We start from the raw sequence: 57,671 nt of genomic DNA on the forward strand, positions 1-57,671 counted from the left end.
CCAGATGTGTAAAAGCGCCACCCCCCCCCCGCCCCCCCCCGCCGGTTCATCAGATCCGTCCCCGGCGTCATCCGCAGCCGCCAGCTCCTCCTCCGCACGGTCGATCTCCCCGTTCACCCGGTCCCACCGGTCGAGCAGTCGACGGTACTCACCACGGGCACGGCCCGTCTCCTCCCGAAGCTCCGCCGTGCGGGACTTCAGTTCGGCGATCCTCTCCTGCAGCGCCGCGATCTCGGGACTCCCCCCGGCGATGCCCGTGACAATCCCCTGCCAACGGTCCACCTCCGCCTGCGCGGCGGCGACGTCGAGCTGCTCCCAGGTCAGGTCGACGACACGGCGGTAGGCGTCCACCCCTGCGTCAACAGCGTCCAACGCCTCCTCCGCCGTACGGACCCGTTCCGCGGCGTCCTCCAGTTCACCGCGCACCGCCGCGACCTGCTGCGCCAGTTCCCCGGCGCGGCCCTGACCCGAGAAGCCCAGCACGTTCCGGCGCCCGTGGCCACCGTGGGCACCACCGCCGGACCGGGACAACTGACCGGTGACCGTCAGCGCGGCACCGTACTCACCGAGCCGGCCGGGGTCGTCCACGCACACGAAACCGAAACTGCGCTCGAGGCGGTCCTGCAGCCAACCGGTGAACCGGCCGCCACGGTAGTCCAGGCGCCCCGGCAGTACCCCGGGATCACAGGTACGCGGTGTCATCCCCGGCCGCGCCCCCTCGAAACGCACGCGCACGCGCGTCCGGACACCGTTGACGGCGGTACGGAAACTGTCCAGCTGCGACCCGTCGATGAGCATCGTCGTGGCGAAACCGCCGAGCGCCAGGTTGAACGCCTCCCTCCAGGGCTCGAACTCCGCCTTCACCTCCACCAGCTCACCGACGAAAGGCAGGTCCGCGACATCGGCACCGGCCGCCTCGGCCAGAACGGCACGGGCCTCGTGCAGTTCCGCCGGAATACTGTCCGCACTCTGCAGGGCCGCCCGGTGTTCCGCCTCAAGATCACGGAGCCGGTCCGCCAGGGCCGTCGCCGATGCGCGGGCCTCCGCGTACTCCGCACGGGCGGCGGTCTTGTGCCCGGAATCCTCCAGGACCGACCTGGCACGGGCAACCAGCCGCGCGAACGACCCGGCATCGGTGACCCCGTCGAGAACACCGTCAGGGCCGGGGCCCGAGACCCGTTCCCTGGTGCGACGGACCTCGACGAGGCGACGTTGCGCCGCCAGGAGCTCCCGCTGCGCCGAATCGAGCCGGTCGCCTCCCGAACTGCGCAGCACCTCGACGAGACCGTCGCGTTCGGACTCCGCCGCATCCACCGACGCCTCGCCGGCGGCCGCGGCAGCCTCGGCCTCCACGACCCGGCTGCGCAGCGACTCCTCCGCCGAGTGCAGCAGTTCCAGTCGCCGACGCGACAACCACTGCGAAGCCGGTGAAGAGGGGTCCCGGAACCTGCCCACCGACTCGATGAGGCGGAGCCTCTCCGCGGCGTCCGCGATCTTCCTTCCCGCCTCCCTCACCGGTTCCAGCGCCCTGACCTGCCGGCGGGCGTTCACCATGCGCATACGCGTGCCCTCGAGCTCGTCGAAGTGCTCGACGACGGCGTCCGCGGTCGCCATCGTCTCCGGCTCCTCGAGAACCATCCGCTTGTAGAGCTCGTCGACGGTGGTGATCTGCTGACCGGCCTGGATCCGTGCCAGCAGGTTCATCGCCTTCGACCCGGCTCCTGCCGCCCCGATCCCCAGCACCGACTGCACGCGGGCGAGGAACTCACGGTCGGTGGCCGTCGTCTCCAGACCGGTGGCCCTCACCGCGTGTTCGCCGAACCGGTGTGAGGCGGCCTGCTCAAGATCCGCCAGGTCGAAAGGTCCCCGGGTCACCCCCCTGACCTTCACCGTGTCCTCGACAAGACGCGCGGACGCCGGGATGTACCAGGCCCGCACCGCCGTGAACCTCTCCCCTGCCCCGGATGCCGCCGCATTGTCGACCCAGGTCACCGCCACCGCTGTCCAGGTGTCGGCACCGTCGCCCCGGAGCACCCGGACCCGGGTGCCCTCACCGGTCCTGGACTCGTCGAGCTTGCCCCTCCCGTAGGACAGGATGTTGCGCTGGTCACCACCGCGGGGACGCCCGGTGACGCCACCGTTCGACGCCCCGTTGAACGGCGTGGTGTGGGGCATCATCAGTGCGATGTAGGCGTCCATCAGGGTCGACTTCCCCGAACCTGAGCCACCGCAGAGCAACGTCGCCGTGGAGGCGAACCGTATCCGGTGGGCCCCGTCGTATCCTCCCCAGTTGACCACCTGGAGGTCTTCGGCGAGCCACTGCTGGCCCCGGGACTCCGCCGGGATGAGGCCGAACAGGGTGTCGAGCATGGACGGTCCTGTCGTTGCGGTCATTGTGCGGCTCCGTTCCGGCTCTTCAGCCAGTCATCCAGTTCGCGCAGTTTCTCTGCGCTGAGCACGATCTCCACGAGCGGGCTGACGCGGTAGCGCCCCTCGGACTCCTCGTCGACGAGCCCCTCCTGGCGCAGGCGCTCCAGGGCCTTGCGCACCGACCGCTGACGGCGGGCGATGTCGCCGTCACCGTCGGTGAAGTACGTCAGAACGGTCTGTTCGACCTCCTCGACGTCGACACGCGCCGCGGTCTCGCCCGCGGTGGACTCGCGCTGCCAGACGGTGCGCAGGTACACCAGGACAAGAGTTTCAGTGCGCGTGTACGCCTCATCGCGGAGCAGGATGGGAACATCGGTGACGACACAGTCGTCAGGACGCACCTGTTCCTTGTAGGCCACGCCCCGGTCCGTGTCCACCACCAACCGGACGAAGAGGTCGTGGAGCCGGGACTCGATGATCCCGCGGTTGTCGACGAGGACGCGCCAGTCCTCCCGGTGTCGCTCGGCGAGCAGGAACCGGCGCTGAAGGACGCGCACGAGGACGCGGCGGACCTCGGGGTCGAGGACGCCACGGTCGCCGGCGAAACACTCCTCCACGTACTCCTCGACGGGTACCTGCGGGACAAAGGGACCGCTGGGTTCACTCACTGGTGCTGGCCTTCCTGTTTCGGGTCCTGATTCCGGTCCTGATTCCGGTCAGAGCTCTCCTGCTCGTCCGGGGACGTCGACCCGGTGACGCCACCGAAGGCGAAACGTCGGACCGTCCCGTCCGGGCGCCGCGCCTCGACGACGCTGACCTCGCCGGTCTCGACCATGCCGTTGCGGTGGGCGATCTCCAGCAGGCCGAGAAGATCGACGGGACGCCGGGCGTCCCCCGGCCACCCGGAGAACAGTGAAGCCAGGTCGAAATGCGTCTCACCGTCCCTGCCCAGCCCGGAGACGGTCTCCTCCAGCTCGTCGTACCGCGGCCCGCCCCACGCCCTGGCGTCCTCCGCCACCGAATCCACGTCCAGGTCCGGGACATCCTCCGCGCTGCGCAGCGGGGCAGGACCTGCCGACGGACCCGGGTCACCGAGAGTCCGCCGAAGATTCCCCACCGCCGTGGCCGGGAAACGCCGCAGAGGATCGACGTGACCTCCGGCGGAGGGGTCATCCCGCATCCACGACTGGAGACCGGACATGACACTGCGCAGCAGATCGTCGACCTCCCTGTCACGCAGAGGGTCGTGGACACGGACCTGGGCGGTGATGACGTGCGACGCCTGACGCTGGGCGGCGAGCACCTCGGAGACACCCTGCTCCACACGGCCCGCCACAGCAGCGAGATCCCGACGCTGCTCCGGGCTCAGGGCACGGGCGAAAGGGGCGGAGAGCAGGGAATGCAGCTGGTCAGTGAGCAGGTCGATCTGCTCAGGGTCACCGATGAGTTTCAGCGCCCCGGCGAAGGCACGGCCCTCAGGCGTGCCCTCCATGACATGCTGTCCCCGGTGCAGGTAGCCGCGCAGGACCTCCCCAGTGGGCCTGACATCCCTTCGCAGGTCGGTGACGACGTCACGCTGCATCGCCGTGATGGACTCGGCGACCCGGACGAAATCTGCGGGCAGTTCCCGTGCCTGGTGCAGGACATTCTCCACCTCCTCGAGGAGCTGGTCGTCGTCCACCGGGTCCCCGCCACCCTCGCGTAGAGCCCTGATCTCGGCGTCGATCTGGTCGCGCTGCCGTCGGAGGTTCCCGATGCGTTTCTGCGGGTCGGTCTCTGCGTCTGCCACCAGCCGTTCGACAGAGTCAAGCAGGGTCCGTACCCGGGAACGCGTCACCCGGGCCCTGCCCCCTCCTGCCCTGCCGGCGATCTCCAGGGCTCCGACCGCCTGGGCGGACAACCGGTACTCCTCGACGCCCTCAGAGGCGTCGGCTGCTGCCGCGATCCGTCCCGCCTGTCCGGAACCCGGCGTCGTCAGCGTGTCCGGCACTTCTCGGCCCCCTCCGGTGCCGTGGACCCCGCCTGCACCCGCAGGTGCGGCGGCCACCGTGCCGGATCCTGCGTGCCGGATCCGGGGGACGATCCACCCCACCCGGACCCAGTACCGGCAGATCTCACGGCCGTTCCCCGCCGGAACCCCCTCGAAGCCGCTGTCACGGAGTTCGCGGGCGATGTCGCCGACCTCCACATGGGCGTCAGTGACCGTGACGGCGGGCCGGTCCGGGGTGAAGACAAGGGACAACGCGGTCACCACGAAAGGGGCGAACCTGCCGTGCAGCAGGTCAAGCGTGGGATTCCGGAAAGCTTCGGACGCCCTGAGGTAGGCGGCTGCTGCACGTGGGTTGGTCATCGACGTCTGAGGCTAGCACCCGCCCCGGACCCTCCCCGACCNGCAGTCTTCCGACGGGCGTTTCAACTGTGCGGGAGGAGAATCCGGGCATGCTGTCGGCGGTGGTGGCGTCCGGTCGTCGGGTCACGGGCAATCTCCTGTTCAGTCGTCACCCGGGCCGTACCGCCGGCGCAGCGGCCCTCGTCCGTACTAGCCTGGGCCCATGTCAGTCTCTGATCTTTCACGGAGTACCCAGGACTATCTGAAGGTGATCTGGGGGCTGTCCGAGTGGTCGACCGACCCGGTGACTCCGACGCTCATCGCCAGAAAGACCGGACTCCGACTGTCGTCCGTCTCCGACGCCGTCCGCAGACTCACCGAGCAGGGGTTCCTCACCCACGACCCGTACGGCGCGGTCGAGCTCACCGACTGCGGTCGCACACATGCCCTGGAGATGGTTCGACGCCACCGCCTCATCGAGACTTTTCTCGTGGAGGTCCTCGACTGCACCTGGGACCAGGTCCACAACGAGGCAGAGAATCTCGAGCACGCGGTCTCCGACTTCCTTGTCGACAAGATCGACCGGTACCTGGGGTCCCCCACCCGCGACCCCCACGGGGACCCGATCCCGGACACCAGGGGAACCGTGGAGATTCCCCGTGCAGCCAGGTTGACCGGCGCAACCCCGGGCGAGACCCTCACCGTAGAGAGAATCTCCGACGAGGATCCCTCACTCCTGCAGTTTCTCGCGGAGAAGGGGATCACGGTCGGCACCGTTCTGCATGTCGGGGACACCGCACCCTTCTCCGACACGGTCGAGGTGCAGGTGGACGACCTGCCGGGCACCGTGTCGCTGGGCGGACAGGCGACAGACAGGATCTACGTCTCGCACGCCGACAGCTGAAGTGGTTCCGTTCCCGCACGTCTCACGGGACCGCACCGGCCCACCAATGTTCGTTGGTACGTAGTTTCTAAGTTCGTAATGTCGTATAATCTCTGGCAGTGCCGTGGCCGCACCCCGAGGGACTGACAGACTCCGCTGCAGGGGTCGCCGGATCCGGATGCGGCCCTGAAACGCACCGACAAGAATTCATCCAGAGAGGAACGACCAATCATGGCCAAGAACATCTCCGTCATCGTCGGAAGCCTGCGGCGGGGTTCGTACGCCCGGAAGATCGCGGAGGAGGCGATCGGACTGTTCCCCGACGGCTTTGACGCCCACATCGTGGAAATCCGTGATCTGCCGCTCTACGACTTCGACTACGACGACCCCACTGTCACCGACAAGCCGACTCCCGCGGAGTACGTGGAGTTCCGGAACACGATCAAGTCCTCTGACGGCGTCCTGTTCGTGACACCGGAGAACAACCGTACGATCCCCGCCTGTCTCAAGAACGCCGTCGACATCGGCTCCAAGCCGAACAGCGACGTGGCCTGGAAGAAGCTCCCCGCAGGAATCATCAGCCACTCGGTGGGACGTATGGGCGGATACAGTTCCCAGAAGAACCTGCGGCTGGCCCTGTCCTACTTCGACATGCCGCTTCCCGGACAGCCCGAGGTGTTCCTCGGTCAGTCCCCGACCCTGTTCGACGAGTCCGGGAAGATCACCGTCGAGAAGACTGTCGCCTTCCTGCGCGACTACGTCGAGAGGTTCGCCCGTCTCGTCGAGGACAACCCGCGGTAGGAGAGCCGGGGCCGGGCCGGTCACCGACCGGAGGCGCCGCCAGCAGATGCGGCCGCCGCGGCAGGTTGACAGCGGCCGGTCCCCCGCCGATCATGGGGCACACCCCGACCGTCCGGGACCGTGGGACGCCGCGGCCGTGACATCTCCGTGTCCGACGGGGTGCCCTGCGGATACGGCCCGGGTGACGACTGAACAGGAGATTGCCCGTGACCCGACGACCGGACGCCACCACCGCCGACAGCATGCCCGGATTCTCCTCCCGCACAGTTGAAACGCCCGTCGGAAGACTGCTGCTCGCCGCCACGCCGGCAGGACTGGTCCGGGTCGCCTTCGAACTCGAGAACTTCGACACAGTCCTGCACACCCTGGAACACCACTTCGGCCCCCGGGTCCCATCCACACCAGGTGACATCACTGACGTCGCGGCCACCCGGGTCGACGAGTACTTCGTGGGATCCAGGCAGGTGTTCGACCTCCCCCTGGACTTCACCCTGTCCGCACCACGGTCAGGCAGGTCGGGTTCCTTCCGTCAGAAAGTCCAACGGAGTCTGCTGCAGATCCGCTACGGCATGACCCGCAGCTACCGGGAGACCGCTGAGGCGGCCGGAAGCCCGGGGGCGGTCCGCGCCGTGGGGACGGCGTGCGCCACCAATCCTCTGCCGGTCATCGTCCCGTGCCACCGAGTGGTGCGCAGTGACGGCGGCACCGGCGGCTACCGGGGAGGACAGGACGTGAAAAGCGCCCTGCTGGAACTCGAGAGTCACAGCTCAGGGCAAGTGCCGGGACATTCAGTCGTCTCCCCGGCGGGGAACCCCGCCGTGCGGGTCGTGCCGGAAGGTAACCTACTGTGAAGTAGATCCCAGCCCTGCACAGTCAGGCGCAGAAAGGCGTGCCTTGAACAGACCTGAGCCGACCACGACCGCTGTCCCCACCCAGTGGGTGGGTCCGCTGCGCATCAGCGGTGACGCCTTCCCCACAGAGGCAGGACACGAGGAGGTCGAGGTCCCGCTGGCGACCTTCGAGACCCCGTTGTGGCCTTCCGTGGGACGGGGTGCGAGCATCTCCCGCGAGATACCGGGGGGCATCCGGACGACCGTGGTCTCGGAGTGCATGACCCGTTCCGTCCTGTTCACCGCGGACAACAGCGTCGTCGCCGTCGCCGCCTCACGTACCGTCTCCGACAGACTCCCCGAACTGCAGCAGGTGGTTTCCACGACCACCAGTCACGGTCGTCTGGTCGACCTGCACAACGAGGTCGTCGGTAACCTGCTCTTCGTCCGGTTCGAACTCAACCCCGGGGACGCCTCCGGACACAACATGGTCACCAAGGCCGCCGACGCCCTCATGGAACGCATCCTGTCCTGGGACCTCGGCCTGTCCTACGGATCAGTGTCGGGAAACTACTGCAGTGACAAGAAGGCCACGGCCGTCAACGGCATTCTCGGACGTGGCAGGAATGTCGTCGCCGACATCCTGCTGCCCCACGAGGTCGTGGAGAGACGGTTGCGGACCACGGCGTCCTCCCTGACCGACCTGGTCGTCCGCAAGGACCTGGTCGGATCCACCATCGCCGGGGCACTCCGCTCCGCGAACGCGCACTACGCGAACATGCTCCTCGGCTTCTACCTGGCGACCGGGCAGGACGCCGCGAACATTGTCGAAGGGTCGCAGGGCGTCACCTACGCAGAAACCCGGCCGGAGGGGCTCTACTTCTCCTGCACCCTGCCCAACCTCATCGTCGGAACTGTCGGCAGCGGCAAACATCTTCCGGATGTCACGGCGGCGCTGGAGCGGCTGGGGTGCCGGGAGGACCGGGAGGTCGGGGCGAACTCACGGCGTCTCGCCTCCCTCATCGCCGCCACCGTGCTGTGCGGGGAACTGTCCCTGCTCGCCGCCCAGACCAATCCCGGTGAACTGATGTCGACCCACCTGCGCATGGAACGTTGACACCCCGCACCGCCCGGAGCATTCGCGCCTGCCCTGCCGCGCCGGGTAGAAAGAACTTCACCGAGAAAAAGCTCACCGAGAGCCCACCGAGAGAGACGAGGAATCAATGACTGCAATCGGCATCCACGACCTGGAGATGGCGACCGGCCACCACGTCGTCGATCTGGCAGAACTGGCGGAGTCCACCGGTGTCGCCCCGGGGAAGTACATCCTCGGCCTGGGCCAGTCCCAGATGAGCGTCCTCGCCCCGGACGAGGACATCGTCACCATGGGCGCCGCTGCGGCGAAGCCCCTGCTGGAACGCAACGGAACCGAGGGGCTGCGCACTCTCCTCTTCGCCACCGAAAGCGGTGTCGACCAGTCCAAGGCCGCCGGAGTGGCGGTGCTCGACCTGCTCGGACTGCCGTCGAACATCCGTGTCGTCGAGATGAAGCAGGCCTGTTACGGCGGCACCGCCGCACTGCAGGCAGCGGTGGGCATCGTCGCCCGCTCGCCGCAGGAGCGGGTACTGGTGATCACCAGTGACAATGCCCGCTACGAGCTCGACTCCCCGGGTGAGCCCACCCAGGGGGCCGGGGCGGTCGCCTTCCTGGTCTCCGCCGATCCCGCCGTCCTGGAGATCGAACCCGCGTCCGGCATCTCCACCACCGACGTGGACGACTTCTGGCGTCCCAATGACTCCACCACCGCCGTCGTCGACGGTCACCTGTCGGTGGGCGCCTACCTTGACGCCCTCACGGACGCCTGGAACGACCTGCAGGCCCACGGCGGTCCATCTGTCGAGGACATCGACCGTATCCTGTACCACCAGCCGTACACGAAGATGGCGAAGAAAGCCCAGCAGCGGCTCCGGGAGATCACCGGCGGACAGATCAGCACCGCCCTGAATCCCGGGGACGAGCCCGACGGGCGAGACACGGGTCTGGAGACCAGCTCCCGGTACAACCGCAGGCTGGGCAACAGCTACACCGCGTCCGTGTACTCGGCACTGGTGTCCCTGCTCGACTACGATCCCGGGCTGGAAGGACGCCGCATCGGCATCTTCAGCTACGGGTCGGGATGTGTCTCCGAGTTCCTCACCGGCATCGTGAAATCCGGTTACCTTGAACGGCGAAACCCGCACCGCTCCGAGAATCTGCTGGATGCCCGCGAACCGGTCGACATCCCCACCTACCGTTCACTGCACACGGCACCCCACGGCACCAGCGAAGACCAGGTCACTCCCCGCGTCACCTCCGGACCGTTCCGTTTCGCCGGGGTCACAGGCCGGGCCCGCCGCTATGAAACCTGCTGAGCACACCACCCGGAACCCGGCCCACTGCTGTCGGGTCGGGACGGGGACGTGCCCGTCCGGTACCTCTGCTTCAGCCTGAAGTACACGCGGCTGCGCACGGTGGCGACCACGTCACCGTCCACATCGGTGATGTCGGTGGTGAACCAGTGGAGGTACTTCGACCCGTCCGCGGTCTTCTCACGGATGAGCTCGAAGGTGGCGTCATCGGTACGCATGTCCGCGGTGATCGTCCCCCGCCCGGGTTTGAGATAGGTCACGTGGGACTCGACGTCCCACACGTTGTAGCTGGCGCCGAGCCGGACCAGACCCATGTACAGGTAGAAGCCGTCCGTCATGGTCTGGATGGTTCCCCCGAACGCCGTACCCACCAGATTCGCGTTGATCCTCCGCGGACGGTGCGTCGTCACCACCCGCGAACCGTCCGGGGCTATGTGCCTGAGACGGATCCCGGAACCGATGTAGGGCGGGAACAGGCCCAGCAGGAACTTCAGCTGGCGCGGGGACGGTTTCAGCATGGAACAAGAATATTTGACCGGGGACGGCCGGCGCGGCACTTCGGCGAGACTGCGGAGTTCCACGGCGTCCACAGCCTCCACTCGGCACAGGCCCCCACCCGGCATCCGTGAATCTCTCACGGCACGTCCGGGGACAGGGGTGAAAGGGGTACTGTCGCCACAACCCCTCTGCCGACCGGGAGGAGACCCGGACCGTGACCACACCCCCGACACCGGGGCCCACACCCGACAGCCGTCGTCGTTCCATGGTCGTCGCCGCCTTCGGCACAGTCGTGGAATGGTACGACTTCTCCATCTTCTTCTACGTCTCCGCGAGTCTCGCCGCGACATTCTTCGACGGTGACGACAGTGCCCTGCTGCTCACCCTGGCGCTGGGAGCCGCAGGATTCGTCTTCCGTCCGGTGGGGGCGATGGTCTTCGGCCATCTCGGAGACCGTATCGGGCGCAGGTCTTCCCTGGTCGTCTCGGCGTCACTCATGGCGGTGGCGCTGCTGGGCATCGCCGTCATGCCCGGATCAGACACCGTCGGCATCTGGGGAGGGGTCGGGGTGCTGGTCCTGCGCTGTCTCGCAGGTTTCGCGGTGGGGGCGGAGTACACGGGGATCATGGTCTATCTCGTGGAGTCCGCCAGAGACGGCCGGCGGGGGCTGGCCGCAAGCTGGGCGGCCGCGAACTCGGAGGTCGGCTCACTGCTCGCCGTCGGTGGAAGCTACCTGTTGAGTCGGCTGCTGACCACTGAAGACATGGACACCTGGGGGTGGCGGATCCTCTTCCTCGTCGGAGCGCTCCTCGCCGCAGCCATGGTCCCGCTGCGCAGGTTCATGGACGAGACGGAGACGTTCACCCGCGTCCGTGACTCCCCTGCCGACACCGGCACGTCCCCGCTGATCACGGTGCTGCGTCACCACCCCCGGGCCGTCCTCGTCTCCTTCCTGGTCTCCGCCGTCGGGTCGGCGGCCTACTTCCTCAACATCACGAACGTCCCGACCTACCTCGGGCAGACGACCGAGATCACCGGCTCCACCTCCCTGTGGCTGGGGACGGTCGCCGCCGTCGCCGCGATCATTGTGACCCCGTTCATCGGGGCGGCCTCGGACAGGTTCGGCCGCAGGCCCCTCTTCGCCGTCCTCGCGGTGGTCATCCTCGTCACCACCCTGCCCGCCTACATGATGCTCAGCGGGGACGCCGGGACAACCGCTCTTCTCGGAGCAGCATTCCTGGCGGTTCCTGCGGCCGGCTGGAGCGCAGTAGCCGCCTCGGCGGTCCCCGAACAGTTCACAGCCGTGGGACGGTTCTCCGGTATGGCCGTCGGGTACAACACCGCCACCGTCCTCTTCGGTGGCCTGTCACCGTTCGTCGCCACCTGGCTGATGGACGTCACCGGCTCCGTCTACGCCCCGGCCTGGTATGCAGTCGGCGTGATCCTGGTGGCCGGAGTCCCGATGCTGTTCCTTTTCCGTGAACAGGCCGACCGGCCCCTGTCCGAGGTCAACTCCGACAGTGAGCTCCTGCCGGTCACGTGACCGGCACCACCTGCCCCGACAAGGTTCCCGGGGCCACCGGAACCAGCGCTCCCGGCAGGCCGGGCAGAGCCGGCACATCCTGACCTATCCTCGGGACATGTCAACCCTCGTCCTCGTCCGCCACGGACGCAGTACCGCGAACACCGCCGGAGTTCTCGCGGGTCGCACCCCCGGCGTCCTCCTCGACGACATCGGTCGCAGGCAGGTCCGCGACACCGCGCACCGTCTCGAACAGGTACCGCTGGCACGGGTCGTGTCCAGCCCGCTGGAGCGCACCCGTCAGACAGCCGAGGCGATCCTGGAGAACCGGGACACCCCGCTGACCACCGACAGTGCCCTGACAGAATGCGACTACGGAACCTGGCAGAACCGGACTCTCCGGGAACTGGCGGAGGAGGACCTCTGGAAGGTCGTGACCTCCCGCCCCTCCGCCGCCGCATTCCCCGGCGGAGAGTCCATGATCGACATGAGGGCCCGGGCCGTCGACGCGGTGGCGCGGCACCATGCGGCAGTCGAAGAGGAGTCCGGCGACAGTGTCGTATGGGCGGTGGTCAGTCACGGAGACATCATCAAGGCCGTCATCGCGGACGCCTACGGCATGCCCTTCGACAACTTCCAGCGCGTCCATGTCGACCCCGCGTCCGTCACCGTCATCCGCTACACCCGCTCCACCCCGCAGGTCCTGTGTGTGAACACCACCGCCGGTGACCTGTCCTGGTTGTCCGGGGATTCCTCGACCGCCACCCGGGTGGGCGGCGGCGCCGGGCACTAGGCTGGGAGACATGTCCACCATCACACACGGATTCGACTGGCCGGACCGCTTCGTCGTCGGCACCGTCGGGCTGCCCGGTGACCGCACGTTCTACCTGCAGGCCAGGGACCGGGACCGGACCGTCAGCGTGTCCCTGGAAAAGCAGCAGTCGGCGGCCCTGGCGGAAGGGGTCAGCGAACTGCTCGCCAAACTCCGGCAACTGGAGGGCAACCCCGTCAGCGTCCCGGACGAGACCCCGGACCTGCTCGTCGACGATGACCCGCTCGACCTCCCGCTCGACGAGGAGTTCAGGGTCGGCGTCCTCACCCTCGGCTGGGACCCCGGAACCTCACAGGTGGTCATCGAGGCCGCCCCCGCGCCCGAGGTCGAGGTCGAGGTCGAGGACCTTGACGACCTCCGGGACATCGGGTCGCTCAGCGACATCGAACCTGAACAGCTGCTTGTCGTGCGTATCCCCGTCGGAGCCGCCAGAGCTTTCGTCGACAGGACTTTCGCGGTGGTCAGGGCAGGGCGTCCCGAGTGCCCGATCTGCCACGAACCGATGGATGACCCGGAGACCCACGTCTGTGACCTCTCCGACAGGTGACCTGATACTGGAGGGACGCCTCACCGACGCCTCCAACGCAACCTTCCGCGGGCGCTTCAGCGGACCCGTCAGCGACCCCGGCAGCGGCCACAGGCCGGACTCCCCCGGTGCCCGACCCCCTGGTGACCCGGACCTGGACGCCACAGGGACAGACACAGGGACAGGGACGGCAGTGGTGTACAAGCCGGTCCTCGGGGAGAAACCGCTGTGGGACTTCCCCGACCACACTCTCGCCCACCGTGAAGTGGCCGCCTACCTCGTCTCCGAGGCGACAGGCTGGAACATCGTCCCACGGACCTGGCTCGGCGAAGGCCCCTTCGGCACCGGAATGCTGCAGCTCTGGCAGGACACCGACCCCGGACAGCACCCCGTGGACCTGGTGCCCTCCGGACAGGTCCCGGACGGGTGGCTTCACATCCTCGACGGCGTCGACGAGGAAGACAACGAGGTCAGCGTGGTCCACGAGGACACCACCCCGCTGCGGCGCACCGCCGTCTTCGACATCATCGTCAACAACGCCGACCGAAAGGGAGCACATGTCCTCCCGGTCACCGGCGGTCACCGGTTCGGTGTGGACCACGGTCTGACTTTCCACACTGCCCCCCGGCTGCGCACCGTGCTGTGGGGCTGGGTCGGCCGGAGGCTCACCGACAGTGAGACGGCGGGAGTGGCGGCCGTGCGGTCAGGCCTCGACTCGGACCTCGGCGCAGCTCTGACAGAACACCTCACCGACGCCGAGATCCGGGCACTTCGTACCCGGTGCGACCGGCTGCTGGACAATCCGGTGTTCCCCGGCCCCTCCGGGACAATGCCCGCGGTGCCCTGGCCGGTGTTCTGAGGCCGGCTCCCCTCTCACCCCGCGAGCTGGACAATACCCTCCACCAGCAGAGTCGCAGCACCGACGAATGCGAGGAACGTGGCGAGCCGGCGCATCCCCGTACTCGACATCCTGTCGTTGAGACGGTCGCCGAACCACGCCCCCACGAATATCGCCACCAGGGCGACGATCCATATCCACGCCGGCAGTCCTCCGACATCCACCCCGCCGAAGAAGATCATCTTCAGAATGAAGGACACCGAGTTGGCGACGAAGATCACCGGGTGCAGGGTGGCGACGAAATCACGGTAGTCCCACCTGGTCACCCGGGAGTAGACGGTGAACGCCGGTGCCGCGATGCCCACCACAGTGCTCATGAAGCCACCGGCCGCACCGGCGACGATCATCGGCAGCCGGGCGTGCTCACTGACATGCCAGCGTTCCGGACGGACCGTCGTCGCCGCGAGAGCGACCATCACCAGTGACCCCACCGTCACCAGGAGCCACGGACCGTCGATCGCCGAGACCACGAACGCCGCCGGCACCGAACCGATCAGGAGCCCACCGGCGAGGAACCGGAACCTCCTCCAGTCCGTCCGCGACCGCACGGACCAGGCATTGTTGGCACCGTTGACCACGGACAGGCCGTTGACCACCGTCACCCCTGCCGCGGGGCCGAGGACGACCGACAGTACGGGGCCGGCGACCAGACCGAGGCCCATCCCGGTGATCCGTTGGAGAGCGGCACCGACAAGGACAGCGGCAAGAAGGACACAGGCGATCATCATCACAGGGGTCCACAATATGCCTGCGGATCACAGTTCCCTGCCGGCGGGTCCGGTCACCGCCGGGACCTGACCACCTTCAACGCCGGATCGGTCACCGTGAGCGCGAGAGACAGACATCCGAGCACAAGGACCGTCCACGCCAGCACATGCATCCCGGCGTCCGTGGCCGACTGCCCGAACACCGGTCCGATGATGCTCGAGGCGACAATCGCCCCGACCATGATCGCGGTGCGCGACAGCCCCGACGCCGACCCGGTCTGTCCCTTCGGCGCAGCACTGTAGATCACCTCCTGGTTGCACACCGAAGCGAAACCCTGCGTGACCCCGAACACTCCGACGAGCACCACCAGATAGGCCAGAGAACTGGACGTGTCGGCACCGAGCATGAGCAGTCCTCCTGGGATGAGCGCCGCTGCGGCGGCGGTGAGGGGCAACCTCACCGACGGGGCGGCGGACGCCAGGACCGAACAGATCACCGCCATGGCAGTGGTCGACAACTGGATGAGACCCGCATGGTCGGCGGAATAGCCCGCCGCGTCCTGGAGCCACTGGGTGAAGCCGTAGACCATGAGGTACATGCCCGTGTACGTGAGGAACAACCTGAGATAGGTCCGGGTCAGTGCACCGTTGTGCGCCAGCATCCTCAGGTCGATGAACGGGGCGGTGGTCCGCAGTTCCCATGCGACGAAAAGCGCCAGGGCGAGAACTGCGACAGGAATGAGCCAGTACAGGCCGGCGTCAAGGTCGAGGACGAAAACCAGTGCGGAGACGAGCATCACGGTGAAGACCGCCATACCCGGCAGATCGGGAGAGACACGGGCACCGGACTCCCGTGAACTGTCGGAGGGCAGCCACACCAGGACCAGCAGCAGGATCACCGCCGCCGCCGGAGTATTGACCAGGAAGATCCACTGCCATCCGAAATGGTGGACAAGCAGTCCACCCGCAACCGGTCCGACCGCGGTGGTCGCCAGACTCGACACCGACAGTCCGGTGAGAATACCCCGGGGAGTCGACCGTCCGAGTCGACGTGCCTGATCACTGATCAGGGCCATCGCCGCCGGATACGCGGTGGAGGTCCCCAGTCCGATGATCACCCGGGCCAGCAGGGCACCGGCGAAGCTCTCCCACACCGCCGGCACTAGTCCCCCCACCATCACCAGGACGAGACCGGCGGCGTAGACCTTCTTCGGTCCGAAGAGGTCGGCGATGCGCCCCATGGCCGGCTGTGCGACAGCACTGACGACATACAGCCCCGCGACCAGCCAGATCGCCAGGGACGCCGGGGTCCCCGTCGCCTGAGAGATCGGAACCAGGGCGACCGCGATCATCGTCGTGTTCACCGGATTGAGGGCCGGGCCCAGGAGAACGGGAACCGCGAACCGCGGACCGAATCCGATGTCTGAAGGAGAGGAGCTCATCCGACCACTGTATTGCCTCAGTTGTCTCGGGTCGGTGCGGTGCCCCCTGTCGGATTCGAACCGACACTGTGCCGATTTTAAGTCGGCTGCCTCTGCCAGTTGGGCTAAGGGGGCGCAGCCGTCGGAGTTTCCGACGGCTGAAGTCTACCTGTTACGTTCCACGACCTCTGCGAGCAGTCCGTCCAGGATGTCCTTCTCGCTGACGGTGATCGTCCTGATCCCCTGTTCCAGGAACCTGGTGGCCACAGCGTCGACGATGACGCAGCCGCCACCGATTACGTCCGCCCTGCCGGGGTCGACCACGGGGCTGGTGTTGCGCGCTGCGACGGAGTCCGCCAGCACACGGCGTGCGGTCGCTCTCAGACCCTCCAGGGGGATGACCGCCATGTGGGTACGGTCCGGGTCGTAGGACTCCAGCCCCAGGTGCAGCGCGGCCAGTGTGGTCATTGTTCCGGCGACGCCGACCACCCGGGTGACCCGGGTGAAGTCCACGTCGGCGGACGCCTGCACCAGCTGGTCGGCGACGTACCGGCCCGCCTCCCCGATCTCCTGGGCGGTCGGTGGATCAGAGTGGAGGAACCTCTCGGTCAGTCTCACACAGCCCATGCGGGTCGAACAGACTCCCCCGCTCCCGGCGTCCACGACAAACTCTGTGGAGCCTCCGCCCAGATCCATGACGAGGACACCGCTGTCGCGTCCGGAGATTCCACCCCTGTCGAGGTCCAGTACCGCCCCTGCGAAGGACAGTTCCGCCTCCCGGACCCCGGAGATGACCTCTGCCCGTGCACCGGGGCGGATTCGGCCGAGATGCCGTGCGGTCATGTCGAAGAACTGCCCACGGTTGCCGGCGTCCCTGGTCGCTGAGGTGGCGCCCATGATCACGTCGGTGACGCCGGCCTCGACCATCCTGTCGGTGTAGTGCGCGAGCGCGGCGTCCACTCTCTGAAGTGCCTCGTCCGCGAACCGGCCGGTGGCGTCGACCCCCTGCCCCAGGCGGACAATGATGTTCTCCCGGTCCAGCTCGGTGAGGGTGCCGTCAGTTCCGACGTCCGAGATGAGCAGGCGTATCGAATTTGTTCCGCAGTCGACGGCGGCGAATGCGCTCACCTCAGTGCACCTTCCTCGTCGAAGGCCTCTGCAACGGAGGTACCCAGGTCCTCCGGGGTGGGCCAGTCCCGGGGTATCGCCGTCCCCGACAGTTTCGGGTTGTTCGCCGCGGCCAGTGCCACGGCCTCCGTGCCTAGACGGAACCGGTCAGGCCCCTCCGCCAGCGCATAGGCGATGAGCACGTGCAGGCACTTCACCCTGTCCGGCATGCCTCCTCCGGAGAAACCGGTCCCCAGGTCCTCGATGGCATTGCGTTCGGCGAGGTAGTGCTCGTGGGCGGCGAGGTAGTCTGCCGCCAACGCAGTGTCCCTTCCCAACCTGTCCTGCATGGTGCGCATCACCCCCGCGACCTCCAGTCGTGAGGCTTCGGCGGTCAGACGCGGATCCGTGAGGTAGTAGAGGGTGGGGAACGGGGTTCCGTCGGGGAGTCTCGGAGCGGTCTTCACCACGGCGGGCTGGCCGTCAGGGGTCCGGTAGGAGACCTCGAGGGCTCCGCGGGGTTCCCGGCCCAGCTGCCGGGACATGGTCTCGAGGTCCTTGTCGGACACGCTCATCTGCTGCTCTTCTCTCGGTTCATACTCGGACTGTCACTGTCAGACTGTCACTGCTGCGGATCCGCACCGGGGTCGACGGGCAGGTTGGGGGATTCACCTGACGGCGGCGGGGTGGAATCCTCCCCGCCCCCCGCGGCCGGCTCCGGCGGAGTGGCGACAGCGCCCCACAGGCGGCTGTACCACGGCTTCTCCGGTTCAGGGGTTTCTTCGACCTCACCCGGGACGTAGTCCGCCCCGGAACTGATGTCAGGGTCCATGAGACGGTATGCGGTCTCCCCGGGCTCGACAAGACCGAGACGGGTACGCGCCTGCTCCCTGACATAGGCCTCGCTGCCGTACCTGGCGATCTCCTCGGTCAACGCCTGCTTCTCGGCTTCCTGCCTCTCGATCGTGGCGTTGACCTCCGCGATCGCCGCCCGCTGTTCGAAGAAGTTGCGCAGCGGGGTGGCAACTGACACGACAACCGCCGCCAGGACGAGGACCGAGACAGCGACAACCACCGGGTTCACCGAGCTTTTCAGCTGGACGAACGACCGTGCGACCTTACGCGGGGCGTCCTTCGCCGCCCGTACCCGACGGGTCCGCTCCTCAGTGGACTTCGGGGCGGGCAGGTGGTCTGACCGGTCCGGGGTTTCTTCCATACCGCGGAATACTAGCCTGTCCCCGGACTACTTCCCCGCCGCGAACCGCGGGAAGGCGGACGCCCCGGCGTAGGTGGCTGCCCCCTCCAGGTAGCTCTCGATCCGCAGCAGCTGGTTGTACTTGGCCACGCGCTCGGACCGGGCCGGGGCGCCGGTCTTGATCTGACCGCAGTTGAGGGCGACGGCAAGGTCGGCGATGGTGGTGTCCTCGGTCTCCCCCGACCGGTGGGACATCATCGTCCGGTACCCGTTGTTGTGTGCAAGGGAGACCGCGTCGAGGGTCTCGGAAAGGGTGCCTATCTGGTTGACCTTGACCAGCAGGGCGTTGGCCACATGACGGTCGATGCCCTCCCGGAGGCGTGCGGGGTTGGTGACGAAGAGGTCGTCGCCGACGAGCTGCACGCGGTCACCGATCTCCGCGGTGAGGCTGGCCCACCCGTCCCAGTCGTCCTCGTGCAGCGGGTCCTCGATGGAGACCAGTGCGTACTCGTCGACGAGCTCCCTGTAGACCTTCGCCATCTCCGCGGCGGTGTGCTCGCCGCCCTCGAAGTGGTAGACCCCGTCAGAGTAGAACTCCGAGGCTGCGACGTCCAGGGCGAGCGCCACATCCTTGCCGAGTGAGTACCCGGCGGCGGTGACGGCTTCGTCGATGAGATCGAGGGCTTCCCTGGTCGACCCGACGGAGGGGGCGAATCCACCCTCGTCACCCAGTCCGGTGGACAGTCCCTTGCCCTTGATGACCTTCTTGAGGGAGTGGTAGACCTCCGCGCCGGTACGCAGGGCCTCTGAGAACGAGGACGCGCCGATCGGGGCGATCATGAACTCCTGGACGTCGACCCCGGAGTCCGCGTGGGCGCCACCGTTGAGGATGTTCATCATCGGCACGGGGAGCACGTGCGCGTTCGGCCCGCCCACGTAGCGGAACAGGTGCAGGTCAGCTGACTCTGCGGCGGCCTTGGCGACAGCGAGGGACACGCCGAGGATGGCGTTGGCGCCCAGGCGGGACTTGTTGTCGGTCCCGTCGAGTTCGATGAGCCGGGTGTCGATGAGCCGCTGGTCGTCAGCTTCGAAGCCGGCGAGGGCCTCGTCGATTTCACCGTTGACGAAGTCGACGGCCTTCCGGACCCCTTTACCCTGGTAGCGTTCGCCGCCGTCGCGCAGTTCATGTGCCTCGTGGACTCCTGTCGAGGCCCCGGAGGGGACATCGGCGCGTCCGATGCTGCCGTCCTCGAGGAAGACCTCGACCTCGACGGTCGGGTTGCCACGGGAGTCAAGGATCTCGCGGGCGTTGATCTGCATGATTTCTGCCATGTGTGGTCAGCCTCCTCGGCTGGATGAAGGAGCGGGAGATAGTTCGGGAACCATTGTTCCACAGCCGCCCGGGTGCCATGCCAGGGACCGGGCAGGGGCTAGGCAGGGGCCTGTCCCACCGCGTAGTTCGCCGCGGCGTCCCGGACCCCTGTCAGGTACTCCTCCGACCGGTTGTAGGCGTAGACCGCCTCACTCCACCCTTCGGGGGTGTCGAGGTCCCGGTCCCCCGAGCACAGTAGTCTACCTGCGGCAACTGCCGCATCCCGGATGTTCTGGGGGTCACCGCCGTCGCCGAACATGCGCCAGGAGTCCGGGAGGAACTGCAGCGGTCCGACCGCCCGGTCGAAGTGCCGGTCGCCGTCGAGCCTTCCTCTGTCCGTGTCAGGGATGCGCATGAAACCGCCCGTACCGTCGAGCCGGGGACCGATGATGGCACCGTCGACGACACCGTAGGTTCCGTGGTGACTCTCGTTGTACCCCAGTCCTGCGAGGGTGTTCCACCGGAGATTGCAGCCCGGGTGCTCCTCGACCGCCCTGGCTGCCCCGGTGAGGTACGCGAGCAGGAATTCTTCAGGGATGCCCAGTCTGTCCGCGGTGTCGGACACTGCCGCAGGATCATCCGGGTCCAGGGGTGCCGCGGCAGCGGGGGGTACGGACTCCGGAACGGCGGAACGCTCCGGTGCCGGGGTGCTGCGCGCCCCGACCACGACACCGCCGACAACCACGACGAGCAGCAGTGCGAACAGTACTCCTGCCGCTCTGTTCACTCCGCCTCCCTGCACAGCACGGCGTCCAGGGACGCGCGGGACAACTGGACCTCTGCCGCGCCTCCCGCGGTGAGGACACGGACCGTGGCCATGTCCGGGTACGGCCGCTCCCCCACCTCAATCACCGCCCCGGGGAGGACGCCGTGGTCCTCCAGGTAGCGCAGCAGGGCCCCGTCACGGTCACTGACCCTGTCGACGTACAGGCGGTCACCCACCTGCGCACCGGAGAGCGGGACCGTGGCGGACTCCTCCACCCTGCCCTCGGGATCGGGGATCGGGTCGCCGTGCGGGTCGCGGTCGGGGTGGCCCATCGCCGCGTCAATACGGGGTATGAACAGGTCCGAGACCGCGTGTTCGAGCACCTCTGCCTCGTTGTGGACCTCGTCACGGGCGTAGCCGAGCTCCCGCTGGAGATAGGTCTCGATGAGCCGGTGGCGCCGGACCATCTGCAGTGCGAGGCGACGCCCCTCCTCCGACAGGGTGATGTCGCCGTAGGGCGCGTGCACCACCAGCCCCTCAGCGACGAGACGTTTGACCGCCTCGGATGCCGTGGATCTGCGTTGTCCCAGTTCAGCGGCCAGGGTCGACAGGGTGGCTCCACCGTAGTTCCCGGTTCCGGCGCGGCCCCACTCCTGAAGATCGTAGATCTTCTTCAGGTAGTCCTGGGACCGGTCGGGGAGTTCGGAGACATGCATGGCGGGCAGTTTACCCGAGCCCTGCCCTGTTTCTCTGTGTGATCCTGCCGTCGTCCAGGAAGCGGAACGTACTGTATATTAAAGTTCCGCTCACCGAACTTCAGAAGTCAGAAGGATGAATTAATGTCACTGCCCCTCCGACGTGCCCTTGCGGGCCTCGGCCTTTCCGCCTCCGTCGTCGCCGGCCTCACCGCCTGCGGTTCCGGTTCCGAAGACTCCACCGATGTACTGGCCACGTTCACGATTCTCGCGGACATGACCCGTGCCGTCGCCGGGGACGCCGTCACCGTCACCTCCCTGACCCGGCCCGGCGCGGAGGTCCACGGCTATGACCCGACTCCGGGGGACATCCGGGCGGCAGCCGAGGCAGACCTGGTGATAGCCAACGGCTTCGGACTGGAGAAATGGCTCGACAAGCTGGTGGCGGACTCCGACGCGACCCGCGTCACCGCCACCGACGGAATCACGCCCGTCAACATCGAGGGCACCGACGACCCCAACCCCCACGCCTGGATGAGCCCGGGGCTCGCCAAGGTGTACGTCGACAACATCACCACGGCCCTCACCGAGCGTTTCCCCGGTGACGCCGACACCTTCCGCACCAACGCGTCCTCTTACAAGGACCAGCTCGACGAGGTCGACCGGACCATGCAGGACGGCCTGTCACGGCTGCCCGCCAACCAGCGTGCCCTTCAGACCTGCGAGGGCGCTTTCAGTTATCTCACCCGCGAGGCGGGGATGTCGGAGAGCTACATCTGGCCGGTGAACTCCGACCAGGAGATCACCCCCACCCAGATCCGTGACGCCGCGACCTTCGTCAAGGACAACGACGTCCCCGCTGTCTTCTGTGAGTCCACCGTGGAACCCGGCCCCAAGGAGCAGCTGATCCGCGAGACCGGCGCCGCCGACGGCGGAACACTCTACGTGGACTCCCTCACCGAGGAAGGCGGCGACGCCCCGACCTACCTCGACCTGATCAGGTACGACACGGAGACCATCATCTCCGGTCTCAGCCGGGGTGGTCGGCAGTGACCGGTGAGACCACCTGTGCGATCTCCGTCTCCGGCCTGTCGGTGCACTACGGCACCGTCCACGCTCTCGACAACGTGAACCTCAGCCTCGACCACGGCAAGGTCCACGGCCTCATCGGCACCAACGGTTCAGGAAAATCCACCCTGTTCAACACCCTGATGGGAGAGACCTCACCGACCTCCGGAACCGTGGTGCTCAGCGACCGCCGCGAACGGCGGGTCGCCTACGTACCCCAGTCGGAGCATGTCGACTGGAACTTCCCCCTCAGTGTGCACGAAGTGGTCATGACGGGACGTTACGGCCACATGGGAATGCTGCGCCACCCCTCCGCAGCTGACCGGGACGCGGTCACCGGGGCACTGGAGCGCACCGACCTGACCGACCTGGCGGACCGGCAGATCGGACAACTCTCCGGCGGTCAGAAGAAGCGGGCCTTCGTTGCCCGGGGGCTCGCCCAACAGGCCAGGACCCTCCTGCTCGACGAACCTTTCGCCGGAGTGGACGCGGTCAGCCAGGACACCATTGTCCGCCTCCTCCACGAACTCGCCGCCGACGGCGCCTGCATCCTCATATCCACCCACGACCTCGCATCGGTGGAGCACCTGTGCGACACCGTGACCATGCTGCGCGGCAGTGTTGTCGCGCACGGCTCCCCCGCCGACGTCATGACCACCGACAATCTGCTCAAGACCTTCGGAATGGCGGCCTGAGATGCTCACCTACGAATTCATCCAGCGGGCACTGCTCGCATCCACGGTCACTGCGGTCATCGCCGGGGTGCTGTCGTGCTGGCTCGTCCTGATCGGCTGGTCCCTCATGGGCGACGCCGTCTCCCACGCTGTCCTCCCCGGCGTCGTCATCTCCTACATCCTCGGCTGGCCCTTCGCCGTCGGAGCACTCATCGCGGCCCTGCTCGCGGTGAGCTTGGTCGGAACCGTCCGCGAGAAAACCACCCTCAAGGGTGACACCGCCATCGGAGTCGTGTTCACCGCACTGTTTGCTCTCGGCCTTGTCCTCATATCCGTCACTCCGGCCGGCACCAACCTCCAGGAGATCCTCTTCGGCAACCTCCTCGGCATCTCGCAGGACGCCCTGGTCCAGGTCATCATCTTCGGGGTCGTCGCCTTCGCCGTCATGGTCACGCTGCGCCGCGACATCACCGCCTGGGCATTCGACCCCGCCCACGCGCGCGCCGTCGGACTGCACACCGGGCGGATCCGGTGGGCCGTCATGATCTGCCTCGCACTCGTGGTCGTCGCATCCATGCAGGCCGTCGGCGTCATCCTCGTCGTCGCCCTACTCATCACCCCCGGAGCCACCGCGTACCTGCTGACCCGGAGGATCAGCCGGATGCTCGTGATATCGCCGCTGGTCGCCTGGGTCAGCTCAGTGGCGGGAATCTGGCTGAGCTACCACTTCGACGTCTCCGCCGGTGGAACGATCATTCTCTTCCAGGCGGGCGTGTTCATGCTGGTGTACGTGTTCGCGCCCCGGGAAGGGCTGGTCACCGCTCCCCTGCTTCAGCGTCGGCGGGCCGCCCGGGCGCTGACAGTCGCTGTTCCAGCACCCGACGGAACGCGTTGACCTCAGCCATCAGCCGGTTCTCGGCGTCCCCCGGGGCGTCACTCTCCAGGCCCACCATCGGATAACGGATGGATGTGGGAATCTCCACGTCCTTCAGCCCCGCGGCCCGCGCGACCGAGATGATCTCCTCCGCAGCCGCCAACGGGGACGCCGCGGCACGGACACCGGCCGGAGCCGGCGCCACCGCCGGAAAAGTCTCCGCCACCGGGTGAGCCTCGTCGCCGGCCTGACTGTCGGTCACCCCGTCACCGCCCTCACCGTCGGACAGACGGCCTGGCCCCTGACCCGGATCCGGGGCTGCGGTCTCCACCTGCTCCCCCTCCACCCCACTGTCGGCACTGTCGACACTGAGGGCGCTGTCGGCACTGTCGACACTGACGCCACTGTCGGCACTGTCGACCTGGCCGGACGAGGACGCCCTGCCGTGGGCGCCCGGGGCCTCCTTGTACGGTTCCTTGCCCTCCCTGGCACGCCCCTCGGCCCACAGCCGGTCCTGCTCCTCCGCGGAGACCGGCCGCTCCGCCTCCTCGAACAGGTACGGGGCACGGTTACGCATCTTCGCCACGAAAGCCCCGGCGACGTGACCGATGTCGAAGGATCCGCGACGGTTCGCGATCTCCGCGTGGAAGAGCACCTGCAGCAGGATGTCGGACAGTTCCGTGCACAGCTCCTGCTGGTCGATGTCCTCCTCGTGGGAGGCGTCCGCACTCTCCACGACCTCGGCGAGTTCCTCGGTCTCCTCCCGGAGGTAGGCCAGGAGACTGTGGTGGGTCTGTGACTGCTCCCATTCGCCCTGCCGCAGGGCACGGGTCATCAGGGCCACGGCGTCCTCGATCTCGTCCATGACCGAACCGGGAACCTCGGTGCGGGTGGTGCGGCGCATCCCCGCCACCGCGACAGTGTGCTCATCGGAACCGACCACCTCACCGTCGACGTACCCGCCACCGGACACCGTGTACTCCGGACCGGACTCCGCCTGCACCTGCCCGGGACTGTCCCGCACACCCGGCAGGGACGCCGTCGCCCCGGGAGCCTCCAGCTCACGGTCAGGGGAGAACTCGACCAGGAGGCTCGGGGACCGTACCAGGTCGTCACCCCGTTTCAACCGGGCGAGGACGGCGCTGTTGTCGGGATCCGTGGTCACCAGGACATCAGACTCGTCGACGGTGTGGCCACCGAGGTCGGCGATCACCCACCGGACCCTCACCGGTACCTCCTCGGTGTAGGCCACGTCCCCACCGAGCAGCGGGACGGCCTCGACGGGGAGCATCGCGGGAAACCGTGGATCCAGGAGTACGACTGACATGGAGGTAAGTCTAGCGGTAACTCTACCTGGTGACAGGCTCCCCCTCTCGCAGGTTCCGGCGCGGAATGCCCGCCAGGTCGGTGAGGACGTCGGCACACCACTGCAGGAGGTCACCGTCGCGCAGTGGGACCGCCCGCATCCCCGACCCCGTCTTCGGCGCGGGTACGAGCACCGTCTTCGGCGTCGCCCGGTACACCGCGGCGGGGAAGAGCCGCTTCAGCCGGACCTGCCCGGAATCGGGCAGGTTGACCGGCGCGAAACTGATCTTCGTCCCGGTCTGGATCACCTCGGTGATGTCAAGGTCCCGGCACAGCATCCGCAGCCTGGCGACCACGGTGAGCAGTGCGACCTCGTCCGGGTACGCACCGTACCGGTCCACCAGTTCGTCGAGGACGCCGGAGAGTGCCCCGTCGTCGGCGGCCTCGGCGAACTTCCGGTACGCCTCGAGCCGCAGCCGTTCACTGGCGATGTAGGTGACAGGAATGTGGGCGTCCACCGGCAGATCGATCCGGATCTCCTTCTTCTCCCGGTCAGAACCGTCGACCACCTCCCCGTCCGCCATCGCCCGGTACGCCTCCACAGCCTCTCCGACCAGACGGACATAGAGGTCGAAACCGACACCGGCGATATGCCCCGACTGCTCGGCGCCGAGCACATTGCCGGCACCGCGCATCTCCAGGTCCTTCATCGCCACCGCCATCCCCGCACCCAGGTCATTGTTCTCGGCGATGGTCCGGAGCCTGTCGTAGGAGGTTTCGGTGAGCATCTCCCCCTTCGGGTACAGGAAGTAGGCGTAGGCCCGCTCGCGCGAGCGGCCCACCCTGCCACGCAGCTGGTGCAGCTGGGACAGTCCCATGTGGTGCGCGTTCTCCACGATGAGGGTGTTGGCGTTGGCGATGTCGAGACCGGTCTCCACGATCGTGGTGCACACCAGGACATCGAACTCGCGGTTCCAGAACCCCTCGACCGTCGTCTCCAGCTGCTCCTCACTCATCTGACCGTGGGCGACCACGACCCGTGCCTCCGGGACGAGGTCGCGGATGTGCGCCGCGGCGTCCTCGATGGACTTCACCCGGTTGTGCACGTAGAAAACCTGGCCGTCCCGGAGCAGTTCCCGGCGGATCGCTGCGGCGACCTGGCGGTCGTCCTGCGCACCGACATAGGTCAGCACAGGGTGCCGGTCCTCGGGCGGAGTGAGGATCGTCGACATCTCCCGGATGCCCGTCATCGACATCTCAAGGGTCCGCGGTATGGGCGTGGCAGACATGGTGAGCACGTCGACATGGGTGCGCAGCGCCTTGATGTGCTCCTTGTGCTCGACACCGAATCGCTGTTCCTCGTCGACGATCACCAGGCCGAGATCCTTCCACCGCACCCCGGTGGCCAGCAGACGGTGGGTGCCGATGACAATGTCCACGGTGCCGTCAGCCATCCCGGCGAGAACCTCCTTCGACTGCTTCGGGGTGGTGAACCGGGACAGCTCCCGGACCACCGTCGGGAAGTCCTGCATTCTCTCGACGAACGTCCGGTAATGCTGTTGCGCGAGGAGAGTCGTGGGAACCAGGACGGCCACCTGCTTGCCGGACTGGACGGCCTTGAACGCCGCACGGACCGCCACCTCCGTCTTGCCGTAGCCGACGTCCCCGACAATCACCCGGTCCATCGGAACCGGTTTCTCCATGTCCGCCTTCACAGCTTCGATGGCGTTGTACTGGTCCTCGGTCTCGGTGAACGGGAACGCCTCCTCCAGCTGCCGGGTCCACTGGTTGTCGGGCTCGAAGGCGAAACCCGGGGCGGCCTGACGTGTCGCATAGAGCTGCACAAGTTCGGCGGCGATCTCGCGGACGGCACCACGGGCCTTCTTCTTCGCGTTCTTCCAGTCTGACCCGCCCATCTTCGACAGGGAGGGATTTTCGCCGCCGACGTAGCGGGAGAGCATGTCCAGCTGGTCCATCGGCACGTAGAGGCGGTCACCCGGGCCTCCGCGCTTACTCGGCGCGTACTCGAGGACGAGGTACTCCCGGCGCGAAGCCTCACTGCCGCGGCCGACGGTGCGCTCGGTCATCTCCACGAACCGGCCGATGCCGTGCTGGTCATGGACGACGAGGTCGCCGGGTTCCAGGGCGAGAGGATCCACCCGGTTGCGCTTCCTCGCCGTCTTCCTCCGGCCGGTGGCACGCGCGTCGACCCGGTTGCCGGTGACATCGGACTCCGTGATGAACAGCAGTTCCCTGGAGTCCAGCCCACCGTGCGCCGGGGCGCAGTAGATGCTGACGGTGCCTTCGCCCGGGATGTCCGCCGTGCTCCGTTTCGACCGGCGCATGCGCCCCTGGCCGGTGATCCCGTCGAGGTCGACGCCCACGGCCTCCGCCGCGATCCCGGCCTCGCGGAATCTGCGCAGCATGCGGGCGACCACGGTGGCGTTGGGGGCGGCGTAGGCGACCCTGCCGCCCGCCTCGACCCGCTCACGGATCATCGCCGTCATCCGTCCGACGGCCTCGACGTCGCCGCGGGGGGCCGGCCCCGGGGCGAAGTCGAGCAGCAGCGGTTCCCCGCTGTCGGTGCTCTCCTCCGGCCCGTCGGTCTCCCAGTCCGCGACGCCGGTGGGTGACACCGTCCACCAGGGTCGTCCCAACCTGTCCTGGGTCTTCTCCAGGCTGCGCACACTGCGGTAGCCCGCACGGTCCACCGCCTCCGGGTCGATGGCCGAGATGTCGACGGGGGCGGCGGCGCCCATCGCCGCGACCTCCCACCCGGCGGCGAGGAACTCCCGGCCGGTCGCGATGAGGTCCTCGGCGCGACGCGCCACGGCACCGGGGGTGAACTCCACGGTGTGGGTGCCTTCCGGCATGAGCTCCGGCAGCGTCCGCATCGGCCCGTCGAAGAGCACGGGGATCAGGGACTCCATGCCCTGCACCGGAATATTCCTGCTGATGCGGTCCAGGGCCTCGGCAAGTTCAGGGTTGCCGGCGTTCTCCGGTGCCAGCTCCCCCGCCCGGCGTGCCACCGCCGGGGTGATCAGCAGTTCGCGGACCGGGTGGACGAGTACCTCACCGGGATCGGTGCCGGGGACGGTGCGCTGGTCACCGACGGAGAAGACCTTGACCTCGCTGACCTCGTCGCCCCAGAACTCGGCACGGACGGGCATGTCAGCGGTTCCCGGGAAGATGTCGAGGATGCCTCCACGGGTGGCGAACTCTCCCCTGCGGCCGACAATGTCCGACCGGGTGTACCCGAGTTCGACGAGCCGTTCCTGCACCTCACCGAAGTCGAGTTCCGCCCCCTCGACGATGCGGACCGGTTCGATGTCACCGAGTCCGTCCATGACCGGCTGCACGGCCGCCCGGGTCGGCGCGACCACGACCCGCAGTCTGCCGTGGGCGAGCTGGTGGAGGACCTGCATCCTGGTGGCCATGGTCTCCGTCCCCGGGGAGAGTCGCTCATGGGGCAGGGTCTCCCAGGCGGGAAACAGTGCGACGACGTCACCGAGCATGGCGGTGAGTTCGAGGGTGAGGTCCTCCGCCTGCCGCCCGGTGGCGGTGATGACGAGGACCGGGGCGTGCCCGGCGAGGGTGGCGACGGCGAGGGGCCAGGACGCCTCGGGCCCCTGGATGTGGAGCCGGGGATCACCGACATGGGTGACCAGGCCACGGAGTTTCGGGTCCCCGGCCAGGGCGCGCAGGACTCCGGAGAGGGGCGGGGGCCGGCCCTTACTCACATCCCCGCGGCCACGGGACGNGAGGGGCGGGGCCGGGGGGGAACTCTGGGTTCGGCTCATGGCTGTCCATCGTAGTGTCGGGTCCGGACGCGTTGTGGCGGTGGGTCACCGGGTGCGGTACGCCGGTGCGGTACAGTGTCCGCCGAGACCCTTCCCCCATGGTGTAATGGCAACACTGCGGTTTTTGGTACCGTCATTCCAGGTTCGAGTCCTGGTGGGGGAGCTGCGCAACACCCGGTCGGCCTCCCTCCCCCGTCCGGCGCCGACGTCCGGCACTAGACTGTGGCGTCATGACTGAATCCCCCCATGCCGCCACCGGTCCGGTCGCCGTCGTCGTCCTTGCCGCCGGCGCCGGTACCCGCATGAAGTCGAAGACCCAGAAGACCCTGCACACCATCGGTGGCCGCACCCTGCTGTCCCACAGTCTCCACGCCGCGGACGCCCTGCACCCCGACCGGATCGTCGCGGTGGTCGGTCACGGTCGCGACCAGGTGGAGCCTGCCGCCCGGACGGTCGGTGACGAACTCGGGGCCGAACTGCGCGTCGCCGTACAGGAGCACCAGAACGGCACAGGGGACGCCGTGGCCGTGGGCATGACCGAGCTCGAGGGTTTCCGGGGCACCGTCATCGTCACCAACGCCGATGTACCTCTGCTGACCGGGCGCACCCTCAGCGACCTGCTCGCCGCCCACACCGAGGTTCCCACGGCCGTGACTGTGCTGACCATGAGGCTGCCCGAACCCTTCGGATACGGCCGCATCATCCGCAACGAGGCCGGTGAGGTCACCCACATCGCCGAACAGAAGGACGCCACCGCCGCCGAACTCGAGGTCGACGAGGTGAACTCCGGGGTCTTCGCCTTCGACTCCGACGTCCTGAGGGACGCCCTGACCCGCCTGGACACGGACAACCAGCAGGGGGAGCTCTACATCACCGACGTTCTGGGGATCGCCAGGGACGCCGGCCGTCCGGTACGGGCGCACATCGCCGACGACCCGCGTGAACTGGCCGGCGTCAACGACCGTGTCCAGCTCGCCGCCGCCGGCGCCGAGCTGAACCGTCGGACCGTCGAGGCCGCGATGCGTGGTGGTGCGACCGTCGTCGACCCCTCCTCCACCTGGATCGACGTCGAGGTCGAGATCGGCCGGGATGTGACGGTGCTGCCCGGTGTCCAGTTGAAGGGTCGGACCGTCATCGCCGACGACGCCGTCGTAGGCCCCGACTCCACCCTGGACAACGTGACCGTCGGCGAGGGCGCGTCGGTGGTGCGCACGCATGCGACGGACTCGACGATCGGGGCACGGGCCGACGTCGGACCGTTCACATACCTTCGTCCGGGGACGGTCCTCGGCGAGGACGGCAAGCTCGGTGGTTTCGTCGAGTCGAAGAACGCCACCATCGGGCGGGGCTCCAAGGTGCCGCACCTGACCTACGTGGGGGACGCCACGATCGGCGAATACTCCAACATCGGGGCGTCCTCTGTGTTCGTCAACTACGACGGCGTGACCAAGCACCACACCACCGTCGGCTCCCATGTCCGAACCGGTTCGGACACCATGTTCATCGCCCCGGTGAACGTGGGCGACGGCGCCTACTCGGGTGCCGGTACGGTGATCAGAGACGATGTGCCTGCCGGCGCGCTCGTCGTCTCAGGCGGACACCAGCGCAACATCGAGGGCTGGGTGGAACGCCGACGTCCCGGGACCCCGGCCGCCGAGGCCGCGAAGGCTGCCAGGGAGAGGGAGAACGGGGCGGCAGACGACTCTTCCCCGGGATCCGGGCCAGAAAACGACAGTGCCGGTCACGGTGCCGGTGACAGTGCCGGTCGCGATGCCGGTCCGGGGTCAACCGGCCGGAGGTGACTTTCTGACCGAGGGACACAGACCGGGGGATACATACGGGCACAGACCGTCACAGATCGGCACAGACGGGGTGGTTACCAGGGGCCCGGTTTGTCCCCGGCGTCGCGCGCTTTAACATGATGCCTGTCATACCGCCTGCGCACACAGGCGCGACCACCCCACCGAAAGGTCTGTAGAAGCCGTGTCCCACTGGATCGACAACCAGAAGAACCTGATGCTGTTCTCCGGTCGCGCCCACCCCGAGCTGGGTGAGGCCGTGGCCCGCGAGCTGGGGGTCGCCCTGACCCCGACCACCGCCCGCGACTTCGCCAACGGGGAGATCTTCGTCCGGTTCGAAGAGTCCGTCCGTGGGTCGGACGCCTTCGTCCTGCAGTCCTACCCCCAGCCGCTCAACAAGGCGATCATGGAGCAGCTGATCATGATCGACGCCCTCAAGCGCGGTTCCGCCAAGCGCATCACCGCGGTCCTGCCGTTCTACCCCTACGCCCGGCAGGACAAGAAGCACCGCGGCCGCGAGCCCATCTCCGCCCGCCTCATCGCGGACCTCATGAAGACGGCCGGCGCGGACCGGCTGGTCTCGGTGGACCTCCACACCGACCAGATCCAGGGCTTCTTCGACGGTCCGGTGGACCACATGCACGCCATGCCACTGCTCACCGACTACGTTCGGAAGAACTACGGGACCGACAACATCGTGATCGTCTCCCCTGACGCCGGACGGGTGAAGACCGCGGAAAAGTGGTCGAACATCCTTGACGGTGCTCCCCTGGCTTTCGTGCACAAGACCAGGGACATCGACGTCGCCAACAAGGTCACCTCCAACCGTGTCATCGGTGATGTCGAAGGTCGTACCTGCATACTCATCGACGACATGATCGACACCGGCGGAACCATCGCGGGAGCTGTCGATGTCCTGCGCAAGGCAGGTGCCGCCGACGTCATCATCGCCACCACCCACGGCGTGTTCTCCGACCCGGCGCGTGAAAGGTTGAACAGCTGCGGTGCACGTGAGGTCATCACGACCGACACTCTCCCGCAGAACACCGAAGGCTGGGACAACCTCACGGTGCTCCCGATTGCGCCGCTGGTGGCCAAGACGATCCATGAGATCTTCGAGAACGGTTCGGTCACCACGCTGTTCGAGTGATACACTTTTGCGGTCTCGGCGAGGGCCGGTGGGAACACCGGCCGTAATCGGCGCGAATCCGTTCTGTCCCCCTTCCCGGCAGTGCCCGGGAAACGGTCGGCGGGGCGGGCCGCCGCGGCAGAGTCCGCGGCTTCTGTCATGTCAGGGGCCGTCATCCTGCCGCAGCTGAGTCGACACCTGTCCGCCCGTCCCTGATGAAAACGGCGGCACCCGGCACCTGCCGGCAGTGCCCCGGAACGGAGAATCACATGGCCACTGAAATCACCACCCTGCCCGCACAGCCCCGCAATGAGTTCGGTAAGGGTGCGTCCCGCCGCCTGCGTGCCGCGGGCCGCGTGCCGGGCGTCATCTACGCCTCCCACCAGGAGCCGGTCCACGTCAGCCTCGACCGTCTCGAGCTGACCGCCGCTGTGCGCCGGCACGGGTCCAACGCCCTGCTTTCCGTCGATGTCGAGGGTGACGACCACCTCGTCCTGATCAAGACCATCGACCAGAACGTCCTGACCCTGAACATCGACCACATCGACCTTCTCGCAGTGAACCGCAACGAGACCGTCGACGTCGACGTCCCGGTCGTCCTCGTCGGCGACGCCACCCCCGGTGTCGAGGTCATGCACGACGCTGACACCATCTCCGTCTCCGCGAACGTGCTGTCTATCCCCGAGGAGCTCACCGTCTCCGTCGAGGGCAGGGAGATCGGCGACCAGATCCTGGCCGGCGACATCGCCCTGCCGGAGGGCGTCACCCTCGTGTCCGAGGCTGACGTGCTCGTGGTCAACTTCGTCGCCCCCGAGGACAACGAGGCCGAGGCCGACGCCGAGGCCGGCACCGAGCCCGCCGCCGAGGACGCTGCCGACGAGGCCTCCGCCGAGAACGCAGAGTAGTCACACTCCCCCCTCCCGGGCATTTCCCGGGAATCCGCCACCCCTCAGGTCACCGCACACCCCGTGCACCGACCTGAGGGGTGGCTCATATCCTCGGGCGGGGTCGTGCCAAGATAGTGCCCGTGAACACCAACGGAGCCTCCCCACTGCTGGTCGTGGGTCTCGGGAACCCGGGCGCCGAGTACGAGGGCACCCGGCACAACATCGGCGCGGCGGTCCTCGGGGAACTGGGTGGCCACTTCAGCGTGAACAAGAAGGTGAATGCCCGGGTCGCCGAGATCCGGGTCGGTGACCGGAAGGTCATCCTCGCCAGGCCGCGCAGCTTCATGAACCTCTCCGGTGGCCCGGTGAAGGCCCTGGCCGGGTACTTCAAGGTGACGCCGGCGCACATCGTCGTGGTGCACGACGAGCTCGACCTCGACCTCGGCGCCGTGAAGCTGAAGAAGGGCGGCGGGCTCAACGGACACAACGGGCTCAAGGACATCGCGAAATCCCTGGGGACGCAGGACTTCGTGCGCATCCAGGTGGGCATCGGGCGTCCGCCGGGACGCATGGCCCCCGCGTCCTTCGTCCTCAAGCGGTTCTCGAAGGCAGAACAGGCAGAGGTGCCGATCATCTGCGCGGACGCCGCGGACCTCGTCACCGGTTTCGCAGCCGGGACGGTGACGGCATGAGCATCCGGGCGGTCATCAGCCGCGTCCTCCGCCGGTCCGTGCCGGAGAAGCCGAAGAAGGAGTCCGTGTGGGACGCGTTGCCCGCCGCACAGTGGCTGGTCATCGGACTGGGCAACCCCGGGGCGACGTACACGGCCACCCGGCACAACATCGGTTACCGGGTCGTCGATGAGCTGATGCGCCGGTACGGTGAGCACTTCATCGGCGTCCCCGGTGTGCGGGCGAAGGTGGCACGCACCGGGGTCGACGAGCATGGCGTCCTGCTGGTGCGGTCCACGACCTTCATGAACGAGTCCGGCCTGGCCGTCGCTCCGCTGGCGACGTCCTACGCGATCCCGGCGGACCACGTCATCGCGATCCATGACGAGCTCGACCTGCCCGCCGGCAAGGTGAAGATCAAGATCGGCGGCAACGAGAACGGGCACAACGGGCTCAGGTCGATCTCGGAGCAGCTCGGCACTCGCGACTATGTGCGGGTCCGGGTCGGCATCGGACGTCCTGACCCGGGACAGAATGTGGTGGAGCACGTGCTCAGCGCCCCGTCCCAGGGCTCACTGACCGGGGAGCTCCTGGAAGACGCCGTGCGCACCGCCGCCGACGCCGTGGAGATCATCGCGCGACGGGGCGTGCCCGCCGCCCAAAACGAGATCCACGGTCGGTAGAGTCCGGGGCATGACCTCAGTCTCCCCGCGTTCCTTCCGTAACGACCCCCACGGTTTCCTCCCGCAGGCCCTCGCCGGCTTCGTCGCGTCCCACCCGGACGCGGTCTGGAACCCCGCGGGCTACATTTCCCGTCGTACCCCGGTGGTCGACGTCAACGGGAGGCCCGCCGTCGCCGTGATCTCCGGCGGCGGGTCCGGCCACGAGCCCATGCACGCCGGCTTCCTCGGCGCAGGCATGCTCGCCGCGGCGGTCCCCGGTCTCATGTTCACCTCACCGAACGCGGTGCAGGTCACCGAAGCCACCCGCGCCGCCGACGCCGGCCGGGGCGTGGTGCACGTCGTGAAGAACTACACCGGCGACGTCATCAACTTCCGCGTCGCCCGGCAAGGGCTGCCGGAGGTGGAGACCCGGGAGGTCATCGTCGCCGACGATGTCGCCACCACCTCAGACTCCGGCCCGGGACGCCGCGGCACCGGTGCGACCATTCTCATCGAGAAGATCGCCGGGGCGTCCGCGTACCGGGGCGATGACGTCGACGAGGTCACCCGGCTCGCCCGCGTCGCCGCGGAAAACTCACGCTCCATGGCCGCCGCCCTGACGCCCGGCCACCTGCCGACCTCCGGCCGGTACACCTTCGACCTCGGTGAAGGAGAGATGGAGGTGGGCGTCGGTATCCACGGCGAGGCCGGGGTGGAGCGCACCGGGGTGACCTCCGCCCACGAGACCGTCGCCCGGCTGGCCGGCGCGGTCGTCGACGACCTCGGGCTAGGTGAAGGTGACCGTGTCCTCTGCCTGGTCAACGGCCTGGGCGCGACGACGAACCTGGAGCTGGACCTGGTCTTCGACGAGGTGCTGCGCCACCTCGCCGACCGTAGAATCTCCGTGGCCCGCAGTATCGTCGGCAGCTACGTCACCTCGGTGAACATGGCCGGTGTCTCGGTCACCCTCACCCGTCTCGACGACGCCGACGGCGACACCCTGGTGGAGCTGATGGACGCCCCGCCCGCCGCACCCGCCTGGCCGGTGACCCTCGGGGTGGACCCGACGCCGGCGGACGCCACCATGGTCGTCCCCGAGGATGTGCCGGGCACCGCGGACTCCGCGGTCAACCAGTGGCTGACCGACTTCGTCGCCGGCGTGACAGCGGCCGTCGACGACCTCACCGAGCTGGACCGACTCGCCGGTGACGGTGACTTCGGCACCAACATGGAGGCCGCTTTCGGCGACCTGCCGACCCCGGTGAAGGGCACCGACGGGGAGGTCCTCGCCGCCCTCGGCAGCCGACTGTTCATCCGCGCGGGCGGCACCTCCGGCGCGGTCTTCGGCACCATGTTCCGTGAGATGGCGACGACGGCCGCCCAGGGCGCCTCGGCCGCGCTGACCGCCGGGGAGCTCGCCGAGGCCCTCACCCGTGCCGCGGACGCCGTCACTGAACTCGGCGGTGCGAAGCCCGGTGACCGGACGATGGTGGACGCCCTCGTCCCCGCCGCCGAGGCCGCCCGTGCCGTCGCTGCCGCCGACCCGGACGCCGCCCCTGACCTGGCCGCGGTGCACACCGCCGCCATCGCCGGGGCCCGGTCGACCGCGAAGATCACCGCGTCGAAGGGCCGGGCGTCCTACCTGGGTGAGCGTGCCCGGGGCGTCATCGATCCCGGCGCGCTCGTCGTCGCGTGGCTCTTCGGCGGCGCCGGAAAGATGGACTGAGCCGTGGGACGGAAGTCCGCCAAGGCCTCCGGCCCTGTCGCCGGCGAGTACGAGGGTGCCTCGGGGCCGTTGACCCTGGAGCCGGACCCGTACACCGCCGACGGCTGGGTGATCTACGTCAACGGTGTGCCCAGCTCCCACATCGTGATCGGCGAACCACGTGAGCTGGCGTTCGAGTACATGCGGTGGATCGCCTCGGCGGTGCAGGCGCAGGTCGCGGCGGTGCCGCTGGACCCGGCGTCCCTGCGGGTCACCCACCTCGGAGGTGGGGCGTGCACCATGGCCCGCTACGTCGCCGACGTGTACCCGGACTCACGGAACACCGTGGTAGAGCTCGACGGGAAGCTCGCGGAGCTGGTGCGCGAGCAGTTCGACATCCCACGCGCCCCACGGGTGAAGATCCGGGTGGGGGACGCCCGCACCGTCGCCGCGTCCTTCACCCCGGCCAGCCGCGACGTGGTCATCCGGGACGTCTTCGCCGGTGCGGTGACACCGGAGACCTTCACGACGGTGGAGTTCTTCACCGACTGCCGCCGTGGACTGGCCTCCGACGGACTCTACGTCGCAAACTGCGGTGACCACTCCGACCTGCGGGGGGCGAAGGCGGAACTGGCGGGGATGGCGGAAGTGTGGCGTCACCTCGCGGTCATCGCCGATCCCCCGATGCTCAAGGGCCGCCGCTACGGCAACATCATCCTGCTGGGCTCCGACGTGGCGATCGCTGAGCCTCCGGTGCGCGAACTGCTCGGCGGCGGGGTGCCCGCCCAGTTCAGGGGTGACGCCTGGGTGCGGCGGTTCATGTCGGGAGCGACGCCGCGGCGCGGCTGAGGGACCCGACGATGACAGATCACCGCTGCCCGATCAGCGGTGTCCCGCCGCGTCACGCCTGAGGCAGTGTCTTCAACCACGCCCTGAGCCGGCGTCTGGCATTGGCGTACGGGGAGGACGTGTTCAATGAGATCATCCGCCCCATGGTCCACTTTCCGTACCAGGGCTCACCGTAGAGATCTTCATCCTGGAACCCCTCGATCAGAGACAGAATCCTGTCCTTGACCTCACGGAACTCAACACGGAGATCCTCCCAGGACACACTCGCGCGCTCGGCGTAGAACCGCTGAGCCAGTGCCCCCAGGTCATTCCAGGCAATACCTGCGGCAGGGAACTCGTCCGGCAGTCCCGCTGCCCGGCGCCGGTGCCAGGTCAACACCTGCTCATTCCACCCGATGAGGTACGCCAGCAGGTCCGCCGGGCTCATCAACGTATCCTTCACATGCCCCGGAAGGACCTTCTCCCGGGCCAGCTCCGAGGGAACCCGGTCAAGGTCCCTGTCAAGTAGATCGAAGGTCCTGTCGACCGCGGCAAGAAGCTCGACTTTCGTTGCTGGTACGGCCATGACTCCTAGCCTACCGCCCCTCCGGTGCGGTGAGATGGGCGGACCACACGCCCACGGGTAGCATGTACCCCCGTGTCTGATACTGCCGCCTCCGCCAGTCCCGCCCCCGTCCTCACTGAGGCGCACCGCCGCCGCACGTTCGCCGTCATCGCCCACCCGGACGCCGGTAAGTCGACTCTGACCGAGGCACTGGCACTCCACGCCCACGTCATCAACGAGGCCGGGGCGGTCCACGGCAAGGCCGGGCGCAAGGCGACCGTCTCGGACTGGATGGAGATGGAGAAGGACCGCGGGATCTCCGTGGCGTCCTCCGCACTGCAGTTCGAGTACGCCCCCGAAGGCCACTCGGGTGCCCCCTATGTCATCAACCTTGTCGACACCCCCGGTCACGCCGACTTCTCCGAGGACACCTACCGGGTCCTCACCGCGGTGGACGCCGCAGTGATGCTCATCGACGGTGCCAAGGGCCTGGAACCGCAGACCCTGAAGCTCTTCCGGGTGTGCAAGGCCCGCGGTCTGCCGATCATCACCGTGGTCAACAAGTGGGACCGACCGGGAAAGGAGCCGCTCGAACTCGTCGACGAGATCGTCACGGAGATCGGCCTGCAGCCCACCCCCCTGTACTGGCCGGTCGGCGAGGCCGGCGACTTCCGTGGACTGGCGAAACTGTCCGACGAGGGCGAGCCGGTCGAGTACATCCACTTCCTGCGCACGGCAGGCGGGTCGTCGATCGCCCCGGAGGAGCACTACTCCCCCGATGAGGCCCTGGAGCGCGAGGACGGCACCTGGGCGACCGCCGCCGAGGAGGCGGAGCTGCTCGCCGCCGACGGCGCGGTCCACGACCGGGAGCTCTTCCTCGACTGCACGACCTCCCCGCTGATCTTTGCCTCGGCGATGCTGAACTTCGGTGTCCACCAGATCCTCGACACCCTCTGTGCCCTGGCCCCCTCCCCCGGGCCGCGTGCCTCGGATCCTGAGGTCGTGGAAGCTGCGTCGGGCGCATCCGCCGGGACCGTCGACAAGGTCCGGCAGGTCACCGACCCGTTCGCGGGGGTCGTCTTCAAGGTGCAGGCGGGTATGGACACCCACCACCGGGACAAGCTCGCCTTCATGCGCATCGTCTCCGGACGTTTCGAGCGGGGCATGCAGGTCACCCACGCCCAGTCCGGGCGTTCCTTCTCCACCAAGTACGCGTTGACCGTCTTCGGCCGGGACCGCAGCACCGTCGAGGACGCCTACCCCGGCGACATCGTCGGTCTCGTCAACGCCGGTTCCCTCGCCCCCGGTGACACGGTCTATTCCGGGCGACGGGTGCAGTTCCCCCCGATGCCGCAGTTCGCCCCGGAGTACTTCCGCACCCTGCGCGCGAAGTCCCTGGGCAAGTACAAGCAGTTCCGCAAGGCCCTGGACCAGCTGGACTCCGAGGGCGTCGTGCAGATCCTGCGCAACGACGCCAGAGGCGACGCCAACCCGGTGATGGCGGCGGTCGGCCCGATGCAGTTCGAGGTGATGCAGGCCCGGATGCTCACCGAGTACAACGTGGAGACGGTGACCGAGGCGGTCCCCTACCAGGTCGCCAGGCGTACAGACGCCGCCAGTGCACCGGAGCTGGGACGTCAGCGGGGCGTCGAGATCTTCACACGGTCCGACGGGGAGCTCATCGCCCTGTTCGGTGACCGGTGGAAGCTCGCCTTCGTCGAGAAGGAGCACCCTGACCTTACGATGGATCCGCTGGTCGCGGACTGATCCCGGCGTCCTTCCCCGGCCCGGCCCAGTGTGCGGTGACGGCTGCCGTGTCCGTCACCACCCCGGCCCGGTGGCCGGTCCACTGCAGGGCGAGTTCGTGTTCCCTCCGGGAGAAGTCCCCCAGGGCATCGGCGACGAGGAAGGGCTGGACCCCGGCCATGAATGACTCGACCGCGGTGACCGAGCATCCTATGGACGCATAGACGCCGGTGATGACGAGCTGGTCCCGACCCAGTTCAGCCAGCTGGTCGGCGAAGTCCGTGTAGGCGTAGGCCGAGTACCTCCACTTCGTGAGGACCCGGTCGCCGTCCTGCGGAGTGAGGTCGTCGATGATCCGCGCGCCCTCCGGACTGCCGGTCAGACCGGGGCCCCAGTAGTCGTTGAGCAGGCCCCGTTTCTCCGGCGGCTGGTCGGCCGGCTGGGCGGTGTAGAACACCGGGACGCCGCACCGCCGTGCCTGCTCCGCCAGGGTGACGGTGTTGGGCACCAGACTGGTCAGCGGCTGCGTGGACGGGTCGAACGGCCGGAGGAAATGCCGTTGCATGTCGTGGACGAGCAAGGCACAGCGACCGGGGTCGGGGGTCCAGTCGACGACCGGGTCGGGCAGGTCCGTGGGGAGAGGGTAGGAGATCAGCCCGGGAAGATCAGTGGCCACCGGCGTCCTCCCCTGTCCCGGCGGTTCCTGCGGTTCGGGCTGTACCGGTGATGGTGGACGCCTGCGGTACCTCCGGCTCCGCCGGGAGGATGCCGAGACCCTCCAGAACCGTACGCAGTTTCGCCCCGGTCTCGGTGTACTCGGAGTCCGGGTCGGAGCCCTCGACGATTCCGGCGCCGGCCCATGCGGTGACCCGGTTGCCGGTGAACTCCGCGGAACGGATCGACACGACCCAGTCGCCGTCACCGCGGGCGTCGCACCAGCCGGCGGTTCCCGCGAAGTACCCACGTCCCACAGGTTCGAGTTCCCGGATCCGGTCGACCGCGGGACCGGTGGGCACTCCGCCGACCGCCGGGGTGGGGTGGAGCAGGCGGGCGAGGGAGAGAGCGTCAGTACCGTCTCCGGCAAGTTTCCCGGTGATCCGTGTCCCCAGGTGCCACATTTTGTCGGTGGCCAGCAGCTCCGGGTGGCGTGGGACATCGAGCCGGGTGCACAGGGGTGCCAGGACCGAGGCGATCATGTCGACGACATAGGCGTGTTCGGTGTGGTCCTTCGACGACCGGGTGAGGCTCTCCGCGCGGCGCCGGTCCTCGTCCGGGTCGGGGCTGTGCGGCACCGATCCCGCCAACGGGTGGCTGACGATTCTGTCCCCCCTCCTGGAAACCAGGAGTTCCGGGCTCGCCCCGAGGAACGCCCGGTCGCCGGACGTCGGGTCAAGGGGGACAGAGAAGACCCAGGCGCTGCGGTTGCGGGAGGACAGCCGGCGCAGCAGGGACTCCCAGTCAGGGACCCGGTCCAGTTCCGCCCGCACACTGCGGGCGAGGACGACTTTGCGGAGGTCGCCGTCGGATTCCAGAGATTTCAGCAGGGTACGCACCCCTGCGGTGAAGAAGTCCCCGCGGCCGGTGTCGACCGTGGTCGCGTGCACTCCGGACGCGGTCCGGTCGCCGGCGGCCCCGGCGGTGAGGCTCCCAGGGGTCAGAGGGACACCGGCGGTGTAGAGGCGTTCGGGTGTTCCGTCGCGGTGGTCGAAGGGCAGTGCCCCGACCACGTCGAGGCCGGGTTCCCAGTCGTCCACGGGTGTGAGGTCCCGGGCCTGCACGCTGATGCCGGAGACACCTCGGCGGAAAGTGAAGTCTGCCCGGTGTGCGGCCGGCAGTTGTGCCGCCGGCAGTTGTGTGTCAGTGAGGGTCCCGCCCGGTCCGGACGTGTGGTGACCGGCTGTGCGGGGGTCAGGCCCGGTGAGGTCGGACCTGCTGTTGTCAGGCATGGAGAGTAGCGCCTCCGTCAACGTAGATTTCCTGCAGGATGACGTGCCTGGCCTGTGGGGAGGAGAGGAACACGACGACCTCCGCGACGTCGGCGGGGCTGGCGATCCTTCCCAGGGGTATTCCCAGCCGGGCGGTGGACAGGTCGCCGGCGAGTACCCGCCGGCGTCCTGCCCCGGGGTCGTCGCCCCAGTAGTCCCGTTGCATGGCGGTGTCGGTGGAACCGGGGTTGACCACGTTGCAGCGTATCCCCGCCCCTGCGACCTCGAGACCGAGACTGCGGGTGAGAGAGGACGCCGCGGCCTTGGATGCCGCGTACACGCCCATTCCGTGGCGGGGCACTCCCGCGGCATTGGAGGCGATGACCGTCACGGCACGGTCGGCATGGTCGGCACGGTCAGCCGGGTCGGAGCCCGGCGCCGTCCTGTCCGTTGCACCGTCCTGGGCGAGCATCGTCCCGGCCGCTTCCCTCACCACGAGGAAAGTGCCCCGGGCGTTCACGGCGAAGACTCTGTCGAAGTCGTCCACCGGGGTGTCGGTGACCGTGGCACCGGAGCCGAGCACGCCGGCGGCGTGGATGACCCGGGTGAGCGGACCTCGGCGTCCTGCCTCGCAGAAGAGATCCTTCACCGAGGATTCCCGGGACACATCGCACACCACCCCGGTGACTACGGTGTCGTGTTCCTCCGGGCCGGGAGAAGTGGTGCCGGCCAGGGATTCGACAACTGCAGCCAGTGCTGCAGGGTCGCGGTCGGAGAGGACCAGGACAGAGGGACGGTCAGGTCGGGTCAGGAGCAGGCGGGCCACGGCGGCGCCCATGCCGCCGGCAGCGCCGGTTATGACAGCAACATCATTCACGGGAGGCTAGGCTAACTTACCGGTGGGGGGCTGACCAACCCCCGTGAACGATCTCACAGGAAATGTCCCGCACCGAGGACCATCAGCATCACCGCGGCAGTGAGGCCTGCGCGACGAGCCACGACGCCACTGTTCTCCCGCATCCCGGCGAAGATCTCGCCGATCCGCGACTGTGGTCTGAGTCTGACGTAGCCGACGGCGCAGGCGGTGAGGAACGGGAGGCTCAGCGCCACGGCAGCGTAGACCACCATGCCGAAGTAACGGGTCGACGTACTGAAGTCCCCGGCGCTCATGACGAGAATCCCGGCGAAGAACGGTCCGGAGGTCGCCGACTGGACCAGACCGAGGACGACCCCCGTCAGCAGGGTCGCCGGGGACGGGGTGCGCAGAGGCCCGAGAAATCTGGAGACCAGTGCTGAACTGCCGTCACTGCCTGCGCTGCCGCCGCTGCGCAAGGCCATCATGCCCACGAACCAGCCGGTGAGGACCAGAAGAATACCGAAGAGCGGGGAATCGACGAAAGTGCCGACGGCGTCGCCGATACCGTCGAAGACAAGGAGACTGAGCAGTGCCAGCGCCAGCACCCCGAGCCAGTCGCCGAAGACAAGTAGGGTGGCGACACGCGCATAGGTTCCCCGCCGTCCGCCTGCCGACGAGGTGGGCAGCATCACACCGACCGCCACAATCACACCGATCAACAGGACATTGAGGGTGTCTACGAGGGCGTAGGACATGACGTGCAGCACGTCCGACAGCCTACATGGGTCGTTCAGGGACAGACCGGGGTGACCGATCCGTCCCGCAGTCCCTCCCGAAACATGCAGCCAATGTGCAATGTTGCACATGCAGTGCAATAATCTCCGCCATGGCTAAACTCCTCTACCGGATCGGACGATCCGCATACACCTACAGGTGGCGGTTCATCGCCGTCTGGCTGCTCGTGCTCATCGGAGCCGGCACAGCGGCCGCGACGATGATGAAACCGACAACCATGACCTTCACCATCCCCGGGCTCGAATCGGTTCAGACCCAGGAAGAGATGTCCGACCTCTTCCCGTCTGAAGGTGACTCCATGGAGGCACCCACCGGCACCATTGTCGTCCGTGCCCCGGAGGGGGAGACTCTCTCCGACCCCGCACCGGCTGCCGATCTCGACAAGCTGATCTCTGAGCTGAGGGCCCAGGATTCGCTCGTCGACCGGGACGCGATCGTAAGCCCGGTTGCTGCAGCTGCCGGTATGGAGCAGCAGGTCACCGCAGCCAAGGCAGGACAGGGCCTGTCGCCCGAGCAGATCAGCTCGGACTTCCAGGCACTCTCCCCGCTCAGCGAGGACGGACGCACCGGCACCTTCACGGTGACCTTCGACGCAGCCACCTCGACTGATGTCCCCGCCGAGGAGGTTTCCAAGGTCACCGACATTCTCGAGAATGCCTCGACAGACAACCTCGAGGTCTCCTACAACGGCAATGTCTTCCAGATGACCGAGATCGGTGCCACAGCAGAGCTGGTCGGCCTCGCAGTCGCGGCAATCGTCCTGATCATCACCTTCGGTTCCTTCGTGGCCGCCGGGCTCCCGCTCATCACCGCGGTGGTGGGAGTGGGCACCGGCATCATGCTGGTGTTCGCGGCGACATCACTGACCGACTCGATCAACAACATCACTCCGACCCTGGCCTCCATGATCGGGCTGGCCGTGGGCATCGACTACGCTCTGTTCATTGTCTCGAGGTACCGCAACGAACTTGTGGCATTCGCGGGGGGCAACAATCTCACCCCCAAGGAGCTGGCGGAGGTGGTGCGGAAGACCTCCCACCGGCAGCGGGCGCACCTGGCGGGGCTCGCCGTGGGCAAGGCGGGGTCGGCAGTGTGCTTCGCCGGCCTGACCGTGATCATCGCCCTGGCGGCACTCTCCATCATCAACATCCCCTTCCTCACCGCCATGGCCCTGGCTGCTGCCCTGACAGTGTTCATCGCCGTCACTGTTGCGGTCACCCTCCTCCCCGCCATCCTGGGCGCATTCGGAACCAAAGCCTTCGCCGGAAAGGTTCCGGTGGTCAAGGCGCCGGATCCCGAGGACGACAAGCCGACCATGGGTCTGAGGTGGGTCCGGCAGATCCGGAAGCGCCCGGTCGTCTTCTCGCTGAGCTCGATCCTTCTTCTCGTGGTCCTCGCCATTCCTGCACTGGGACTGCAGCTGGCGATGCCCACCGACGATTCTGCCAAGCTCGGCAGTCCCCAGCGCACAGCGGCTGAATGGATCAACGAGGGGTTCGGCCCCGGCCGTAACGCCCCCATGATCGCCGTGGTGAAGGCCGATGACCCGCAGCAGGCACAGCAGGCTTTCGGCACCGCTGTCGCCGACATCAGTGCAGTGGAAGGCGTGTCCAACGCCCAGATCACCCAGGTGAACGAGGCCGGTACCGCCGCCCAGGTCCTCATCACGCCCACCACCGGTGCCACCGACGAGGCGACGAACAGCACGCTCCAGGCCATCCGTGACGCCGAAGCCTCCTTCGCCGACAGCACCGGTGGCAGCTACGCAGTCACCGGCGTGACCCCGATCTTCGAGGACATCTCCGACCGGCTCTCCGATGTCCTCGTCCCGTATGTGGCCATCGTCGTGGTTCTGGCGTTCGTCCTGCTGATGATCGTCTTCCGGTCTCTCTGGGTGCCGCTCATCGCCGCACTCGGTTTCGCACTGTCCGTCGCCGCCACCTTCGGAGTGACCGTCGCAGTCTGGCAGTGGGGCTGGCTCGGCATCACCGACGATCCGCAGGCGATCATCTCCTTCCTGCCCATCATGCTCATCGGTATCGTCTTCGGCCTTGCGATGGACTACCAGGTCTTCCTCGTCACCCGGATGCGGGAGGGGTATGTCCACGGCAAGACCGCCGGTAACGCGGTCTCCAACGGTTTCAAGCACGGGGCCCGTGTCGTCACTGCTGCGGCGCTGATCATGATTTCGGTGTTCGCCGCCTTCATTCTCATGGACGAGCCGTTCATCGCGGTGATGGGCTCGGCCCTGGCCATCGCTGTTCTCATCGACGCTTTCGTGGTCAGGATGACCATCGTCCCGGCGGTACTGTTCCTTCTCGGCGATCGTGCATGGTCCCTGCCCGGTTGGCTGGACCGCATCATTCCGAAGGTGGATGTCGAGGGCGAGGTTCTCACCGGCATGAAAAACGTCGGGTCCGACAGTGAGGACGCCGACGGCCACGGTGGCAGCGACGGCAGCGACGGCAGCGACGGCAGCGACGAGGCGGGGAAGGTCCGTGCCTGACTGTGTGGACAGGGCCGACCACGTCGACCCCGGGGACCGGTCACATACGGTCACGAACACCAGCTGTCCTTCACTGAGAGCCAGGAAGAAGGAGGAGACCCGCAGGGCCCTTTCCCGGGCGGCCGCCGAACTCCTCCTCACGGAGGGCAGTGAAGGAATGACCGTTGCGGCGGTCGCACGCCGTGCCGGAGTGTCCCCCCGGACTTTCCATAACTACTTCGCGCGCCGCGAGGACGCCCTGTTCGACTTCATCGCGGACACCCTCCACAGCTGGAGTGACCAGGTGGAGGCCGCTCCGGCAGACGAAACTCCCCTCGAGGTGATGTACAGGCTCGTCTCCGGGAAGATGGTCGACGGCGGCGACGGGGACCCGGTCAACGATCCGGGGAACCTGTTCAACCTCATGTCCATCGGCGACCACCTCAGCTACGTCTCGGGACCACAGGACAAGGAACGGGTACTCAGACTGCTCGACGGGATCGTCAGTGCGATGTACCGGCGTCGTGACCACGGCCTGTCCTGGGACGCCATGACCCTGCTGATCGTGTCCAGTCTGGCGTCCGCAGCCATCGCGGTGGAGGCCACCCGGCACCGACCGGACCAGGACTGCAGGTCAGGTCCAACCGGCACCGACTGTGGAGGCCACGGCCCGGCACGCAGCGCCGCGGAGATCCTCGACGAGTGCTTCCACATGCTCCGCGACGGCTTCGGCAGGTGACATCCGGCAGGCCTGGGGCGGTCTCCGGAGGAACTCCGCCCGCCCCGGGGTGCGCCGCTGTACGCCGACCACCGCCGACACCACCAGTACAGCGCTGACCCCGGTCAGCACCACCAGTGTGAGCAGGGCAAGCATCCGTCCGGCACGCGTAGCGACATTGAAGGTCCAGTTCCAGCCGTCACCGGAGCTGAGCATCACGGACGCGCTGCCGGGTGCCTCCAGGAACAGCAGCCACTTCCTCCGCCTGCCGTCCGGAAGCGGGAATCTGCCGGTGACGGCACGGTCGATCCTGTCCACGGCGAGCAGCAGGTACACCGTGGACGCCACAATCCCCAGGATTCCCGCCACTGCCGTCAATCCCCCCGCTCCGTGACCCCCCGCAGGATCAGGTATCCCCCTGCCGCCGTCACGGTAGCAGCCAGGCTCAGCAGAACGAAGTAACGCCCGACCACGGGCGCCGTCTCCTTCGCCCCGTGCCAGATGTTCAGGGCTTCCGTGGTGGTCCCCGCACCACCGGGCTCGAAGACATTCCCCGAGCGCATCCAGAGGATCGACGAGGCGACCGCCAGACCGAGCAGCAGAACCACCGGCACCGTGAACAGCTGTGCCAATACCGTGACGGGTGACTTCGGCTGCCAGGTGTCGGCGTCTCCGGCGAGGTTCCAGTGGGTGGGCAGATGGTCGGGAAGCGAATTCCATGTGGCCCACAGCAACAGTGCGGCCACCGTGGGAGGCAGCAGGACCAGCAGGTACAGGCGACCGGGTACAGACACGGGAGGGCGGCCTCCGGGCGTGACCTCCTCCTCCGGCACCTCTGGAACTGTGGATTCCTCTTCCATGATTCACAGGGTACCCGGGTGGCAGTTTCCTCCTGAGCGGAAACTGCGACGGGGGTTGCGCTGCGGTGTAATCTCTGCCGTGTAAGCATTCTCAGGGCGGGGTGGAAGTCCCCACCGGCGGTGAAAGCCCGCGAGCGCCACCTCCACCAGGTGGGTCCAGCAGATCCGGTGTGATTCCGGAGCCGACGGTCACAGTCCGGACGGGAGAGAAAGGCTGGACACCTCATGTCCGGATCAGTACTCACATCACTTCTTGACGCCCAGTTGACGATCGGCGACACCGCCATCCTCTGGCGCGAGATCATCGGCAACGGTTTCGGCATCGCCTCCGCAGTCGGCGGCATGCGCCGGGTCGTCTGGGCCTGGCCGGTCGGCATGGTCGGCAACATCCTTCTGTTCACCGTCTTCCTCGGCGGCGTCTTCCACACCCCCCAGGACCTGGACCTCTACGGTCAGGCCGGCCGTCAGGTCATGTTCCTCATCGTCAGCACCTACGGATGGTGGCAGTGGTCCCGCGCCCGGAGAGCAGGCGTCAGGGAACCTTCCCGGACCGACCCGTCCCGCTCGATTGTGACAGAACCCGCGGACAACTACGAAGCGGTCCAGCCGCACTGGGCCTCCGCCAGGGAACGGTTGTTCATGGTCGTCGTCGCCGTCGTGGGTACCTGCGGATTCGCCTGGGTCTTCTCTTCTCTGGGGTCCTGGGGTCCGTGGTCGGACGCCTGGATCTTCACCGGCTCACTGCTGGCGACGCTCGGCATGGCCCGCGGGTGGACAGAGTTCTGGCTGATCTGGATAGCCGTCGACATTGTCGGCGTCCCCCTGCTGTTCTCCGCCGGCTACTACCCCAGTGCCGTCCTATACATCGTCTACGCCGCCTTTGTCATCTGGGGTTTCGCCGTCTGGCTGAAGGTCCAGAGATCCGCGCAGCCCGACCCCGCCCGGACAGGGCGGACGGGGACGACAGTCGGCGCCTCTTCGTAGACCGGCACCGACAGACCGGCCCCTCCCCTCCCCGCGTCCCGGCTTGCTACCCCCGGCCACGGGCACTGACCTGCCGGGAAACGCTTTCGTGTACTGGATATGTACGGCAGACTACCGTAGGGTGCATGGAGAAGAATGACCGGTAAACGGTCAGTTCAGGAGTTCACCGCGGTACCACCCCCGGTCGGACCGTGACGTGGAGGAGGACGCACCGCAGTGACGACCATGAGGAACACCGACGCGGCCCCGGGGAGAAAACTCTCCGGGGCGTCCCCCACTGCGACGGTCGACGTGACCACGGCACGCGGGGAAGCGGCGGACCTGTCCTCACCGGTGACCTCCACGGTCCGGCTCACCGGTCTTCCGGTGCGGATCCTCAACTACCTCGTGCAGCCCCGCTGGTGGGTCGAGATCGTGGTGATCTACGGCATCTACCTCGTGTACTCCCTGATCCGCAACGGGGTCCACGACGTGGAGGCGGCCGCGTTCGCCAACGGTGCCCGTATTCTCGCCGTCGAGGACAAGCTCGGACTGGCGTGGGAACGGGGGCTCAACGCTTTCGTCGACAGTGCCCCGTCAGTGGCTGCAGTGTCTGCCGTGGTCTACGCGTCCCTCCACTTCGTGGTGACACCCGGAACACTCGTGTGGCTGTACATGCGCCACCAGAACCGGTACCGCTTCGCCAGCACCGTCATCGTGCTGACGACCTGTCTGGCACTGATCGGGTTCTACCTCCTGCCCACCGCCCCGCCACGAATGTATTCCGGGGAAGGCTTCGTGGACATCATGGCCAAGACAGGCTCCTGGGGCTGGTGGCCCGAGTCCGGCACCCCCGCCTCCGACGCCATCTCCAACCAGTTCGCCGCCATGCCGTCACTGCACTGTGCGTGGGCAGCTTTCTGCGGGATAGCGGTCGTGCTCTACACCGGAAACCACATGGCCCGGATCCTCGGCGTCCTCTATCCTCTGCTCACCTTCTTCGTGGTGATGGGAACAGCGAACCACTACCTCCTGGACGTCGTCGGCGGGCTCGTCACTCTCGCCCTCGCCTACTGCCTGGCCTGGCTGCTGCGCCGCGCGTGGCGCGGATATCTGGCCCGCCACCTAGACGGCCGGATCGTCGACCAGCTGACCACCCGGGGCGCGGCCTGAGCCGTATGTCCTGACGGGGAGTCCCGCAGTTCCCGTCCTCTGCGCCGGCCTTCTGAGAGCCGGCTCTCCGTGTGCGGCAGAGATGTCAGCGGGAGGCGGAACGCTTACGCGCCCGGTCAAGGGCATCCTCGATTTCCGCACGGTCGGCGTCGGTGATCCCCGCGACATCCGCCGGTGTGAAAACGGCGTCACGGGTCTTGTCGACCAGCACAGCCCGCACCCCTTCAGCGAAATTCGGCCGGGACCTTGCCCAACATCCCACAGAGAACTCCGCGTCCAGAGCCTCACGCAGCGTGTGCCGGGAAGAGTGGTCCAGCAGTCTCGCCGTCGCCTCGAGAGACAGCGGATTCGCCGGTTCCAGCAGCTTGCGGGTCAGCTCCGCCGTCTGCCCGTCCGCCGCTTGTATCCGGGAGTCACTGGCGGCCCACCCGCCGTCGGGAACCACCAGGTCCCGGATGTCCCCCTCCATCTCCCGGAGCCGGGAGGAGGGCAGGTTCCGGCCCTGGACCGTCTCCACTGCGACAGCACGGTCCACCCCGTCGGTGAACAGCCGGGTGGTGAAGGCGTCCACGTCGGCGACCAGGCCGGTGGCCAGCCCGGTCCACAGCAGGTCCCCGGGTGTCAGCCGGTAGGCCGTCGCGGCCAGCCACAGTCCCAGCGACCGTGTGGGCTGCTGCGGTGCCTCCAGGGCCGGAAGATGAGTGAACACGTGGGAGATGCCGACGTCCGTGACGAACCCGATCGCGGCCTCCGGCATCGATGCCCACGCCCTGTCGGTGATGATGCGGTGGGACGCGTGAAGGGACAGTCCCAGACCTCCTCCCATGGTGAGCCCGTCAACGAGGGAAACGACCGGCTTCGGGAAGGTCGCGATCCGGTGGTTCAGGTCGTACTCCGCGGTGAAGAAGGAGTCTCCGCCCGCATTGTCTCCGGCAAGGTCGCTGTCACGTACGGACCGGACGTCTCCCCCCGCACAGAAGGCCTTCGGTGATGAAGAGCGGATGAGCACCTGACGGACGGTGTCATCGGCGGCGAAGGTGTCGAGCGCTGCGGCGACTGCACCGACCATTCCGCGGTTCAGCGCGTTGAGTGCTTTCGGCCGGTCGAGAGTGACGACCCCTGTGCGCCCGGGGCCGCTGCCTGTGACTCCTGCAGTGACCCCCACGGATTCGCCGCCGGACGGTGAGGCGGCCGAGGGTGCGGCCGAGGGAGAGAGGGGCGGTTTCTGTGCCGGTTTCTGTGCCGGTGACTGTGCCGGTGACTTGGGGTCCATGTGTCCATGGTGACACAACGGCCCGCCGGCACGAAGGGAAACTCGGCGCCCTACTTCGATTCGCAAAAATAGTGTCGCACATCACCCACTATTTGATAGAGTGATCCTCATCACCTTTCGGGGTGGGTTCTCCACTCCGCCGCCACTCTGCCGAAGGACCACTGAAATGGCCACGCCGACCTCCTCCCCAGTCCCTTCCCCCGCCTATCCCTCATCCTCCCCTCCCGAAACNCCGCCGTGACCAGCGCTGCTACTGGCGGTGATGTGAGGATGTGTAGACTGCGCATACAGGCGTCGCACGCCTCTTTTTTTTGTGCGAGGCAGGCGCCCCCGCGAGGCTCCCCACCCCCCCCTTCGCCGGCGGCGCCGGTTGTGTAAAAAAGACAGGACCGGCCCCGCCAGCCCCTCCCCCCGCCGGTAGCGGACATGCTTCCGTCACCCCCACCCTCGCCGTCACTGAACCCACCACGGTCACCGTGGACCCGGACATCCGCTCCGTGGGGCACATGCTCCGACGCCGGGTCAGTCTCACCCCGGACCGGCGGGCATTCAGCTTCCCGACCGACGGCGACGGATGGGACCACGTCACCTGGGAACAGCTGGGTGTGCGCGCGGCAGAGGTGGCAGCCGGACTCGTCTCCCTGGGAGTGAACCCCGGCGACAGGGTCGCCGTCGCGGCCACCACACGCTTCGAGTGGGTGCTGGCCAACTACGGCATCATGGACGCCGCGGCCACCACCGTCACCGTCTACCCGACCACCATCGCCGACGACGTCCGGTTCATACTCGGCGACTCCGGTACCCGGGTCGTCTTCGTGGAAGACGCCGAACAGCTGGCCAAAATCACCGGCCTGCTGGGCGAGCTGCCCGCCCTGACCCACGTCGTCATGCTCACCGGTGACCGCCCGTCCGGCGCCGACCCCGGTCTGGTCCTCACCTTCGCCGAACTTCGTCACCGTGGTGTCACCGCCCTGAGGGACACCCCCTCCCTCGTCGACGACCGGGTGGACGCCACCGGTCCGGAAGACCTGGCGACCCTGATCTACACCTCCGGGACGACCGGACGGCCCAAAGGGGTGCGGCTGCCCCACCGTGTGTGGATCTTCGAGGCCTTCTCCGCGGAGGCCACCGCCAGGGACTCCGGCCAGCCGCTGCTCACCATCGACGACAGACAGTTCCTCTGGCTTCCACTGGCCCATGTCATGGGCACCCTGTTCATGGTCCTTCCCCTCCACTTCGGCTTCGAGACCGCCGTGGACGGCAGGATCGAGAAGATCGTCGAGAATCTTCCGGCCGTACGGCCCACGTTCATGGCCTCCGCACCCCGCGTGTACGAGAAGGTCCACAACGGGGTCGAACAGATGATGGCCGCCCGCGGCGGCCTCACCGAGAAGCTCTACCGCTGGGCACTGAAGAACTGCGGGGAGGTGTTCGAGGCCGACCACGGGGCGGGCACGGCCGGTGCGCTGACCCGACTGCAGGCCAGGATCGGTGACCGTCTGGTGATGTCGAAGATCCGTGAGAGGTTCGGCGGCCGCGCCCGCTGGTTCATCTCCGGGTCAGCTGCCCTCAATCCTGAGGTGAGCCGCTGGTTCGGTGCCGTCAGCGTCCCCGTACTGGAAGGTTACGGTCTGACCGAGACGGGTGCGGGCAGCTGTCTGACCCTGCCCTCCAGCTACCGCAGCGGCTATGTCGGCCGACCGCTCAACGGAATGCAGGCAGCCGTCGCCGAGGACGGGGAGATCCTGCTCCGCGGACCGGGGATCATGGACGGGTACCACGACAATCCTGTGGCAGACGCCGAAGCGTTCACCCCCGACGGGTGGTTCAGGACAGGCGACATAGGTGAGATCGACGCCGACGACAGGGTCCGCATCACCGACCGGAAGAAAGAGCTGTTCAAGACCTCGAACGGCAAGTACGTCGCCCCCGGCCTCATCGAGTCGACTTTCAAGGGCCTGTGCCCGGTGGTCAGCCAGTTCGTGGTCATCGGCAACGGCCGCAAGTACGTCAGTGCCCTGGTCACCCTCGACGAGGACGCCGTGACCGCCTGGGCCGCCCGAGCCGGAGTATCCGGCGACTACCGTGACATCGTCTCCTCACCGCAGGCACAGGGCCTTGTCCAGGGCTACGTCGACGAACTCAACGAGGGACTCAACCGGTGGGAACAGATCAAGACCTTCACCATCCTCCCCCGGGATCTGACGGTCGGACACCAGGAGATCACCCCGTCACTGAAGCTGCGGAGGAAGGTCGTCGTCGAGCATTTCGCCCGGGAGATCGAGGCGATGTACCCGCCCAACTGATCGTCCGCCGGGCGGGTCAGCCGGCAGGGTGAACGGTCAGGAGCAGACACACCGAGGCGGGCACCCGCCCCCGGATCACTTCTTCCGGGAGCTCCCTTTACCGGCCTTCCCGGACTTTCCGGGCTTTCCCGACTTTCCGGGCTTTCCCGACTTTCCGGGCTTTCCCGCCTTTTTTGAGGCGACCTTGTCCTTCTCCAGGTCACCGGCGACGTCAGGGACGTACCGGAACTCCGTCCTCGGCGGACGCTGGTAGTGGGAGTCCCCCTCGGGCCGGGACGGGATCGTGGGCGGGTTGTTCTCCACCTTCTCCCACGGGATCGAGGTGAGGATGTGGTTGATGACGTTGATCCTCGACCTCTTCTTGTCCTCGCTCTCCACCGTGTACCAGGGGGCTGTGGCGGTGTCGGTGTGCGCGAACATCTCGTCCTTGGCCCGGGAGTAGTCCTCCCACCTGGTGATGGACTGGAGGTCCATCGGTGAGAGCTTCCACTGCCGCAGCGGGTCCTCACGGCGGGAGGTGAACCGCCGGATCTGCTCGTCGTCAGAGACCGAGAACCAGTACTTTCGCAGCATGATCCCGTCCTCGACGAGCAGTCGCTCGAACACCGGAGCCTGGTGGAGGAAACGACGGTACTGCTGTGTCGTGCAGAAGCCCATCACCCGCTCCACTCCGGCACGGTTGTACCAGGACCGGTCGAAGATGACGATCTCTCCGGCAGTGGGGAGCTTCTCGATGTAACGCTGGAAGTACCACTGCCCCTGCTCCCGGGAGGTGGGGGTGGGCAGAGCCTCCACCCGGCAGTACCTGGGATTGAGGTACTGGGTGATCCGCTTGATGGCCGAGCCCTTGCCCGCGGCGTCCCTCCCCTCCATGATGATGACGACACGGCTGCCGGTTTCCCGGACCCACTGCTGCATCTCGACGAGCTGGGCCTGGAGCTCGACGAGCCGCTTCTCGTAGGCCGCCTTGTCCAGTTTCGGGGGCGCGGTGATCTCTTCGCTGTTCGAGGACATGTCGGGGAGTCTACCGCGACGCCCGCCCCGCCTCCCCCCGTTCCACGGGTACAGGACCCGGCCTCCCCGGTCTGCGGGTGAAGGTTCCCGTTCCCGCGCCGACCCCGGGAAAAGGTCGACGGACGGCGGCCGAGGTAACGGCTGTGTGAAATGTCGCCGGAGTCCCGCCCCTGTTCTTGCGGGCCGTTCCTGCTGCCCATAGCCTGTTGCGTATAACAGATCAGGTTGCATCATACGCAACACTCCGTCATGAGGAGAGCCCGTGCAGCATTTCGACGTCATCATCCTGGGAACCGGCTCCATGGGAGGGGCCGCAGCCAACGCACTCGCCGGACGCGGTGCCCGGGTTCTGGGTCTGGAAGCCTACGAACCCGGCCACGACCAGGGCTCCGCCCACGGAGGCACCCGCATCATCCGCCAGTCCTACTTCGAGAGCCCCGACTACGTACCCCTGCTGCGACGCTCCTACGAGCTCTTCCGGGAGCTCGAGGAAGAGTCCGGCCGCAGCCTCATGCAGCTGTGCGGCGGCATCTACATCGGTGACCCCGCCAGCATCACCTTCTCCGGCTCGAAGATCGCCGCCGAACAGCACGGACTCGACCACGAGATTCTCACCGCCGACCAGATCCGCGCCCGTTTCCCCACCATGGACCCCGCCGACGACGCCCTCGGACTCTACGAGGCCAACGCAGGTTACGTCCGCCCGGAGGAGACCACCATCGCCAACGCCGAGGTCGCGGCCGGCAAAGGTGCCACCCTCCACTTCCATGAGAAGGTGACCTCATGGACCACCACCCCCGGTGGAGGAGTGGAGGTCACCACCGACGCCGCCACCTACGGGGCCGACCGCCTCATCGTCTCCCCTGGCGCGTGGGCACCGGTGATGCTTCCGGAACTCCGGCTGCCCCTGCAGATAGACCGCATGATCTTCTACTGGTTCTCCCCGCAGACCACCCCCGCGGTCCCGTTCTCCGCGTGGAGCGAGGAGAACCACCCCGTCTACATCGAGGAGACCCACGGCAACGGACAGATCTACGGATTCCCCGCCACAGACGGCCCCGACGGAGGGTTCAAACTCGGGTTCTTCCGCCGGGGAACTCCCACCACCGCCGACACCATCGACCGCACCGTGTACGACTCCGAGATCAGCGACATGCGCGACCGTGCAGTCCAGCTGTTCCCCGGGCTCACCGGGCCCCTGGTCCAGGCAAAGACCTGCCTGTACTCGGTGACCCCGGACGAGCACTTCATCGTCGGACCGCACCCGGACCATCCCCAGGTCATCCTCGCCTGCGGCTTCAGCGGACACGGGTTCAAGTTCGTACCGGTCATCGGCGAGATTCTCGCCGACCTCACACTCGACGGGACAACCCGGCACGAGATCTCGCTGTTCGATCCCGGGAGGTTCCGGCCGTGATACTCCGTTCAGACCCAACGCCCCGACGCCGAGGCGAGGACGCCGAGCTGTGCGGCGATCTCCGCGAACTCTCCGGGGGGCAGACTGTGCACAGGACCTGTCACGGTCAGCGCAGCCTCCAGTTCCCCACCGGGGCGACGCAGCGGCACGGCGACGGCGGTGATGTGGTCCTCCCACTCTTCGTCGGACCCCGCCCAACCGCGTCGGCGGACCGCCGCCAGTTCCGCGTCGAGTTTCTCCGGGTCGACGATCGTCCGGGGGGTGAAGCGTTCCAGGCCACGAGCCGCGGCCGCGGCGGCGGCGTCCGGGCTGTAGGCGAGAAGGAGCTTTCCGGAACTGGTCGCATGTCCGGGGGTGCGGCGACCGAGGTAGTGGTGCGGGGACATGAGCCCGGAACCGGCGGCCTGGGCGATGTTCACCGCCGAGATCTCGTCGAGCACGGCGACATTGGCGGTCTGCCCGGTCTCGTCGGCGACCATGTCGCACAGGTGCTGGGCAGCACCCGAGAACCCGGCGCGGTCGGTGACCGCACCCGCGAGCCGGACCAGGCCGAATCCGAGCCGCCACTGGCCACCCACCCGGTCCCGGTCAACCAGTCCGTGGTCGGCGAGCGTGGTGAGCAGGCGGGTGGCACTGGACTTGTGCACACCCAGGCGGTCGGCGATCTCGACCGTCCCGGCCTCCCCCAGCTCCGCCAGGATGTCGAGTGCCGCGACGGCCCTGTCCACTGACTGCACCGACTGACTTGTCATTTTCGAACTGTACGTCCGCTGTTGCGCACTACGCAACTCCAGAACAGTGGTTCCGGTCACACTCCAGTGACTGCAGCTCCACGACCACACCGATCCGACCACACCGTCCCGACCACACCGTCCCGGTACCACCGACACGACCACCTCAGGAGTCACCGATGTCCGACACAGTCTCCCCCTCCGCACGCATCGTCATCATCGGAGCCGGCGTCGTCGGCGCCGCTCTGGCGGACGAGCTCGTCCTCCGCGGGGCAACCGATGTCACCCTGGTCGACCAGGGCCCGCTGTACTCACCCGGCGGATCGTCCTCCCACGCCCCCGGCTTCGTGTTCCAGACCAACCCCTCGCGGGTCATGAGCCTGCTGGCCCAACGCACCCTCGACAAGCTCGACGGCCTGGACCTCGACGGCGCCCCGCTTCTCGACAGGGTCGGCGGGCTCGAGATCGCAACCCCCGACGCCCAGCTCAACGAACTGAACCGGCGCCGGGGTTTCGCCGGGGCCGCGGGGGTCCCCGCCGAACTGGTGGGGCCTGACCGGGTCGCCGAACTGTGGCCCGGCCTGGACACCACCCTGATCCTCGGGGCGCTGTACTCCCCCACGGACGCCGCGGTCTACGCTCCCCGCGCCGTGGAGTTCCAGGCGCGCCGGGCCGGGGAGGGAGGGGCGGAGATACTCGGACTGACCAGGGTGACCGAGGTTCTCACCGAGGACGGCCAGGTCACCGGCGTAGTTGTCGAGGACACCGGAGACCGTGGCGACGCCAGGGAAGCCCCCCGCGTCCTGCCCGCCGACGTGGTGGTGGCCTGCGGCGGAATCTGGGGCCACCCACTGGCCAGGGCCGGAGGACTGCGTGTCCCGATGCACCCCATGGAGCACGGTTTCGCCTGGACGGTTCCCACGGACGTCCTGCCCGGGGTCCGCCCGGACGGCACTCCGCTGCGCGACGACGAACCTTCCCGGCCCATCGTCCGCCACCAGGGAGCGGGAATGTACTTCCGCGAGTTCGGCGGCAGGCTCGGTATCGGGGCCTATGAGCACCGGCCCATCCCCGTCGCACCCGAGGATCTCACGGACACCGCCCATCTGCTGACCACCGGCCGACATCCCGCCATGCGCCGGTTCACCGCGGAGGACTTCGAGTTCACCCGGCAGGAACTGGGCAGGGTCTTCCCCGCCGTGAAAGACCTTCCCCTCGAGGACGAGTTCAACGGCGTCTTCTCCTTCACCCCTGACGGTGGTCCGCTGCTCGGCCCGTCACCGGAAGTCGCCGGATTCTGGTGCGCGCAGGCCGTGTGGGTCACCCAGTCGGCGGGCGTTGCGCAAGTGGTCGCGGACTGGATGCTGAAGGGTGACCCCGGCATCGACACCCATGAACTGGACCTGAACCGGTTCGACCCAGCCCTGCTCTCGGACTCGTGGATCCGCGGCCGGGCCGTCGAGAACTACGACGAGGTCTATGACATCCACTTCCCGCACCAGTCCACCGCAGTCAACAGGGGACTGAAGACCAGTCCCTTCCACCTGCGGACGGAACAGGCCGGCGGTGTCTTCACCGAGCACAACGGCTGGGAACGACCCCTGTGGCACGAGTCCAACCTGAAGATTCTCGAGGACCCCGGGTTCCTCACCCGGGACGCCGTGGTCGATCCGGTGAACAGTCCGGTGGCTGAGGCTCCGGTGGACCCGGACGCCCCGGTCGCCGTGACCGTGCCGCGCAGGGACGCCTGGGACCGGTTGAACTGGTCCCCTGTCGCTGCCGCCGAGGCCTGGGCGACGCGCAACAGGGCCGCGGTCTACGACATGACCTCGCTGACCCGCGTCTTGGTCCGAGGGCCCGGCGCGACAACCTGGCTGGGGGCCCGGTGCACCGGCGTCACGGACCGCCCTGTGGGCAGGACACTTCCCGTGGTCTACACGCTGATGCTCGACGGGACCGGGGGCATCCTGTCGGACGTCACCGTGACACGCCTCGGTGAGGAAGAGTACATGCTCGGGGTGAACGGCCCGTTGGACGTGGTCCGCCTCTCCCTGTCAGCGGCCTCGGAGACCGGCGGCGCAGTCACGGTGGACGACATCACCACGGCGTCCTGCTGCCTGGGACTGTGGGGTCCGCGTGCCCGTGACATCCTCACCCCGCTCGCCGAGGGGGACGTCAGCAATGACGGCCTCCGCTACTTCAGGGCCTCCCGGATGTTCGTCGCCGGGGTACCGGTGCTGGTCCAGAGGGTGAGCTATGTCGGCGAACTCGGCTGGGAGATCTACACGGCGGCCGCCCACGGCCTGCGTCTGTGGGACGAGATCGTCGCGGCGGGCGCAGAG

The 57,671-nt window shown here is 67.6% G+C and carries 51 protein-coding genes, 2 tRNA genes and 1 riboswitch (1 of these 54 only partly in view); of the genes, 28 read left to right on the plus strand and 25 right to left on the minus strand.

Features of this window, described 5'->3' with window-relative positions:
- The 3 genes from E0E18_RS04365 to E0E18_RS04375 all read right to left on the minus strand — a co-directional run.
- The coding region (locus E0E18_RS04365) for an ATP-binding protein (RefSeq protein ID WP_130841204.1) at positions 1-2,394 on the minus strand (2,394 nt) is incomplete at its 3' end.
- Positions 2,391-3,038 (minus strand): DUF4194 domain-containing protein, encoded by a 648-nt coding sequence (locus tag E0E18_RS04370; protein ID WP_130839423.1) that lies wholly within the window; start codon positions 3,036-3,038, stop codon positions 2,391-2,393. The genes E0E18_RS04365 and E0E18_RS04370, both read right to left, overlap by 4 nt.
- Positions 3,035-4,720, minus strand: coding sequence for a DUF3375 domain-containing protein (locus E0E18_RS04375; protein WP_130839425.1), 1,686 nt, complete (start codon positions 4,718-4,720; stop codon positions 3,035-3,037). Before E0E18_RS04375 ends, E0E18_RS04370 begins: the two co-directional genes overlap by 4 nt.
- Positions 4,721-4,922: 202 nt before the next feature.
- On the opposite strand from E0E18_RS04375, the gene E0E18_RS04380 reads away from it, so the two are divergent.
- From E0E18_RS04380 to E0E18_RS04400, 5 genes are all read left to right on the plus strand, one after another.
- On the plus strand, positions 4,923-5,603 hold the full coding sequence (locus E0E18_RS04380) for a metal-dependent transcriptional regulator (RefSeq protein ID WP_066583363.1): 681 nt from the start codon (positions 4,923-4,925) through the stop codon (positions 5,601-5,603).
- A 210-nt stretch (positions 5,604-5,813) separates the two neighbouring features.
- Positions 5,814-6,383, plus strand: a complete 570-nt coding sequence (locus E0E18_RS04385; protein WP_110481195.1) for an NADPH-dependent FMN reductase — start codon at positions 5,814-5,816, stop codon at positions 6,381-6,383.
- A 242-nt stretch (positions 6,384-6,625) separates the two neighbouring features.
- Entirely contained in the window at positions 6,626-7,234 is a 609-nt protein-coding gene (locus E0E18_RS04390; protein WP_130841206.1) for a methylated-DNA--[protein]-cysteine S-methyltransferase, read from the plus strand.
- 43 nt (positions 7,235-7,277) lie between these two features.
- Positions 7,278-8,330 (plus strand): hydroxymethylglutaryl-CoA reductase, encoded by a 1,053-nt coding sequence (locus E0E18_RS04395; protein WP_066583373.1) that lies wholly within the window; start codon positions 7,278-7,280, stop codon positions 8,328-8,330.
- Between the two features lie 106 nt (positions 8,331-8,436).
- Positions 8,437-9,624, plus strand: a complete 1,188-nt coding sequence (locus E0E18_RS04400) for a hydroxymethylglutaryl-CoA synthase (protein WP_130839427.1) — start codon at positions 8,437-8,439, stop codon at positions 9,622-9,624.
- Here E0E18_RS04400 and E0E18_RS04405 read toward each other — a convergent pair.
- Positions 9,609-10,139: a DUF4442 domain-containing protein gene (locus tag E0E18_RS04405; RefSeq protein WP_237559629.1), complete on the minus strand. Its 531-nt coding sequence runs from the start codon at positions 10,137-10,139 to the stop codon at positions 9,609-9,611. The genes E0E18_RS04400 and E0E18_RS04405 overlap by 16 nt on opposite strands.
- 194 nt (positions 10,140-10,333) lie before the next feature.
- Between E0E18_RS04405 and E0E18_RS04410 the strand changes: the two genes are divergently transcribed.
- From E0E18_RS04410 to E0E18_RS04425, 4 genes are all read left to right on the plus strand, one after another.
- The gene (locus E0E18_RS04410; protein WP_227871205.1) at positions 10,334-11,662 is read left to right on the plus strand and encodes an MFS transporter; all 1,329 of its coding nucleotides are present in this window, start codon (positions 10,334-10,336) and stop codon (positions 11,660-11,662) included.
- Between the two features lie 97 nt (positions 11,663-11,759).
- Complete coding sequence (locus E0E18_RS04415) at positions 11,760-12,434, plus strand: MSMEG_4193 family putative phosphomutase (RefSeq protein ID WP_130839429.1); 675 nt, start codon at positions 11,760-11,762, stop codon at positions 12,432-12,434.
- A 10-nt stretch (positions 12,435-12,444) separates the two neighbouring features.
- Entirely contained in the window at positions 12,445-13,020 is a 576-nt protein-coding gene (locus E0E18_RS04420) for a DUF3090 domain-containing protein (protein WP_130839431.1), read from the plus strand.
- Complete coding sequence (locus E0E18_RS04425) at positions 13,001-13,858, plus strand: SCO1664 family protein (protein WP_237559630.1); 858 nt, start codon at positions 13,001-13,003, stop codon at positions 13,856-13,858. The genes E0E18_RS04420 and E0E18_RS04425 overlap by 20 nt, the downstream gene beginning before the upstream one ends.
- A gap of 14 nt (positions 13,859-13,872) precedes the next feature.
- On the opposite strand, the gene E0E18_RS04430 is transcribed toward E0E18_RS04425, so the two are convergent.
- From E0E18_RS04430 to E0E18_RS04470, 9 genes are all read right to left on the minus strand, one after another.
- Positions 13,873-14,625, minus strand: coding sequence for a sulfite exporter TauE/SafE family protein (locus tag E0E18_RS04430; RefSeq protein ID WP_419866058.1), 753 nt, complete (start codon positions 14,623-14,625; stop codon positions 13,873-13,875).
- Positions 14,626-14,678: 53 nt separating this feature from the next.
- Positions 14,679-16,046 carry an MFS transporter gene (locus E0E18_RS04435; RefSeq protein WP_110481189.1) on the minus strand — a complete coding sequence of 456 codons (1,368 nt, stop codon included), beginning with the start codon at positions 16,044-16,046 and terminating at the stop codon, positions 14,679-14,681.
- A gap of 40 nt (positions 16,047-16,086) precedes the next feature.
- Positions 16,087-16,160, minus strand: a tRNA-Leu gene (locus E0E18_RS04440).
- 30 nt (positions 16,161-16,190) lie between these two features.
- Positions 16,191-17,153 (minus strand): Ppx/GppA phosphatase family protein, encoded by a 963-nt coding sequence (locus E0E18_RS04445; protein WP_066583396.1) that lies wholly within the window; start codon positions 17,151-17,153, stop codon positions 16,191-16,193.
- Positions 17,150-17,707, minus strand: coding sequence for a DUF501 domain-containing protein (locus E0E18_RS04450; protein WP_066583403.1), 558 nt, complete (start codon positions 17,705-17,707; stop codon positions 17,150-17,152). Before E0E18_RS04450 ends, E0E18_RS04445 begins: the two co-directional genes overlap by 4 nt.
- 47 nt (positions 17,708-17,754) lie before the next feature.
- Positions 17,755-18,348, minus strand: a complete 594-nt coding sequence (locus E0E18_RS04455; RefSeq protein ID WP_110481186.1) for an FtsB family cell division protein — start codon at positions 18,346-18,348, stop codon at positions 17,755-17,757.
- Positions 18,349-18,375: 27 nt separating this feature from the next.
- Positions 18,376-19,659 (minus strand): phosphopyruvate hydratase, encoded by a 1,284-nt coding sequence (eno, locus tag E0E18_RS04460; protein WP_066583407.1) that lies wholly within the window; start codon positions 19,657-19,659, stop codon positions 18,376-18,378.
- A gap of 98 nt (positions 19,660-19,757) precedes the next feature.
- Entirely contained in the window at positions 19,758-20,426 is a 669-nt protein-coding gene (locus E0E18_RS04465) for a lysozyme family protein (RefSeq protein WP_066583410.1), read from the minus strand.
- Complete coding sequence (locus tag E0E18_RS04470; RefSeq protein WP_130839438.1) at positions 20,423-21,121, minus strand: metal-dependent transcriptional regulator; 699 nt, start codon at positions 21,119-21,121, stop codon at positions 20,423-20,425. The genes E0E18_RS04465 and E0E18_RS04470 overlap by 4 nt, the downstream gene beginning before the upstream one ends.
- A gap of 123 nt (positions 21,122-21,244) precedes the next feature.
- Here E0E18_RS04470 and E0E18_RS04475 point away from each other — a divergent pair, with 123 nt between their 5' ends.
- From E0E18_RS04475 to E0E18_RS04485, 3 genes are read left to right on the plus strand one after another with little or no spacing between them, the layout of a single operon-like run.
- The gene (locus tag E0E18_RS04475) at positions 21,245-22,153 is read left to right on the plus strand and encodes a metal ABC transporter substrate-binding protein (protein ID WP_130839440.1); all 909 of its coding nucleotides are present in this window, start codon (positions 21,245-21,247) and stop codon (positions 22,151-22,153) included.
- A complete protein-coding gene (locus tag E0E18_RS04480; protein ID WP_066583423.1) occupies positions 22,150-22,863 on the plus strand; it encodes a metal ABC transporter ATP-binding protein in 714 nt (237 codons plus the stop codon). The genes E0E18_RS04475 and E0E18_RS04480 overlap by 4 nt, the downstream gene beginning before the upstream one ends.
- Position 22,864: 1 nt before the next feature.
- A complete protein-coding gene (locus tag E0E18_RS04485) occupies positions 22,865-23,737 on the plus strand; it encodes a metal ABC transporter permease (protein WP_130839442.1) in 873 nt (290 codons plus the stop codon).
- Here the strand turns inward: E0E18_RS04485 and E0E18_RS04490 are convergent.
- A complete protein-coding gene (locus tag E0E18_RS04490; protein WP_130839445.1) occupies positions 23,658-25,043 on the minus strand; it encodes a MazG nucleotide pyrophosphohydrolase domain-containing protein in 1,386 nt (461 codons plus the stop codon). The two genes, E0E18_RS04485 and E0E18_RS04490, sit on opposite strands and share 80 nt — an antisense overlap.
- Before the next feature lie 22 nt (positions 25,044-25,065).
- Complete coding sequence (mfd, locus tag E0E18_RS04495; protein ID WP_130839447.1) at positions 25,066-28,821, minus strand: transcription-repair coupling factor; 3,756 nt, start codon at positions 28,819-28,821, stop codon at positions 25,066-25,068.
- A 92-nt stretch (positions 28,822-28,913) separates the two neighbouring features.
- On the opposite strand from mfd, the gene E0E18_RS04500 reads away from it, so the two are divergent.
- From E0E18_RS04500 to E0E18_RS04535, 8 genes are all read left to right on the plus strand, one after another.
- Positions 28,914-28,984: transfer RNA gene (locus E0E18_RS04500), tRNA-Gln, on the plus strand.
- A gap of 67 nt (positions 28,985-29,051) precedes the next feature.
- Positions 29,052-30,623 carry a bifunctional UDP-N-acetylglucosamine diphosphorylase/glucosamine-1-phosphate N-acetyltransferase GlmU gene (glmU, locus tag E0E18_RS04505; protein WP_130839449.1) on the plus strand — a complete coding sequence of 524 codons (1,572 nt, stop codon included), beginning with the start codon at positions 29,052-29,054 and terminating at the stop codon, positions 30,621-30,623.
- 181 nt (positions 30,624-30,804) lie between these two features.
- Positions 30,805-31,770 (plus strand): ribose-phosphate diphosphokinase, encoded by a 966-nt coding sequence (locus E0E18_RS04510; protein ID WP_078057033.1) that lies wholly within the window; start codon positions 30,805-30,807, stop codon positions 31,768-31,770.
- 248 nt (positions 31,771-32,018) lie between these two features.
- A complete protein-coding gene (locus E0E18_RS04515; protein ID WP_130839452.1) occupies positions 32,019-32,654 on the plus strand; it encodes a 50S ribosomal protein L25/general stress protein Ctc in 636 nt (211 codons plus the stop codon).
- A 113-nt stretch (positions 32,655-32,767) separates the two neighbouring features.
- Positions 32,768-33,328, plus strand: coding sequence for an aminoacyl-tRNA hydrolase (pth, locus tag E0E18_RS04520; RefSeq protein ID WP_130841208.1), 561 nt, complete (start codon positions 32,768-32,770; stop codon positions 33,326-33,328).
- Positions 33,325-33,990 (plus strand): aminoacyl-tRNA hydrolase, encoded by a 666-nt coding sequence (pth, locus tag E0E18_RS04525; protein WP_078057034.1) that lies wholly within the window; start codon positions 33,325-33,327, stop codon positions 33,988-33,990. Before pth (E0E18_RS04520) ends, pth (E0E18_RS04525) begins: the two co-directional genes overlap by 4 nt.
- A 10-nt stretch (positions 33,991-34,000) precedes the next feature.
- The gene (gene dhaL / locus E0E18_RS04530; RefSeq protein WP_130839454.1) at positions 34,001-35,695 is read left to right on the plus strand and encodes a dihydroxyacetone kinase subunit DhaL; all 1,695 of its coding nucleotides are present in this window, start codon (positions 34,001-34,003) and stop codon (positions 35,693-35,695) included.
- 3 nt (positions 35,696-35,698) lie between these two features.
- The gene (locus E0E18_RS04535; RefSeq protein ID WP_066583443.1) at positions 35,699-36,523 is read left to right on the plus strand and encodes a spermidine synthase; all 825 of its coding nucleotides are present in this window, start codon (positions 35,699-35,701) and stop codon (positions 36,521-36,523) included.
- Positions 36,524-36,575: 52 nt separating this feature from the next.
- On the opposite strand, the gene E0E18_RS04540 is transcribed toward E0E18_RS04535, so the two are convergent.
- Positions 36,576-37,088 carry a ClbS/DfsB family four-helix bundle protein gene (locus E0E18_RS04540; RefSeq protein WP_130839456.1) on the minus strand — a complete coding sequence of 171 codons (513 nt, stop codon included), beginning with the start codon at positions 37,086-37,088 and terminating at the stop codon, positions 36,576-36,578.
- 72 nt (positions 37,089-37,160) lie between these two features.
- Here E0E18_RS04540 and E0E18_RS04545 point away from each other — a divergent pair, with 72 nt between their 5' ends.
- Positions 37,161-38,834: a peptide chain release factor 3 gene (locus E0E18_RS04545; protein WP_130839458.1), complete on the plus strand. Its 1,674-nt coding sequence runs from the start codon at positions 37,161-37,163 to the stop codon at positions 38,832-38,834.
- On the opposite strand, the gene E0E18_RS04550 is transcribed toward E0E18_RS04545, so the two are convergent.
- From E0E18_RS04550 to E0E18_RS04565, 4 genes are read right to left on the minus strand one after another with little or no spacing between them, the layout of a single operon-like run.
- The gene (locus E0E18_RS04550) at positions 38,806-39,489 is read right to left on the minus strand and encodes an isochorismatase family protein (RefSeq protein ID WP_130839460.1); all 684 of its coding nucleotides are present in this window, start codon (positions 39,487-39,489) and stop codon (positions 38,806-38,808) included. The two genes, E0E18_RS04545 and E0E18_RS04550, sit on opposite strands and share 29 nt — an antisense overlap.
- On the minus strand, positions 39,479-40,759 hold the full coding sequence (locus E0E18_RS04555) for an isochorismate synthase (RefSeq protein ID WP_130839462.1): 1,281 nt from the start codon (positions 40,757-40,759) through the stop codon (positions 39,479-39,481). The genes E0E18_RS04550 and E0E18_RS04555 overlap by 11 nt, the downstream gene beginning before the upstream one ends.
- The gene (locus E0E18_RS04560) at positions 40,752-41,615 is read right to left on the minus strand and encodes an SDR family oxidoreductase (protein WP_130839465.1); all 864 of its coding nucleotides are present in this window, start codon (positions 41,613-41,615) and stop codon (positions 40,752-40,754) included. Before E0E18_RS04560 ends, E0E18_RS04555 begins: the two co-directional genes overlap by 8 nt.
- Positions 41,616-41,668: 53 nt before the next feature.
- Positions 41,669-42,361, minus strand: a complete 693-nt coding sequence (locus E0E18_RS04565; protein WP_066583454.1) for a hypothetical protein — start codon at positions 42,359-42,361, stop codon at positions 41,669-41,671.
- A 119-nt stretch (positions 42,362-42,480) separates the two neighbouring features.
- Here E0E18_RS04565 and E0E18_RS04570 point away from each other — a divergent pair, with 119 nt between their 5' ends.
- Both E0E18_RS04570 and E0E18_RS04575 read left to right on the plus strand, forming a co-directional pair.
- Positions 42,481-44,895: an MMPL family transporter gene (locus tag E0E18_RS04570; protein WP_130839467.1), complete on the plus strand. Its 2,415-nt coding sequence runs from the start codon at positions 42,481-42,483 to the stop codon at positions 44,893-44,895.
- On the plus strand, positions 44,888-45,613 hold the full coding sequence (locus E0E18_RS04575) for a TetR/AcrR family transcriptional regulator (RefSeq protein ID WP_110481171.1): 726 nt from the start codon (positions 44,888-44,890) through the stop codon (positions 45,611-45,613). The genes E0E18_RS04570 and E0E18_RS04575 overlap by 8 nt, the downstream gene beginning before the upstream one ends.
- Here the strand turns inward: E0E18_RS04575 and E0E18_RS04580 are convergent.
- Together E0E18_RS04580 and E0E18_RS04585 are read right to left on the minus strand one after the other, a co-directional pair.
- Positions 45,509-45,961, minus strand: coding sequence for a hypothetical protein (locus E0E18_RS04580; protein ID WP_130839469.1), 453 nt, complete (start codon positions 45,959-45,961; stop codon positions 45,509-45,511). The genes E0E18_RS04575 and E0E18_RS04580 overlap by 105 nt on opposite strands.
- Positions 45,962-45,966: 5 nt before the next feature.
- Complete coding sequence (locus tag E0E18_RS04585; RefSeq protein ID WP_130839472.1) at positions 45,967-46,452, minus strand: DUF1648 domain-containing protein; 486 nt, start codon at positions 46,450-46,452, stop codon at positions 45,967-45,969.
- A gap of 83 nt (positions 46,453-46,535) precedes the next feature.
- Positions 46,536-46,668: riboswitch (FMN riboswitch) on the plus strand.
- Between the two features lie 9 nt (positions 46,669-46,677).
- On the opposite strand from E0E18_RS04585, the gene E0E18_RS04590 reads away from it, so the two are divergent.
- Together E0E18_RS04590 and E0E18_RS04595 are read left to right on the plus strand one after the other, a co-directional pair.
- Entirely contained in the window at positions 46,678-47,436 is a 759-nt protein-coding gene (locus E0E18_RS04590) for a nicotinamide mononucleotide transporter family protein (protein ID WP_130839474.1), read from the plus strand.
- A gap of 225 nt (positions 47,437-47,661) precedes the next feature.
- Complete coding sequence (locus E0E18_RS04595) at positions 47,662-48,588, plus strand: phosphatase PAP2 family protein (RefSeq protein ID WP_078057199.1); 927 nt, start codon at positions 47,662-47,664, stop codon at positions 48,586-48,588.
- 85 nt (positions 48,589-48,673) lie between these two features.
- Here the strand turns inward: E0E18_RS04595 and E0E18_RS04600 are convergent, their stop codons facing one another.
- A complete protein-coding gene (locus E0E18_RS04600) occupies positions 48,674-49,861 on the minus strand; it encodes a 3-hydroxyisobutyryl-CoA hydrolase (RefSeq protein ID WP_130839476.1) in 1,188 nt (395 codons plus the stop codon).
- 506 nt (positions 49,862-50,367) lie between these two features.
- Here E0E18_RS04600 and E0E18_RS04605 point away from each other — a divergent pair.
- Positions 50,368-52,167 carry an AMP-dependent synthetase/ligase gene (locus E0E18_RS04605; protein ID WP_130841210.1) on the plus strand — a complete coding sequence of 600 codons (1,800 nt, stop codon included), beginning with the start codon at positions 50,368-50,370 and terminating at the stop codon, positions 52,165-52,167.
- Between the two features lie 75 nt (positions 52,168-52,242).
- Here E0E18_RS04605 and ppk2 read toward each other — a convergent pair whose 3' ends face one another.
- Entirely contained in the window at positions 52,243-53,181 is a 939-nt protein-coding gene (gene ppk2 / locus E0E18_RS04610; protein ID WP_130839478.1) for a polyphosphate kinase 2, read from the minus strand.
- Positions 53,182-53,443: 262 nt separating this feature from the next.
- On the opposite strand from ppk2, the gene solA reads away from it, so the two are divergent.
- Positions 53,444-54,598 (plus strand): N-methyl-L-tryptophan oxidase, encoded by a 1,155-nt coding sequence (gene solA, locus E0E18_RS04615; protein WP_110481166.1) that lies wholly within the window; start codon positions 53,444-53,446, stop codon positions 54,596-54,598.
- Positions 54,599-54,606: 8 nt separating this feature from the next.
- Here the strand turns inward: solA and E0E18_RS04620 are convergent, their stop codons facing one another.
- Positions 54,607-55,350 carry an IclR family transcriptional regulator gene (locus E0E18_RS04620; protein ID WP_110482452.1) on the minus strand — a complete coding sequence of 248 codons (744 nt, stop codon included), beginning with the start codon at positions 55,348-55,350 and terminating at the stop codon, positions 54,607-54,609.
- Positions 55,351-55,508: 158 nt separating this feature from the next.
- Between E0E18_RS04620 and E0E18_RS04625 the strand changes: the two genes are divergently transcribed.
- On the plus strand, positions 55,509-57,671 hold the 5' portion of the coding sequence (locus tag E0E18_RS04625; protein WP_130839480.1) for a GcvT family protein. Its footprint extends 489 nt past the window's final position; 2,163 of the gene's 2,652 nt are visible here — the first part of the coding sequence; the start codon lies at positions 55,509-55,511; its stop codon lies off the right edge, out of view.

It is taken from the genome of Corynebacterium neomassiliense, from assembly GCF_900626215.1.
Lineage (GTDB): Bacteria > Actinomycetota > Actinomycetes > Mycobacteriales > Mycobacteriaceae > Corynebacterium > Corynebacterium neomassiliense.

What these genes read in the sequence shown, in the direction of transcription:
- E0E18_RS04375 (WP_130839425.1), bottom strand. Translation starts at nt 4,720, where the DNA reads ATGACCAACCCACGTGCAGCAGCCGCCTACCTCAGGGCGTCCGAAGCT.
- E0E18_RS04380 (WP_066583363.1), top strand. Translation starts at nt 4,923, where the DNA reads ATGTCAGTCTCTGATCTTTCACGGAGTACCCAGGACTATCTGAAGGTG.
- E0E18_RS04385 (WP_110481195.1), top strand. Translation starts at nt 5,814, where the DNA reads ATGGCCAAGAACATCTCCGTCATCGTCGGAAGCCTGCGGCGGGGTTCG.
- E0E18_RS04390 (WP_130841206.1), top strand. Translation starts at nt 6,626, where the DNA reads ATGCCCGGATTCTCCTCCCGCACAGTTGAAACGCCCGTCGGAAGACTG.
- E0E18_RS04400 (WP_130839427.1), top strand. Translation starts at nt 8,437, where the DNA reads ATGACTGCAATCGGCATCCACGACCTGGAGATGGCGACCGGCCACCAC.
- E0E18_RS04405 (WP_237559629.1), bottom strand. Translation starts at nt 10,139, where the DNA reads ATGCTGAAACCGTCCCCGCGCCAGCTGAAGTTCCTGCTGGGCCTGTTC.
- E0E18_RS04415 (WP_130839429.1), top strand. Translation starts at nt 11,760, where the DNA reads ATGTCAACCCTCGTCCTCGTCCGCCACGGACGCAGTACCGCGAACACC.
- E0E18_RS04420 (WP_130839431.1), top strand. Translation starts at nt 12,445, where the DNA reads ATGTCCACCATCACACACGGATTCGACTGGCCGGACCGCTTCGTCGTC.
- E0E18_RS04430 (WP_419866058.1), bottom strand. Translation starts at nt 14,625, where the DNA reads ATGATGATCGCCTGTGTCCTTCTTGCCGCTGTCCTTGTCGGTGCCGCT.
- E0E18_RS04435 (WP_110481189.1), bottom strand. Translation starts at nt 16,046, where the DNA reads ATGAGCTCCTCTCCTTCAGACATCGGATTCGGTCCGCGGTTCGCGGTT.
- E0E18_RS04450 (WP_066583403.1), bottom strand. Translation starts at nt 17,707, where the DNA reads ATGAGCGTGTCCGACAAGGACCTCGAGACCATGTCCCGGCAGCTGGGC.
- E0E18_RS04455 (WP_110481186.1), bottom strand. Translation starts at nt 18,348, where the DNA reads ATGGAAGAAACCCCGGACCGGTCAGACCACCTGCCCGCCCCGAAGTCC.
- eno (WP_066583407.1), bottom strand. Translation starts at nt 19,659, where the DNA reads ATGGCAGAAATCATGCAGATCAACGCCCGCGAGATCCTTGACTCCCGT.
- E0E18_RS04470 (WP_130839438.1), bottom strand. Translation starts at nt 21,121, where the DNA reads ATGCATGTCTCCGAACTCCCCGACCGGTCCCAGGACTACCTGAAGAAG.
- E0E18_RS04475 (WP_130839440.1), top strand. Translation starts at nt 21,245, where the DNA reads ATGTCACTGCCCCTCCGACGTGCCCTTGCGGGCCTCGGCCTTTCCGCC.
- E0E18_RS04485 (WP_130839442.1), top strand. Translation starts at nt 22,865, where the DNA reads ATGCTCACCTACGAATTCATCCAGCGGGCACTGCTCGCATCCACGGTC.
- E0E18_RS04490 (WP_130839445.1), bottom strand. Translation starts at nt 25,043, where the DNA reads ATGTCAGTCGTACTCCTGGATCCACGGTTTCCCGCGATGCTCCCCGTC.
- glmU (WP_130839449.1), top strand. Translation starts at nt 29,052, where the DNA reads ATGACTGAATCCCCCCATGCCGCCACCGGTCCGGTCGCCGTCGTCGTC.
- E0E18_RS04515 (WP_130839452.1), top strand. Translation starts at nt 32,019, where the DNA reads ATGGCCACTGAAATCACCACCCTGCCCGCACAGCCCCGCAATGAGTTC.
- pth (WP_078057034.1), top strand. Translation starts at nt 33,325, where the DNA reads ATGAGCATCCGGGCGGTCATCAGCCGCGTCCTCCGCCGGTCCGTGCCG.
- dhaL (WP_130839454.1), top strand. Translation starts at nt 34,001, where the DNA reads ATGACCTCAGTCTCCCCGCGTTCCTTCCGTAACGACCCCCACGGTTTC.
- E0E18_RS04540 (WP_130839456.1), bottom strand. Translation starts at nt 37,088, where the DNA reads ATGGCCGTACCAGCAACGAAAGTCGAGCTTCTTGCCGCGGTCGACAGG.
- E0E18_RS04555 (WP_130839462.1), bottom strand. Translation starts at nt 40,759, where the DNA reads ATGCCTGACAACAGCAGGTCCGACCTCACCGGGCCTGACCCCCGCACA.
- E0E18_RS04570 (WP_130839467.1), top strand. Translation starts at nt 42,481, where the DNA reads ATGGCTAAACTCCTCTACCGGATCGGACGATCCGCATACACCTACAGG.
- E0E18_RS04585 (WP_130839472.1), bottom strand. Translation starts at nt 46,452, where the DNA reads ATGGAAGAGGAATCCACAGTTCCAGAGGTGCCGGAGGAGGAGGTCACG.
- E0E18_RS04590 (WP_130839474.1), top strand. Translation starts at nt 46,678, where the DNA reads ATGTCCGGATCAGTACTCACATCACTTCTTGACGCCCAGTTGACGATC.
- E0E18_RS04595 (WP_078057199.1), top strand. Translation starts at nt 47,662, where the DNA reads ATGAGGAACACCGACGCGGCCCCGGGGAGAAAACTCTCCGGGGCGTCC.
- E0E18_RS04600 (WP_130839476.1), bottom strand. Translation starts at nt 49,861, where the DNA reads ATGGACCCCAAGTCACCGGCACAGTCACCGGCACAGAAACCGGCACAG.
- E0E18_RS04605 (WP_130841210.1), top strand. Translation starts at nt 50,368, where the DNA reads ATGCTCCGACGCCGGGTCAGTCTCACCCCGGACCGGCGGGCATTCAGC.
- ppk2 (WP_130839478.1), bottom strand. Translation starts at nt 53,181, where the DNA reads ATGTCCTCGAACAGCGAAGAGATCACCGCGCCCCCGAAACTGGACAAG.
- E0E18_RS04620 (WP_110482452.1), bottom strand. Translation starts at nt 55,350, where the DNA reads ATGACAAGTCAGTCGGTGCAGTCAGTGGACAGGGCCGTCGCGGCACTC.